Below are 42,642 nucleotides of genomic sequence, written 5' to 3' on the forward strand. Positions count from 1 at the left end.
TGCGAAATGAGCTTTACCGCGTGTACCTGGGCGATCCTCGGGTTTATCAATAGCGTCTCCGCCGACCGTTCCGGGAACATCCCCAAATACCTGGCTGAGCTGCATGCTTCAGCCATGCATTACGTCCTGCCTCATCGGCGAGAGGAGCGCATCTACCCCCGGGCTATCAGGCTCAAATCCCCGAAGTATCCGATCAGAAAGAAAAATGCCAGTCAGCTTAACTGACTGGCATTACCCCAAAGGGTGCTTTTTTTTGAATCTGAAACCTGAGTATTTAGCGGTTCTCGTCATTCTGCGTCAGGACCAGCTTGCCTTCCTTGTCGACCGGAATCTGGTTACCCGGATCGCGATCCATCCGCACTTTGCCTTCCTTGCCATCCAGCGAATACCGGACATCGTAGCCAACGACCTTGTCGCTGATATCGTTCACAGTATTGCAGCGAGTCTGGGTCGTAGTGTAGGTGTCACGCTCTTGCATGCCTTCCTGAACCTTGTTGCCCGCATAACCACCGCCGACAGCACCCGCGACCGTGGCAATTTTCTTGCCGGAGCCGCCGCCAACCTGATTACCCAGCAGACCACCCGCTAATGCACCGACCACCGTACCGGCGATCTGGTGCTGATCTTTGACCGGCGCCTGCCGAGTCACGGTAACGTCCTTGCAAACTTCACGTGGCGTCTTGATTTGTGTCTTGACCGGCTCAACGGCGAGTACTTGCGCATACTCAGGACCGCTTTTAACCAGGCTGTAGGTAGCGACAGCACCCCCGGCAGTCACACCGACAGCACCCAAAACCGCACCAACCAGCATCGACTTGTTCACATGAACCTCCTGACCATCACATGCGGGAAAACCCGCGCTTCTCCCAGCCTTGGAGCACAAAAAAAGGCGCGAGTTCAACTCGCGCCTTTTTCGGCAGACAGCGGGAAAGCGAAGGCCGTTATGGACGGTCGTCGACTTCCTTCTCGGTCGCCGCAGGAGGAATCAAATCCTCGCTGCTGAGGTTCAGCCAGATCAGCACCACGTTCGCGATGTAAATCGACGAGTAAGTACCCGCCAGAACACCGATGAACAGCGCAATGGAGAAGCCGAACAGGTTATCGCCACCGAAAAACAGCAGCGCCGCAATCGCCAGCAACGTGGAGATCGAGGTTGCCATGGTCCGCAACAGGGTTTGCGTGGTCGAGATGTTGATGTTCTCGATCAGGGTCGCCTTGCGCAGTACACGGAAGTTCTCACGAACCCGGTCAAATACCACGATCGTATCGTTGAGCGAGTAACCAATGATCGCCAGTACCGCCGCCAATACCGTCAGATCGAAAGTGATCTGGAAGAACGACAGAATACCGATGGTCACGATCACGTCGTGGATCAACGACACGATGGCGCCGACCGCAAACTTCCACTGAAAGCGGAACGCCAGGTAGATCAGGATACCGCCCAGCGCCATCAGCATGCCGAGGCCGCCCTGGTCGCGCAGTTCTTCACCCACCTGCGGGCCGACGAACTCTACGCGCTTGACCTGCGCCGGGTTATCGCCGCCGACCTTTTGCAAGGCCTCGGCCACCTGGTGACCCAGTTGCGGATCTTCACCCGGCATACGCACCAGCAGGTCGGTGGTTGCACCGAAGTTCTGCACGATGGCTTCGTGATAACCCGCTGTCACCAGCTGCTCACGCACCTTGGTGACGTCGGCCGGACGCTCGTAGGTCAGCTCGATGAGCGTACCGCCGGTGAAGTCCAGGCCCCAGTTCATGCCCTTGGTGGCCACACTGAACAACGCCAGTGCGGTAAGGAACAATGTGACGCCGAACGCGAAGTTGCGAACGCCCATGAAGTTGATTGTACGTAACATGGCAGCCCCTTAAATCCACAACTTCTTGAAGTCACGACCGCCGAAGATCAGGTTGACCATCGCGCGGGTCACCATGATGGCCGTGAACATCGAGGTAAAGATCCCGAGGGACATGGTCACTGCGAAACCTTTGACCGGGCCGGTGCCCATCGCAAAGAGAATCCCGCCGACCAACAAGGTGGTCAGGTTGGCGTCGAGAATCGCGGTGAATGCCCGGCCGAAGCCTTCGTTGATTGCCCGTTGTACGGTCATGCCTGCAGCGATCTCTTCACGTATCCGCGAGAAGATCAGTACGTTGGCGTCGACCGCCATACCCATGGTCAATACGATACCGGCGATACCCGGCAAGGTCAGCGTTGCACCCAACAGAGACATCAAGGCCAGCAGCAGCACCATGTTCACCGCCAGAGCGACGGTGGCGATGATGCCGAAGAAGCGGTAGATGGCGATGATGAACAGCGAGACAAACAGCATGCCCCACAGCGATGCATCGATACCTTTGGTGATGTTGTCGGCACCCAGGCTTGGACCAATGGTGCGCTCTTCAGCGAAGTACATCGGTGCAGCCAGACCACCGGCACGCAGCAGCAGTGCCAGCTCGGAAGACTCGCCCTGGCCGTTCAGGCCGGTGATGCGGAACTGAGCACCCAGCGGCGACTGAATGGTCGCCAGGCTGATGATCTTCTTCTCTTCTTTAAACGTTTGAACCGGCACGTCTTTCTCGACGCCGTTGACCATCTGCTTGGTGTAGGTGGTAACAGGGCGCTGCTCGATGAAGATCACTGCCATGCTGCGACCGACGTTGCTGCGAGTCGCACGACTCATCAGCTCGCCACCGTGGCCATCCAGACGGATGTTCACTTCTGGCGTGCCGTGCTCGCCGAAGCCAGCCTTGGCGTCAGTCACCTGGTCACCAGTGATGATCAGGCCACGCTCGATCTGTGCCGGCGGACGATTGCCTTCACGGAACTCGAAGGTCTCGGAAGTGGCTTTCGAAGCACCCGGCTCAGCTGCCAGACGGAACTCAAGGTTGGCCGTCTTGCCGAGGATACGCTTGGCTTCTGCAGTGTCCTGAACGCCCGGCAGCTCAACCACGATGCGGTTGGCGCCCTGACGCTGAACGATCGGTTCGGCAACACCCAGCTCGTTGACGCGGTTACGTACCGTGGTCAAGTTCTGCTTGATGGAGTATTCACGGATTTCCGCCAGCTTGGCCGGGGTCATCGCCAGACGCAGCACCGGCTGACCATTGAGGTCGGCCGGAACAATGTCGAAATCGTTGAAGTTCTTGCGGATCAGCACACGGGCTTCTTCGCGGGCCGCTTCATCACTGAAGCCCAGCTGAATGGCACCGTTGAATTGCGGCAGGCTGCGATAGCGCAGTTTATCTTTACGCAACAGGCTCTTTACGTCGCCTTCGTACACTTTCAAGCGTGCGTCGATTGCTTTGTCCATGTCCACTTCCAGCAGGAAGTGCACACCACCGGACAAGTCCAGACCCAGCTTCATCGGGTGCGCGCCCAGGTTGCGCAGCCATTGTGGCGTGGTTTGTGCCAGGTTCAGTGCAACGACGTAGTCATCGCCCAACACCTTGCGCACGACGTCTTTGGCAGGCAGCTGAGCTTCAGCCTTGGTCAGACGAATCAGACCACCCTTGCCGTTCGCCGAGAGCGTGGCAGCCTTGACGTTGATCCCGGATTCCTTGAGCGCAGCGCTCACGCGATCCAGATCAGCCTGAGTGACGACCAGCGCAGTGCTTGCGCCGCTGACCTGAATGGCCGGGTCATCAGGATATAAATTGGGAGCGGAATAAATCAGTCCGACCGCCAGCACCGCCAGGATCAGAATGTATTTCCACAGAGGGTATTTGTTCAGCATCACGCCGCCCGCTATATGACGCGGGGCGCCTTGCGCGCCCCGTCGATTGAGTAGAAGTTGAAACTTAGATCGCTTTTAGCGTGCCTTTTGGCAGCGTGGCGGCAATGGCGCCTTTCTGGAATTTCATTTCGACGGTGTCGGAAACTTCCAGAACAACGAAATCGTCTGCCACTTTAGTGATCTTGCCGGCGATACCACCGGTGGTCACAACTTCATCGCCTTTTTGCAGGCTGCTCAGCAGGTTCTTCTGCTCTTTGGCGCGCTTGGCCTGTGGACGCCAGATCATCAGGTAGAAGATGACCAGGAAACCGACCAGGAAAATCCACTCAAAGCCGCCACCCATTGGGCCCGCAGCAGCAGGTGCAGCAGCGTCAGCCATGGCATTAGAGATAAAAAAGCTCATTTAGCACTCCAGTTGCAAATGTTGGATCTTAGGGTCAGAAAACTCAATCCAAAGGCGGAACAGGTAACCCGCGTTTGGCGTAGAAGGCATCGACAAAGGCGGCCAATGTACCTTGTTGAATAGACTCGCGCAAACCAGCCATAAGCACCTGGTAATGGCGCAAATTGTGGATGGTATTCAACATGCTACCCAACATTTCGCCGCACTTGTCCAGATGGTGCAGATAAGCACGGGAGAAGTTCTGGCAGGTATAGCAATCGCAGGTCGGATCCAGCGGCGAATCATCATGGCGATGGAACGCGTTACGGATCTTCAGCACGCCGGTGTCAATGAACAGATGCCCATTGCGGGCATTACGGGTTGGCATCACGCAATCGAACATGTCCACACCGCGGCGCACACCCTCAACCAGATCTTCCGGTTTGCCAACGCCCATAAGGTAACGAGGTTTGTCAGCCGGCATCTGACCCGGCAGGTAATCCAGCACCTTGATCATTTCGTGCTTGGGCTCGCCCACCGACAGACCGCCAATGGCCAGGCCATCAAAGCCGATTTTGTCGAGGCCTTCCAGGGAGCGCATGCGCAGGTCCTGGTGCATGCCACCCTGAACGATGCCAAACAGCGCCGCCGTGTTGTCGCCATGGGCCTCTTTCGAGCGCTTGGCCCAACGCAACGACAGCTCCATCGACACGCGAGCGACGTCTTCGTCAGCCGGGTACGGGGTGCATTCGTCGAAAATCATCACGATGTCCGAGCCCAGGTCACGCTGAACCTGCATCGATTCTTCCGGCCCCATGAACACCTTGGCGCCATCAACCGGAGAGGCGAAGGTCACACCCTCCTCCTTGATCTTGCGCATGGCGCCCAGGCTGAACACCTGAAAACCACCGGAGTCGGTCAAAATCGGGCCTTTCCACTGCATGAAATCGTGCAGGTCGCCGTGCTTCTTGATCACTTCGGTGCCAGGACGCAGCCACAAGTGGAAGGTGTTGCCCAGAATGATTTCCGCGCCGGTGGCGGTGATATCCCGTGGCAACATGCCCTTGACGGTGCCGTAGGTGCCCACCGGCATGAAGGCCGGGGTTTCTACGGTACCGCGTGGAAAGGTCAAACGACCGCGACGAGCCTTGCCGTCAGTAGCAAGCAACTCAAACGACATACGACTTTGGCGACTCATTCTTTGTCCTCAGGGCCACGTGGTGCGGGGTTACGGGTGATAAACATCGCATCACCGTAGCTGAAAAAGCGGTATCCATGCTCGACGGCGGCTTTGTAGGCAGCCATGGCTTCGGGATAACCGGCGAACGCCGAAACCAGCATCAACAGCGTGGATTCGGGCAAATGGAAGTTGGTGACCAGGGCATCGACCACATGAAACGGTCGGCCCGGGTAGATAAAGATATCGGTGTCGCCACTGAACGGCTTGAGCACGCCATCGCGCGCCGCACTTTCCAGCGAACGCACGCTGGTGGTCCCCACGGCCACCACGCGACCACCGCGAGCGCGACACGCCGCCACCGCATCCACCACGTCCTGGCCGACTTCCAGCCATTCGCTGTGCATGTGGTGATCTTCGATCTTCTCGACGCGCACCGGCTGGAACGTACCGGCGCCGACGTGCAAGGTCACGAACGCAGTCTCGATACCCTTGGCGGCAATCGCCTCCATCAGCGGCTGATCGAAATGCAGCCCCGCCGTCGGCGCCGCCACAGCGCCCAGGCGCTCGGCGTAGACCGTCTGATAACGCTCACGGTCCGAGCCTTCATCCGGACGGTCTATATAAGGCGGCAACGGCATGTGCCCGACGCGGTCAAGCAGCGGCAACACCTCTTCGGCGAAACCCAGCTCGAACAACGCATCGTGACGCGCCAGCATCTCGGCTTCGCCACCGCCATCAATCAGGATCTTCGACCCCGGCTTCGGCGACTTGCTGGAACGCACATGCGCCAGCACGCGATGACTGTCGAGCACGCGCTCGACCAGGATTTCCAGCTTGCCGCCGGAAGCCTTCTGGCCAAACAGCCGCGCCGGAATCACCCGGGTATTGTTGAACACCATCAAATCGCCCGGGCGCAAATGCTCAAGCAAATCAGTGAATTGACGGTGTGCCAGGGCGCCGCTGACCCCATCAAGGGTCAACAGGCGACTGTTGCGACGCTCGGCCAAAGGATGGCGGGCGATCAGCGAATCTGGGAGCTCGAAGGTAAAGTCAGCAACGCGCATGATGGGGTTCGTCTAGCAGGGCCGGGAAGTCTAGCGGAAATATCAAAAATTCTCCATGTACCTGATTGACCAACGGTTATCTCATCTCTATACTCCGCGGCCATTGAGCCCTGATGGCGGAATTGGTAGACGCGGCGGATTCAAAATCCGTTTTCGAAAGGAGTGGGAGTTCGAGTCTCCCTCGGGGCACCAAAATTAAGAAAGGTCTTGCTTAGCAAGGCCTTTTTTTTCGCCTGTAGAAAAGCACCTGACACCCCACCGACCTGTAGGAGCCGGCTTGCCGGCGAAGCTTTTGGATTTCTCGCAACCTAGGTTGGTACGACAATTCTCAAGGATTCACCCCATGGAACTGCTGCTGGAAACCGTCGCCCTGTTCTGCCTCAAGCTTGCTTATGAGACGGAGGATTCGAGTCCGATTCTTCGGGATGATTTGCTGATGAGTGATTATGAGCGGGAGGTTTTTGGGTTGCTGGTGCGCAGAGGTGATGTCGAGGCGATCCAGTTTAGAGTGGCGCACTGCGCGAATTTGGCGCTGGAAGCTTTGGACGGGGCCGATACACCGCTAGGGCGCGAGCTGCATAGACTGTCAGCTGACTTCTACGCCGCGCAGACGATTGCGCAGCTTGAAGCGCCGCTCCTTGTGCTCAAGGACTACTTGAAAGCCATTCAATAAATCGAAGGACGATTCACCTGAAGGCATACCCACGCTAGTCACCACGTATTGATGAATAATAAATCTGACGCCTGAGTACCTGAACTGTTTGCAAGACGGTGGCGCATTGGGTATCCATGTTCGCTGATCTGACACTATGGCGGAAACCTGCTCCCACAGGGGTAGTTTGTGTGTGTGCTGCCTGACATGTGGAAAACCAACTAGATTTCGCCCCCCTCGAGAAAATAATAAATCTGCCCCTTTTTATCCCCGCCTGTAGACAGATGCAAGCAGTAGTGGCCAAATGCCAAGCTCAAGGGTAAAACTCTTCTTTCATCGATCAGCGATTCAGCAAATAAGCGAATTAGCTAAACCTAGGATAGCACTAATGGCTAAAAGGATCTCCCAGATGGACCGATCTAAGCTAATAAACTCATCTGAATCGCTAATGAAAGAGTTCGATAGTTCTATTGATGTTTACAAGGCTTTTTGTAGCACCACTGCAGACTTGATAAAACGGCTTCTAGCATCCAAGCAGCTGACTGTCCACTCAATATCAAGCCGTTGTAAGGATAGAGCAAGCCTTGAGAAAAAAATCATAAAAAAAGCACATTACCGAAATTTGCTAGATATCACTGATTTGGCGGGTATTAGAATAATCACCCACTACTCCGATGATGTAGACGTTATTGCCAACCTTATCGAAAAAGAATTTGATATTGACAAATCAAATAGCATTGACAAGCGTACAATTTTGGACCCCGACAGATTTGGATATTTATCACTCCACTATGTTGCATCTCTGAAAAAAACTCGATCCAAACTCCAAGAGTATGCAGACTATGATGGCTTAAAAATTGAAATACAAATACGATCGATTCTGCAGCACACGTGGGCAGAAATCGAACACGACATCGGCTATAAAAATGAAATAGAAGTACCTGGCCCTATAAAAAGAAAATTTTCCCGATTGGCAGGCCTTCTAGAATTAGCTGACCAAGAGTTTATTTCCATTCGAAAAGAGATCGACAAGTATTCAAAATCGCTTGACAAGCAAATCTCAAGCGGAAGTAAAAGCATAGGATTGGATGCTGTCTCCTTCGAGAAATTTGTAACTTTGAGCCCAGCCAGCATAGCTCTAGACTCGGAAGTTCATAAAGTTGGCAATTATCGCCCCGCCCCATTTAACAATGAAACTAGGCTTGTAAGCAGACTTGTCAAAGCAGGAATAACCACAATAGATTCTTTGACGACACTGTTATCGATACACCACGCAGACATTCTTCGTATGGTGTCACTATTAAGAAACCTCCAAGACGAAGATGGCGAAGGTAACAACAATGACGTCACAGCTGTTGCACCTGGTATTAGCTCATTCTTTTTATTGCATGTCCTTATTGCCAAAAAGACAAGAACTGAAATTATAAAATACCTAGAGGAAAATGACTGGCTTCGGACACCCGGAGGGGAAGAGTTCCTAGAAACACTCGTTAACTTCTTTCAATAATCACTTACAATAATGGGACGTATATATTATCGGGACGCCACCCAATAATAAATCCGCCCCTTTCCCGTAAACCACACGGCGCATCGAATATAAACTCAATGTCCAGCATCATTTTTTGGAGAATCGAGCTGAAGATAAATAAGTCGAGGCTTTTGCCTCAGGGCATGTGTACCGTAGGTTTTAATAAGCCTATATTTCTCTGCATCGTAACTAATACTATCTACTAGACAAGCTTCCGCGACGCTAGGATTTTGCAAGCGTAGTGAGGCATAATTCCTCTTAGCCCAACCGGAAACAATTTTTCGTAGAATATTCTCGTGATTATCGCCAACGCTCCTTGGAATAAAACCAACAACATTTAAACAATACCCTATAATCATCGCACTCTTATAATTTTGAAATCTACCCATATTGACAATCTCATCATAAATGAGACGACGAAGCTTGTGTTTTATTATTTTTCCAGCCACTCCCTCAAGCTTAAATCCCATCAACTCCCCCCACACATAGTTATGTTGGATCGTCCAACAAAGCTCTGATGGCGATTGAACTCTCGCAGCTGAAAAAACGACTGAAAAGATCAGCCTAGCTATCTCATCGTAAATAGTTTCACCCCTTCTTGAACTCGTAATTCTAAGCGGCAAGAAGTTGGGTATTTTTTTCGCATTAAGGAGTAGTGCAGCGCTTCCAACAAAGTCAACCACCGCTCGTAATTTTTCTTGCTCGTCTTCATCCCTGACATACTTCTCCATTCCATTAATTTTATACAACCCATATGTAGCCTCGCCTATATACCTCAATGCTTGTGACAAAGAGAACGACGGCCCCATAATACCATTTTCAATTTTATCGCTAAGCACCATCAAGACCACTCGGCAATATGCCTTCCACTTACATGCGTCCCACTTCCACTGCCCTAGTACATCTGGATTCAGCAACGTACCGATTCCTTCAACCATTTTGTAATCAGCAAACATTGCCTGACTTAATGGCTTATGGTACCCCAACAATCCAGACTCATAGCCATCAGTCTCGTGATACAGGAATGAATCTGTGTTTGCTAAAGCTTCTGCGACAATATTTTTCGCGAACGTTTCAATCTGAATACCATATTTTCTCTGCTCTCCAACCGCTTGAAAGAAGGCCAATGCAGTACCTGGGGACGATTGAACTATAGTTCTGCAAAATTTTTTATCAGCAATCAACAATAACAAATCGTCCGCATAATCCTCAGCTGTTGGAAGTAGACTTTCTAGATCGCGCGAATCCGCGCCTCTAACACTTCTTGTTTTTTTACTATAATCCGTTGAGTATAAAACCAGATTTTTTGCCGAGAATGCGAGTTCATCTGCGATAACGGACAACTCTGCTGTCGACCCCTTAAGTACAAATCGATAAAGTGCTTGCGCATAACGTTTCGCGTTTCGTCGCCCATAAACTGGAGGTTTTATGAATGCGAACCAAGCCCAAGACAGGAACGTTGTTATATATACGCCTCCTAGAATGGCCTGCCACTCTGAAGGGGTTAATAAACTCCCTTTGGGAACTGGCCATCCCTCAGCTCGCCAAAGATCAGTCAAAAGTGTCAGCACGCCAACTGCTGCAACAACATAAAACGTAATCATACGTAGCGGCACAGGAGCAGCTGCAATTCGAAAACGATACAGAACGTCTGCCGTGGTCCAAGCAAGCACCATCAAAGCAAGCCCGGCAAGAAACTCCGACACTCCAAAAATTTTTGGTCCATTCGTATCCAATGAAATAAAACACACGAACCCGTAGCAAAATTCCGTAACCACCTATCCCTCCTTTTACCACTGCACAAAGCGGTGAGCGTGATGCTGCTCAGGAAAAAATGACCACCTCTTGTTGGCCAACCTGAACCTTCGTATTTTCTTGCATTTATGGAGCTAAGAGCAGCATTCCTGCATGTATCACAGACCATATTATTTGCCTGCAAGTCGCGAAGTATGGACGCCTTCAGTCTCCATTGGTGTTAGAAATCTGAAAAAGTTCTTGGATTGAAATACCGCATAAATACGAGTTTTCCGAAATGAGTAGATACCGTTCATTTTCAGGCGCAAGTGCTCGCGTTGGGAGCTTTCGGCGGTTGCAGGGAAGGAGTCTGCAGGTTACCCTCCCCCGTCGCTGCCAATTCAGCGGCCGGGTGTGGTAACCCGAGTTATTCAAGGCGCAACAGCGCCCCAGTCACGTCTTCAGGCGCTTTTTTTATGCCTGCAGCGTGAGTCATGGCGGCTGTGCGTGGGACGCCTTCGGGCGTGCCGGTTTCCTTGATTCCCGGTTTACCACCCTGCGCACAGCTGTCACCCATTCGTGTGGTAACGAATCTGGCAGCTCCATATATCAAGGAGTCTGATAATGTGCAGCATCAATCCGTACGAAATTTGGCATTTCCTTCAACGCGACGCCCAGTTGCGTAACGCCCCACTGTCTACCCTCTCCCACCGCATCTCCATCATCGGAGGTGGCCAATGACCGATCAATCAGAGCTGAAAACCATCGGCCTAACCCCCGCCATTTACTGCGCCGATCAACCGCTTTTCCACGTCACTCGTGGCGTCCCACTCGGCGATGCATTGGCCATGGCTTCTGACTTTCTGTTTCTCGCCAAGAAGCTGAATGAAGATGCCGCGTACGCCACAGACACCGACCGCCACGCTTGGGCTGCGCATTATTTGACGGCGATGAGTAAGGCGGTGGTTGATGATGCAGTGAAGGTACTGACGCGGGATCGGAAGGTTGCACCGATGTAGAAGCAGGCAGCGGAGGCTGAAGGGTAGCCTCTGGGTTTTAGACGTCAGGCATAACGCATGTAGGACGGGTTTGGTCGCGGGTTGGGGCATTCAGCGGGAGTGGTGATTCCCTAGAGTTTTTCGCGAGCAGGCTCGCTCCCACAAGGGGGCGGTTAAACCAATTACCATGCTCCAGAAACAAGAAGGCCCGAACGTAATGCCGGACTGAGCCAGCACCAGAGGATCGGGCGCGATTGGGACTGATGCTGTCGGAGCCTGATGACTATGTCAACGTCGATGCCACATGAAACGCTGGTTTGTGCCTACACCTAAGCGGGCGGAGGCTAAGGCTGGAGGTAGTGGCTAGCTTTAAGCATTGATGTTGGCTGGTCTGACGCTTTCGCGGGCAAGCCCGCTCCCACAGGGATTGCGGCCAGCTGGAGGCCGTTGTTGGCCCCGAGTTTTTCGGGGCTTTTTAGTGTTCGGGTCAGAGCACGTGCTGGGAAATCAGTTTCGAGATTTCCACCATCGACGTCTTGCCGGTGAATTCGAACTTCACTTTCCCCAACGACGAAAAGTAGATCTCCAGCTCCGAATCCAGGTCAAACGTCCCGGACGTTTCCACCGAGTACGCCAAGATGTTTTTGTAGGGCAGCGAGGTGAAGTCTTTTTTGCTGCCGGTGATGCCCTGCACGTTGACGGCGATGATGCGTTTGTTGGTAAACACTACGCCGTCGCGCATGGATTTGTAGGCGTCGATGACCTGCTCCCCTTCCAGCAGCAGCGCGCTGACGCGTTCGGCGTATTCTTCGTTTTGCTTGAGTTTGAAGAAGCCTTTGTTGTTGAAATCAATCATTTGTCATTCCCTGTTTTTTGAATGTAAATCCCGAGTACGAGCGGCGTACGGCGTCTTGGGCTGGGCCTCGTCTAGACTTAATGGGTAGTCGTAGAAAGAACCAAACACGTCGCTTTGGTGCAGTCGAATCAATAGCAGCGTGGCAAGCTCCCTTAATGCCCTTTTGAGGTGCGGCAAAGACCGCGCCGGGTAAAACAAGATGCCCGCTCAGGGTGCCCTGGCCAACGGCCTGACAATGCCACGATACCGTGACGTGGTGTGAGTGCCGCAGCCGACACTTTCGGACGACCGACGACCGCCTGGTTTGTCCGTGACCGTGAGGATTGCTGAATGCCTGATGAGATGTTGCACCTGCCGATGGTCAACAGCCTGCTGGAGCGCCACAAGGGCTCTGCGGGTGCACTGTTGCCCATCCTTCATGAGATTCAGGCCGGTATCGGTTACATCCCCGATGCCGCCATCCCCGAGATTGCCCACGCCCTCAATCAGAGTCAGGCCGAGATTCGCGGCGTGATCACCTTCTACCATGACTTTCGTACCGCGCCGCCGGCCCGGCATATCCTGCGCCTGTGTCGGGCGGAGTCCTGCAAGAGTCGCGGTGCCGAGCAGCTTGCCGCGCAGTTGCGTGATCGCCTGCAACTGGACGATCACGGCAGCAGCGCCGATGGCAGCATCAGTTTGCGTCCGGTGTATTGCCTTGGTGCGTGCGCCTGTTCGCCAGCGCTGGAGCTGGATGGTCAGGTGCATGCGCGGCTCAGTGCCGAGCGTCTCGATGCTTTGCTCGACGCTTGCCGGGAGGACGTATGAGCCTCTATCTATCCTGTGATTCGCTGGCCCGAGCCGTCGGTGCCGATGAGGTGGCGTCGGCCCTTGCCAGCCAGGACCTGCAACGCACCAGCTCTCGCGGCCTGTACTGGCTGGAACCATTGCTTGAAGTGGACACGCCGCATGGTCGAATCGGTTTTGGCCCGCTGACCGCTAGCGATGTGCCGTCGGTGCTCGATGCGCTGCAAGGCGATCCGTCCTCGCACCCACTGGCCTTGGGCTTGGTGGAAGAATTGCCGTATCTGAAGTCTCAACAACGTTTGCTGTTCGCCCGCGCCGGCATCACCCGGCCGCTGTCGCTGGACGATTACCGGGCCCACGGCGGTTTCGAGGGTTTAACAAGAGCCGTCACTATTGGCGGCGATGAAACCGCAACGGCAGTGTTCGATTCAGGCCTGCGTGGCCGTGGCGGCGCAGCCTTCCCCGCCGGGATCAAGTGGCGCACGGTCCGCGCCACTCAAGCTGTGCAGAAGTACATTGTGTGTAACGCCGACGAAGGCGACTCCGGCACTTTCGCAGACCGCATGTTGATGGAAGGCGACCCCTTCCTGCTGATCGAAGGCATGGCCATTGCCGGCATCACCGTCGGCGCCAGCTACGGCTACATCTATGTGCGCTCGGAATACCCACAGGCCGTGGCCACGTTAAACGAGGCGCTGGAGATTGCCCGGACTAACGGTTACCTCGGCGCCAATGTCGGCGGCAGCGGTCAGGCCTTCGATATGGAAGTGCGCGTCGGTGCCGGTGCTTACATCTGCGGTGAGGAAACCGCGCTGCTGGACTCGCTCGAAGGCAAGCGTGGGATCGTCCGCGCCAAGCCACCGATCCCCGCCTTGCAGGGCTTGTTCGGCCTCCCGACCTTGGTGCACAACGTGCTGACCCTGGCTTCGGTGCCGCTGATTCTGGCCAAGGGCGCGCAGTTCTATCGCGATTACGGTATGGGCCGTTCCCTCGGCACCATGCCCTTCCAGTTGGCGGGCAATATTCGTCGTGGCGGCTTGGTGGAACGGGCCTTTGGCCTGACCCTGCGGGAGCTGGTGGAAGACTACGGTGGCGGTACCGCGAGTGGCCGGCCGCTGAAAGCAGCACAGGTCGGTGGCCCGCTCGGTGCCTGGGTGCCGCCAAGTCAATTCGACACGCCACTGGATTACGAAGCCTTCGCCGGTATCGGCGCGATGCTCGGTCACGGTGGTGTGGTGGTGGCTGATGACAGCCTGGACATGGCCCACATGGCGCGCTTCGCCATGCAGTTCTGCGCCGAGGAATCCTGTGGCAAATGCACCCCCTGCCGCATCGGCTCGACCCGCGGCGTGGAGGTCATCGACCGCCTGCTGGCCGCGCCTGACCAAAATGGTCGCGATGCGCAGGTGATCATCCTCAAGGACCTGTGCGACACCTTGCAATACGGTTCGCTGTGCGCATTGGGCGGCATGGTCTCCTTTCCGGTCGCCAGTGCCCTCAAGTATTTCCCCGCCGACTTCGGTCTGCAGTCCTCGGAGGCCGACCAATGATCACTCTCTTCGACCCGAACACCGATATCGATCTGGGCACTCCGGCCCGCGAAAGTCAGGTGCAAATCACCCTGAACATCGACGGCCGCAGCATCAGCGTGCCCGAAGGCACTTCGGTGATGCGCGCCGCTGCGCTGTTGGGCACCACCATTCCGAAACTGTGTGCCACCGACAGCCTGGAAGCCTTCGGCTCTTGCCGCATGTGCCTGGTGGAAATCGATGGCATGCGCGGCTACCCGGCGTCCTGCACCACGCCGGTCAGCGAAGGCATGAGCGTGCATACCCAGACGCCGAAGCTCGCGACGCTGCGGCGCAACGTCATGGAATTGTACATCTCCGATCACCCGCTGGACTGCCTGACCTGCTCGGCCAATGGCAACTGCGAGCTGCAAACCGTCGCCGGTCAGGTCGGCCTGCGGGAAGTGCGTTACGGCTATGAAGGCGACAACCATCTCGCCGACAAAAAGGACACTTCCAACCCCTACTTCGACTACGACCCGAGCAAGTGCATCGTCTGCAACCGCTGCGTGCGCGCCTGCGAAGAAACCCAGGGCACCTTTGCCCTGACCATTACCGGACGCGGGTTCGAATCCCGGGTCGCGGCCGCCGGTGGCGAGAACTTCCTCGACTCGGAATGCGTATCCTGCGGCGCCTGTGTGCAAGCCTGCCCCACCGCGACCCTGATGGAAAAAAGCGTGGTCGAACTGGGTCAGCCCGAACGCAGTGTGATCACCACCTGTGCCTATTGCGGCGTGGGCTGCTCGTTCCGCGCCGAGATGAAAGGCGATCAACTGGTGCGCATGGTTCCGGACAAGAACGGCCAGGCCAACCATGGCCACTCTTGCGTCAAAGGGCGCTTTGCCTGGGGCTACGCCACCCACCCGGATCGCATCACCAAGCCGATGATCCGCCAGCACATCAATGACCCTTGGCAAGAAGTCAGCTGGGATGAAGCGGTGACCTACGCCGCCAGCGAATTCCGCCGACTGCAGCAAAAATACGGCCGCGATTCCATTGGTGGGATCACCTCCAGCCGCTGCACCAACGAAGAAACCTACCTGGTGCAAAAACTGGTGCGCGCCGCGTTTGGTAACAATAACGTCGACACCTGTGCGCGGGTCTGCCACTCGCCGACCGGTTATGGCCTGAAACAAACCCTGGGCGAGTCCGCCGGCACCCAGAGTTTCGACTCGGTGATGCAGGCCGACGTGATCCTGGTGATGGGCGCCAACCCCAGCGACGCCCACCCGGTATTCGCCTCCCAGCTCAAACGCCGTCTGCGTGAAGGGGCGCGGCTGATTGTTATCGACCCACGCCGCATTGACCTGGTGGACTCGGTGCATGCCCGCGCTGAATATCATTTGGCCCTGCGCCCGGGCACCAACGTCGCCATGCTCAACGCCCTGGCCCACGTTATCGTCACTGAAGGCTTGCTTGATCAGGCGTTTATCGATGCCCGTTGCGAGGGCAGCGATTTCGCCCGCTGGAGCGAGTTCGTAAGCCGTGCGGAAAACTCGCCGGAAGTGCTTGGCGCCATCTGCGGCGTAGAGCCTGCCGACATCCGTGCCACCGCCCGTCTGTATGCCACCGGCGGCAACGCGGCGATCTACTACGGCCTCGGCGTCACCGAGCACAGTCAGGGCAGCACTGCCGTCATGGGCATCGCCAACCTGGCCATGGCCACCGGCAACATCGGCCGCGAAGGCGTGGGCGTGAACCCGTTGCGCGGGCAGAACAATGTTCAAGGCTCCTGCGACATGGGCTCCTYCCCCCACGAGCTGCCCGGCTACCGGCACATCTCCAACGAAGTGGTACGGGCGCAGTTCGAACAGGCCTGGAACGTCACTCTGCAACCCGACCCGGGCCTGCGCATTCCCAACATGTTCGAGGCCGCTTTGGGCGGCAGTTTCAAGGGCCTGTATTGCCAGGGCGAAGACATCGCCCAGAGCGATCCGAATACCCAGCACGTTACCGCGGCGCTGTCGGCCATGGAATGCGTGGTGGTGCAGGATATTTTCCTCAACGAAACCGCCAAGTTCGCCCACGTGTTCTTGCCGGGCAGTTCGTTCCTGGAAAAAGACGGCACCTTCACCAATGCCGAGCGGCGCATCTCCCGGGTGCGCAAGGTCATGGAACCGCTGGGTGGCAAGGCTGACTGGGAAGGCACCGTGGCCCTGGCCAATGCGCTGGGTTACCCCATGAATTACCAGCACCCGTCAGAAATCATGGATGAAATCGCCAGCCTGACGCCGACTTTCACCAACGTCAGCTACACCGAACTGGATCGCCACGGCAGCCTGCAATGGCCATGCAACGCCGCCGCACCGGACGGCACGCCGACCATGCACATAGAGGAGTTTGTGCGCGGCAAGGGGCGTTTCATGCTCACCGGCTACGTGCCCACCGAGGAAAAGGTCAACAACCGCTATCCCCTGCTGCTGACCACCGGGCGCATCCTCAGCCAGTACAACGTCGGCGCCCAGACCCGGCGTACCGAAAACGTCGCCTGGCACGACGAAGACCGCCTGGAAATCCACCCGACCGACGCCGAGAGTCGTGGCATCAACGAGGGTGACTGGGTCGGCATCGGCAGCCGTGCCGGGCAGACCGTCCTGCGTGCGCGGGTCACCGAACGGGTCGCGCCGGGCGTGGTGTACACCACCTTCCACTTTCCSGAATCGGGSGCCAACGTGATCACCACCGACAACTCCGACTGGGCCACCAACTGTCCGGAGTACAAGGTTACCGCCGTGGAGGTCAGCCGCGTCTATCACCCTTCCGAGTGGCAAAAACGCTATCAGGCCTTCAGTGATGAACAGGACCGTTTGCTCAAGGAACGCCGGCATGCCCGTGGCGCCAAAGCGGAGGTGCGCCGATGAGCACTGAAAACCTGATCAAAATGGCCAACCAGATCGCCCAGTACTTCGCCAGCGAACCGGACGAGCAAACCGCCGTGCTCGGTGTGCGTAATCACCTGAAAATGTACTGGACGCCCGGCATGCGCATGGAATTGCTGGCCTGGCAAACGGAGCATCAAGGGGCGGACATGCACCCACTGGCGCAAGCGGCTGTCAGTGGGGCGGGCTGGGAGGCTTAGGCTCACACAAACTCTTGGGCATGGGCCGTGAGAAATCGCGGCCCCCGCTTAACAGGAAAAGGCGACCACCTGAGCTATCATCGCCATCCTGTGCACCAAGAGTCTTGAACCCGGATGTCCGTATCTCTGCCATTGCCTGACGATTGCCACTCACTGCCTCCGGTGCTGGCCGGCCCGCTGTTGCGGCGGCTGGAACCTGCACGGCTGGTCATGTGGCTTGTCGGATCCCGACCGCTGTCACTGACCTTGCGTCTGCAAGATTGCGACGACATCCGCCTGGATGCCGGTCAGTGCATCGTCATCCCGATCGGCACTCACGGGTTTATCCACTTGATCGATGTGCCGCTGGCGACTGCCCTGCCCTGCGACACACTGATCGAATACGACCYGTTGATCGATGACGCCATGACGGGCATCGCCGAGTGGGCTCCGCATCTACTCTACGGCGAAGCGCGTCGCCCGAACTTTGTCCTGCGCTCGCGCATTGATCAGTTGCTGCATGGTTCCTGCCGCAAACCGCATTACCCGGTCACCGATGGTCTTATCTGTGTCGACCGTGTGTTGGCCGAGGAACAGGACGCCTCGCAGCGGCCGGCGTTGTTGATGATGAGCGGCGATCAGATTTACGCCGACGACGTTGCGGGCCCGATGTTGCGGGCGATCCATGCCTTGATCGAGCGGCTGGGCCTGTTTGAAGAACACCTCGAAGGCGCCGTGGTCAGCGACAGCGCCAAACTCTACGAACACCCGGCCAGTTACTACCACCGTGCGGATTTGTTACCGGCGCTCAAGAGCAACGAAACCCTGCGTGATCGATTTTTCGGCGGCGCGAGCAAGCCGATTTTCACCAGCAGCAGTGCCGACAATCACCTGATGACCTTCGCGGAGGTGATGGCCATGTACCTGCTGGTCTGGTCGCCGACGCCCTGGACACTGATCAATCCGCAACCTCCCGTGCTGACGCTTGCACGACACAAACTGTATGCCGAAGAACAAACGTGTATCGATGACTTCCAGTCGGGCCTGGGCGGTGCCGCGCGGGCAATGGCGCATCTGCCCTGCCTGATGATCTTCGACGACCACGATATTACCGATGACTGGAATCTGTCCGCGCAGTGGGAGGAAACGGCCTACGGCCATCCGTTCTCCAAGCGCATCATCGGCAACGCCTTGATCGCCTACATGCTGTGCCAGGGCTGGGGTAACAACCCGGATGCATTTGGCGACGTACTGGAGAAAACCCGTTTGCTCAGCGACACCGCGGGTGACCGTTACCTCGACAGTCCGGTGCAAGATGACTTGATCGACGCGCTGTTGAAATTTCAGCAGTGGCAATACGTGCTGCCGACCACGCCCGCACTGGTGGTGATCGATACCCGCACCCGGCGCTGGCGCAGTGAGATGAACCTCAAGCTACCGTCGGGTCTGCTGGACTGGGAAGCCCTCAGCGAACTGCAACAGGAACTGCTGGATCACCCGTCGGCGATCATCGTTTCACCGGCGCCGATCTTCGGCGTCAAACTGATCGAAACCGTGCAGAAAGTCTTCAGCTGGTTCGGTTATCCCCTGCTGGTGGACGCCGAAAACTGGATGGCCCATCGCGGCGCGGCCCAAGTGATCCTGAACATTTTCCGACACTCGCGCACACCGGGTAACTACGTGGTGCTGTCCGGTGATGTGCATTATTCCTACGTCTACGAAGTCTTTATTCGACACCGCAAGGGCGGCCCGAAAATCTGGCAGATCACCAGCAGCGGCATCAAAAACGAATTCCCGCCCAGACTGCTCGAATGGTTCGACCGCCTCAATCGCTGGCTCTATTCACCGCGTTCGCCACTGAACTGGCTGACCAAACGCCGCCGCATGCGCATCGTCCCTCACACCCCCGAACATGCCGAGGCCGGCGAACGGCTATGGAACTCGGCAGGCATCGGCCAGGTGTTCTTCAATGAGAAAGGACAACCCCAGGACATTTATCAGCACAACTCAAACGGCTCGCCCAAGACCCGGATGGTTGCGCCTGAACATGACGACTGAAACGGCGAGTCACCATGAACCTCACCCGCACGCTGATCATCGGCAACTCTGGCTCCGGTAAAAGCTGGCTGGCGCAACGATTGGCGGCACAACTGAAGGCGCCATGGATCGATCTCGACAAGATTCACTGGATCTCGGACGAACACAGCATCGCCCGCCCCTATGCCGCAGTACTGGACATAGCGCGGGTTGCGGCCGATGAAGAACAGTGGGTGATCGAAGGCGTTTATGGCTGGATCGTCAGCGAGCTTATGCACCGGGCAACGGCGCTGATTTGGTTGTGTGTTGATGACGAAAACTGTGTTGCCAATATTCGTCAGAGAGTACAAAAACCGGACGATGACGAGTTGCTGAAGGCGATGCTTGTATGGGCCGCCAGTTATCGGATTCGCGAGGACTCCAGTGGATTTGCCGCACACCGGCAACTGTTCGGAGGGTTCAACGGTTCAAAACTCAAACTTGTGGATCGAACTGAAATCAACGAGTTCGCGAACACCGATAAACCATCCCCTATCCTCTAATGCCGATCAGTTAAACCGAACCGCACTTTGTAGCAGCTGGCGAAGCCTGCGTTCGGCTGCGTAGCAGTCGTGAAATCAGCCGATGCGGTGTTTCAGGTAGACCGCAAACTCATGTTTTACGACTGCTACGCAGCCGAACGCAGGCTTCGCCAGCTGCTACGGTTCGCGTATTAGGCTTAAGTGATCGGCATTACCCATACGCCCCCGATTTAAGAGCACTATATCGCTCCCCTATTCACGTCTGCGGACCTGAATCATGAGAGCGCCAAACCACCTCAATGCCCTGCGGGCCTTCGAATCAGCGGCCCGGCGATTGAGTGAAGTGGCCGAGGCTGGTGCCAGGGCCGTGCATTCACTATCGCGGAGGGCCGTTGGGATCACAATGCACAAGATCTGTGGGGGGGGGGGATGGAAAAACTTTGGAGCAAGAGATGGCACGTAATTCGGATTGGGACTACATCGCTCCCAGAAACGTCTTGAAGAAGCTTCGGCGATACTGAGTGCAAGCGCAGAGACCGCGTCTGTGCAACGACCACTCAGAGGTATTACCTTGTCATCCTGTACTCATTTCTGTACGTTCTCTGCATCAAGCGAGGACTACGCCATGCAAACCATCAACTACACCACCGCGCGGGCACATCTGGCGGAAACCATGGATCGGGTCAACGAAGACCGTGCTCCATTATTGGTGACCCGCCAAAAAGGTGAGCCCGTTGTGATGATGTCTCTCGCGGAGTACAACGCGCTCGAAGAGACCGCCTACCTGTTGCGTTCACCTGCCAATGCCGAGCGCCTGATCAAATCAATCGGCAACCTGCGAGCAGGGAAAACCCAAGCCCGGCAACTCATCGAAGAATGAAAATCGAGTTCACATCTGACGGTTGGGACGACTATCTATGGTTCCAACAAAACGACAAGGCAGGGCTCAAACGAATCAACCTGCTGATTAAGGCTATCCAACGTGAACCCTTTGCTGGACTCGGAAAACCTGAACCGCTCAAACACAATTTGAGCGGTTTTTGGTCACGCCGAATTACGGCTGAGCATCGATTGGTCTATGGGATCGAAGAAGGTTCGATATGCGTCGTGATGTGCAGGTATCACTACTGAGCGACCCTTTCAGGTCGCTCTCATTATCCGGCCAACCCCTCTGACAATCATCTCCACGTCCCGCTCATCAATCGTCAGCGGCGGCAGCAAGCGAATGGTCTTGCCCCGTGTCACGTTGATCAACAGACCGTGATCCCGCGCGGCAATCAGGGTCAGGTCGCGGATCGGTTGCTTGAGTTCGATGCCGATCATCAAGCCTTGGCCACGTATCGCCAGGACGTTCGGATCGTCCGCCAGTTCGCTACGTAATCTGGTCAAGAGGCGTTCGCCCTGAAGCTTGGCGTTTTCCAGCAGCCCTTGTTCTTCAATGATGTCCAGCACGGTGCAACCGACACGACAGGCCAGCGGGTTGCCGCCGAAGGTGCTGCCATGACTGCCCGGGGTGAACAGATCGGCGGCTTTGCCTCGGGCCAGACAGGCGCCGATGGGGATGCCGTTGCCCAACCCTTTCGCCAGCGTCATGACGTCCGGGACGATGCCTTCGTGCTGAAACGCGAACCATTGGCCGGTACGGCCGATGCCGGTCTGGATTTCGTCGAGCATCATTAGCCACGAGCGCTTGTTGCACAGTTCGCGTACTGCTTTGAGATAACCCGGCGGCGCCAGCTGGACACCGCTTTCGCCTTGGATCGGTTCCATCAGGATCGCCACGATTCTTTGGCCGTAGGCGTGCTGCACGTTCTCCAGTGCGCTGAGATCACCGAACGGCACTTTGACGAAATCCCCCGGCAACTCATTGAAACCCAGGCGCACGGCCGGGCCATCGCTGGCGGATAACGTGCCCAATGTCCGGCCATGAAAAGCGTTCTCCATGACCACCACCAGCGGTTGCTCGACGCCTTTGTGCCAGCCGTAAAGCCGTGCGAGTTTCAGCGCGGTTTCATTGGCTTCGGCACCGGAGTTGTTGAAGAACGCACGGTCCATGCCCGCCAGTTTCGTCAGTTTCTGCGCCAACCGCTGTTGCCAATCGATGCTGTAGAGGTTGGACGTGTGCAACAGCAAACCGGCCTGCTCGCTGATCGCCGAGACGATTCGAGGATGGGAGTGGCCGACATTGGTCACCGCCACACCCGCCACCGCGTCCAGGTACTCACGACCGGCCTCGTCCCAAAGGCGCGTGCCCAGCCCTCTGCTGAAACTCAGGGCCAGCGGTTGGTAAGTGCTCATCAGGCAGGCGGCGGTCATGGCATCAAGCTCCATCAAGGGTCGGTTTTTTGCAGTATGGTTAGCCACCTGAGCTGGATAAATGCTGCAATACTTCAATCATCTTAAAGCCGAGCTTGATAATGGATCTGTTCCAGGCAATGACCGTTTACGTACGCGTAGTGGAGGCTGGCAGCATGACGGYCGCCGCGCAGCAGTGTGAAATGTCCACGACCATGGTCGGCAATCACCTGCGAGCACTGGAGCAACGCCTGGGCGTGCGCTTGCTCCACCGTACGACTCGGCGCCAGCGCCTGACGGAGTTCGGCTCCGCTTATTACCTGCGTTGCCTTGAAGTACTGGGGTTAGTGGCCGATTCCGAACGCTTGGCCGAACAGAGTCAGGACGCGCCGAGTGGCATCTTGCGCATCACGGCACCGCTGACCTTCGGCACGGAAAAGCTCGCACCAGCGCTCAGCGAGTTTTCTCTGCAATGTCCGCAGGTCAAACTGGACGTGGTGCTCACTAACGGCCGCCCCGACCTACTCGAAAACGGCCTCGATGTGGCATTTCGCTTGGGCACCATTGAGCCGTCCAACCTGATCGCCCGCCCCCTGATCGACTACACCCTGACCATGTGCGCATCACCGGAATACCTGGCGCGCCGTACAACGCCGGAAAAACCCGAAGACCTGCAGCATCACGATTGCTTGTCCTTTGCCTATCCGGTCGGGGATGACTGGCAATCGGTCGCAAAACAATGGCGTCTGAGCGGGCCGGAAGGCGAAGTAATGGTGGCCGTCAGTGGTCCGATGCTGATCAATAGCTCCGCAGGGTTGCATCAGGCTGCTCGAACCGGGATGGGCATCGTGATGTTGCCCGATGCACTGGTCGAACAAGACCTGCTCAACGGAAAACTGGTGGCTTTGATGCAGAACTATCAACTGCCGAGCCGGCCGATGCACCTGGTGTACGCACAGGATCGCTACCGCTTGCCGAAATTACGCCACTTCGTCGACTTTGCCATGCAGTTATGGGGCAAAGACTAGGCGTGGCAATGCGCCATGCACTAATCTCGACGCCAGGCGAGTCAATTGAACGCTGTGCGTCAGGGGGGGGTTGGTGATGGGGGAAGCGACAAATATCAAGCCATTGAAGCTCAATGTGCCAGATTTTAGCGAAGACTTGCTTCATACAATTCTGGAACTGGTCAGCGACGGTATTTGGGACTGGAACGCCAACACAGGCTTTGTCTACCGCAACCCCGGTTGGTACACGATGCTCGGCTACGAGCCTCACTCCCTGGAAAACACCGCGTTGACCTGGGAAAACGTTATCCACCCTGATGACTACCCCTCGGTCATGGCCGCGTTTGATGACTACCTGAACCAACGCACGCCCACCTATCAGACCGAGTATCGCTGCCGCATGCTGGACGGCAGTTACCTTTGGATCGAAGACCGCGGCTATGTGCTGTCTCGCAACGCCGACGGCTCGGTAGCGCGGATGGTCGGAGCTCATCGCAGCATTGACGACAAGCGACGTCTGCTCGAGGCATTGGAACGACGCACTCATTCCCTTGAAGCGACCGTAGAAGAACGAACCCGGGAGTTGTCCCGGGTCAATCAGCAGCTTCAGGTTCAACTCGAAGAGAACCGCAGACTGGCGCAAACCGATACGCTGACCTCCATTGCCAATCGCTATCTGATGGAAAAAACCCTGCCTCAGGAATGCGAACGAGCCCAGCGTTTTCGACGCCCCCTGTCCATGATCACCATGGACATCGACGACTTCAAGTTCATCAACGATCACTATGGTCATGCCGTGGGTGATGCGGCAATAGTGCAGGTGGTCGAGAGCGTGAAGCACTGCGTGCGCGAAGGTGATCTGCTGGCGCGATGGGGGGGTGACGAGTTCATCATGATCCTTCCCGATACCTCGTTGGCTGATGCCAGGCTCCTCGCCGAAAAAATCCGCGATGGCCTGCTGAGCTTGCCACCTGTGGGCGCGTTTCAAGTGACCATGAGTTTCGGCGTCGTCCAGCGCTTCGAAGAAGAACAACAGACCGGATTGCTGGCCCGGGCCGATCAGGCGCTGTATCGGTCGAAAGTGGCGGGCAAGAATGTGATTTCGGGGTGACCCTCACCCGACATCAACTGCCATTCACATCCCTGTCTTCACCAACACCGGTTTCTCCTGATACCGATCGGGATACAACCGTTTCAACTGCGCCACTTTCGGTAGATCGTTAATCACGATGTACGGATAGGTCGGGTGCTCGGTCAGAAAATCCTGATGTTCCTCCTCCGCCGAGTAGAAACCGTTGTAGGTTTCCAGCTTGGTCACAATCGGTTTGTTGAACGAATGAGCAGCGTCGAGCTGGGCAATGTAAGCCTGGGCAATGCGTTGCTGTTCGGTGTTCTCAGTGAAAATCGCCGACCGGTATTGAGTGCCGCTATCGGGGCCCTGGCGGTTCAGTTCAGTGGGGTTGTGGGCCACGGAAAAATAGATCTGCAGCAACGTCCCGTAACTGACCTGAGCCGGATCGAAAGTGACCTCGACGGACTCCGCATGGCCGGTATCGCCTTCGCTGACCCGTTCATAGTGGGCAGTGTTGGCCGCACCACCGGCGTAACCGGAGACAGCTTTTTTCACACCTTTAACGTGCTGGAAAACACCTTGGACGCCCCAAAAACATCCGCCGGCAAACACCACTTTTTCGCTGTGGGCCTGGGTCGTTTCATCCAGCGCCGGCGGCGGGACAGCAACTGCGTCTTCAGCACCGAACGAGAATGCCGAGCACTGACCAATGAGGCCGGCAGCGGCCATTCCCAACAAGGTGCGGCGCCAGGTAAACAGGGTTTTCATGGGGCAGACTCCTCAACCAATGGAATGATTTCAACCGAACGTAAACGCATACGCCGACACACCCGGATCGAGAAACTCGATGCTGAACGTCCGGTCCGTCACGCTGCCGCTCTGGCGTATCAACTGATACAAACGCTGTGAGTTCACACTGCCGCTGCCATCGGGCGCCACATCGGTGCCGTGGGCATCACCAGGGGCTTTGCCGTCAATGAGCACTTTGAATCGCACCGGTTTACCGTCGGCGGCGGGGCCCAGCACCAAGTGCAAATCGCGAGCATGGAAGCGATAAACAATGCGACTGTCTGGCGCGCTGGAAGTCGCGCGCTCTGAACCGACATTCCATTTCCCGCCCAGACTCCAGTCGTTGAGGGCCAGTTCGGCGGGTGGGGTGTACGCGGCTACTTTGTCAGGCACAAGACCGGTCTCGGGGGCGAAATGCTCCGCCCGTTGGAAACCGACATAGGTTTCCGGTGATTGCACTTCGTTCATGTCCGGCGCGAGTTGAACCCCTGTTGCATCCGCAGTGATCAGACCGTCCGCGACCTTCACCGCTCCCGCTTCACGCAGCAGTTGCTGAATGACCCTTTCCGAGTCGGCGTACTCGCCTTCACCAAAGTGGTGATAACGAATGCGCCCCTGTGCATCCGCAAAATAATGTGCCGGCCAATATTCGTTGTTGAAGGCGCGCCAGATTTTGTAGTCGTTATCGATAGCCACCGGGTAATTGATGCCCAGGTCTTTCATGGCCTTGGTGACATTGCCGACATCCCGTTCAAAAGCGAATTCCGGTGCATGCACACCAATCACCACCAACCCTTGATCGCGATACTTTTCGGCCCAGGCTTTCACATACGGCAAGCTGCGCAGGCAGTTGATGCAGGAGTAGGTCCAGAAATCCACCAACACGACTTTGCCCTTCAAGGCCTGGGCGGTAAGCGGTGGCGAATTGAGCCATTGCACTGCGCCATCCAGCGCTGGGAGGTCACCTTCAATCGGCAAGGCGCCCGCTGCCTTGGCACTCGCTTTCATCGCGCCACCTGCGGCCATCATTGCCCCGCTGTTGTTCGGTGACTTGCCGGCCAACCGACCCACCAAGGCTTGCTCGATCCCGCCGGTGGACGCCGTCGAAATCCGCGCCAGAATCCCCGTATCCAATCCCAGGGCAATCGCGGCGACACCCGCAAGCATTGCTGCTCCCAAGCCGCGTCGTACCCATTCACCTGCGCCAATTGAACGTTTCATCGCTGCGAAAACTTTACCGCCGAGCAGCAACGCCACGGCGAGCGAGGTGGCGGCACCTGCCGCGTAAGCCAGCAGCAATAAAGTGGTTTCGATGCTTGCCCCTTGTAGCGCCGCACCAGTCAGCAACAGGCCCAGAATCGGCCCGGCGCAAGGTGCCCAGAGCAGGCCGGTGGCGACGCCGATCAGGAATGAAGCGCCCGGACGCGGCCGGAGATCGGCGCCAGCAGCGTCCGACAATCGGCTACCGGCCACCACCAATGGCCGCGTCAGACGTTCGGCCAATCGAGGCAGCAACAGTGTCAGCCCGAACACGGCAACGAACAGCAACGCGAGCCAGCGACCGTACTGATTGACTTGCACCACCCAACCGCCGCCCACCGCCGCCAACGTGGCGACCAGGGCAAAGGTCAGCGCCATCCCTGCCAACAGCGGCAAGCCACTCTTCATAAACGGCTGCCCGGTTCGAGCGAAGACAAAGGGCAGCACCGGTAGAATGCAGGGGCTGACAATCGTCAAAACGCCACCGAGATAAGCGAGAACCAAGAGCCACATAGCGTCGACCTGCATCAAGTGAGTGAAAGGAAATGCCCATGGATCAAGCCGCCCGTGGCTCGAACTTCAGCGCCAGACCGTTCATGCAGTAACGCAGGCCGGTAGGTTTTGGCCCGTCGTCGAAGACATGGCCCAGATGACCGCCACATCGCCGACAGTGGACTTCTTCACGCAGCACACCAAAGGACCGGTCCTGACGAGTGGTCACCGCTTTGTCCAAGGGTGCCCAGAAACTGGGCCAGCCGGTACGACTGTCAAACTTGGTGTCGGATGAGAACAGCGGCAAATCACACCCGGCGCAGGCGAAAACGCCCTTGCGATGTTCATTGTTCAATGGGCTGCTGTAGGCCCGCTCGGTGCCCTCTTCACGGAGGATTTCGTACTGCTCGTCGCTGAGCATGGCGTGCCATTCGCTGTCGCTGCGGGTCACCTCGAACACCTCTGCCGCACGGACCTCACTGACCAGTGCGGTACTGGCGGCAAATTTTGGCAACACACCGATCACCAGGGCTGCAGCGCCAAGCCCGCCGCCCGCTACAAGAAACTGTCGCCGTGAAAACATGGCCTTCTCCAAAATTCCAGCTGCCTGATATGGAACACAGCCTAGGCTTGGGTTGATCGCCAAATCCTCACGAGCAGTTAAACAATTCGTGATAACTCGGACTGAGGAAAACCCGCACAATGTGCCCATTGCGCTACAAAGGATTGAGCTTTATGGAACAGACCAAACGCGTCCTGGTGGTCGAGGACGATCTGCATATCGCCGACCTTATCTGCCTGCATCTTCGCGATGAGCAGTTCGAGGTGGTGCACTGCGCCGACGGTGATGAAGGCATGCGCCTGTTGCAGCAAGGAAGCTGGGACGCCTTGATCCTCGACCTGATGCTGCCCGGTGTCGACGGCCTGGAAATCTGCCGCCGGGCCCGGGCGATGGCCCGCTACACCCCGGTCATCATCACCAGTGCGCGCTCCAGCGAAATGCACCGGATTCTGGGGCTCGAGCTAGGCGCCGACGATTACCTCGCCAAACCTTTTTCGATGCTGGAACTGGTCGCCCGGGTCAAAGCCCTGCTGCGCCGGGTCGACGCCATGGCCCGCAACCTGAAAATGGACTCGGGCAGTCTGATGACGGACGGTCTGTCCATCGACCCGATCACCCGCGATGTCTCGCTCGACGGCCGACGCCTGGATCTCACGCCACGGGAGTTCGACCTGCTGTACTTCTTCGTCCGCCAACCCGGCAAGGTGTTCTCGCGCATGGACTTGCTCAACGCGGTCTGGGGCTACAGCCATGAAGGTTACGAACACACGGTGAACACTCACATCAATCGTCTGCGGGCCAAGATCGAAGCCGATTCGGCGCAACCTGCGCGCATCCTCACGGTGTGGGGGCGTGGCTACAAATTCGCCGTCAAGGAGGAGCAGCCATGAGGCTGACCCTGACAAAACGCCTGTCGCTGGTGTTCGCCATTCTGTTGCTGGTGTGCTGCGGCACATCGGCATGGATGCAAGTGCGCTCCAACAAGATGCATGAGCTGGAAGTGGTCCAGGGGCTGTCGCGCGATCTGGCGCAACATATCGCCCATGACACGGTGCTGATGGACAGCAGCGGCCTTATGCCCAATGCCATCCGTGAATTGTTCAGCAAGCTCATGCAGGTCAACCCCAGCGTCGAGGTCTATCTGCTGGACATCGAGGGCAAGATTGTGGGAAGTGCCGCACCGGAAGGCCGGATACGTCGGGAGCGGATCGATCTGGCCCCCGTCCAGCGCTTGCTCAACGGCGATGCACTGCCGATTCTCGGCGATGACCCGCGCAGCATCGACGGCCGTAAAGTGTTCAGCGCCGCGCCATTGCAGGTCAGCGGTCAGCCGGCCGGTTATCTCTATGTAGTTCTGCTCAGCGAAGAACACGACCGCTTCGCCGAACGCGGTGCCACCAGCGCTGCGCTCAATACCGCACTGATGTCCATCGGTCTGGTAGCGCTGTTGTGCCTGATCGCCGGCCTCACCGCATTTGCCCTGATTACCCGGCCGTTGCGGCGCTTGACCGAAAGGGTCAGCCAGTTCGACATCGATGGCATGCCCTCCACACCACCTGCCTCGGAACCGGTAGACAAAGCCGCCAGTCACGATGAAATTGCCGTGCTGGACGCCGCCTTCCGGCAGATGCAAACCCGCCTCAATGAACAGTGGCGCTCGCTGACGCGTCAGGACCAGGAACGCCGCGAGCTCGTGGCGAACATTTCCCACGACCTGCGCACGCCCTTGGCCTCGCTGCACGGGTACCTGGAAACCCTGTCGCTCAAGGACGCCACGCTATCCCCTGCCGACCGGCGTCGCTATCTGGGCATCGCCCTGGATCAAAGCCGCAAGGTGGGTGGGCTGGCGCAATCGCTGCTGGAACTGGTCAGGCTGGAACACGGTTTCGTACAACCGGTACTGGAGCGATTCTCCCTGACCGATCTGGTGCAGGATATTTTTCAGAAATTCGAATTGACAGCTGAAGCGCGCCAGATTGAGCTGAAGGCCACCTTCGCCCCCAACGTTTCTGCGGCCTGCGCCGACCTGGGGCTGATCGAGCGGGTGTTGACCAACCTGTTCGACAATGCCTTGCGCGATACCCCTCAAGGTGGAGAAATCGAACTGAGCCTGCGTCCCCAGGGACCGTTTATCGAAGTCACTGTCAGCGATACCGGGCCAGGCATTGCTGCGCCGTTGCGCGAAGGTCTGTTCCTGCGACCCTTCAACATTGGCGGTGCTCGACGCGATGGCGGGTTGGGGCTGCGTATCGTGCATCGGATCCTGCAATTGCATGGCCGCGAGATCCAGCTGATCGATCTGCCCGGGCGTGGTGCGACCTTTCGCTTCTCCTTGCCGGTGGATCAGCAAACGGCAGAACAATGGGCGGCTCACTCGATGAATCTGAATTCGATAGGGAAATAGCCCGCAGCACACGTTCCGGCAATGCCCACAAATGCCCTCACGCAAAAATCATGACCAACCGCCTGTTCATCCGTGACAACGCTGCCGCGGTCCAATAGATTAGGCGACCTGAAAAGGCCCCGTGCTTTCTCGCCTCAATTCAAGTTAAAAGAAGTAGTGAAATTTCAATGTCTGATTCCAACACCGCTGAATCCGTAGTCACCTTGTCGTCCAAAGCGGAATACGAAAACTCCATCAATCTTTCACAGCATGTACCTCAGGCCAAGATCATCAGCGAAATGGTCCTGGACGCTTTTCAATCCACCCGGGAAAGCGACCAGATCCGCGAGCTGCGCGCCGCGATACGCCAGGCTCATGACAGCTTCGACGACGATAAAGCCTATGAACTGATGGGCGAACTCAAGCAACTCAAAGACGCGGAAGCGGCCGACATTGCGGCTCTGGAAGACCTGAGCAGCAAATTCTCGATCGGCCGGATTCTCTCCAGTTTCAAGGATGATCCGGCGTTTCAGGAAATCGTCTACGGCCTGGCGCTGAAAGTGCTGAACCAGACGCATCAAGCCGTCAGCAACCCGAGCAGCGGCAAAAGCAAAGCGGCTCGCGCCAAGAAAGACCTTGAAGTGTTCACCATCAGCAAGGACGGCATGAGCGTCACCCTGCCACTGCGCACCCCGCGATCAAGCCTGAACGTTGATCGCAAGGCACTGGAATTCCTCGGCTTTACCTTCGTCGGCGAAGGCGATGAAGCGGAGCTGGAAAGCGAGACTTTCCTGGACAACTCCGGCGCCGAACAAGCGGTCAACCGCAAGAACATCATCACCGCACTGCAACAGCAAACCGCGTTCGACGGCTACAGCATCGCCGCTCAGTAACACGCCCCACCTGAAAGCCCCGCCTACGAGTGAAAGCGGGGCTTTTTATTGCCTGCAGGATTTATAGCGTCGAGGGATGCAAAGCCACGATCATGTCCACTTCTACCGGCGCGTTTTTCGGCAGCTGATAAACACCGACCGTCGTCCGGGTATGTTTTCCGGCATCGCCCAATACTTGGGTGAAGAGATCCGACGCACCGTTGGCCACCTCACTGAGGTCGACGAAGTCGAAGGTGGATTTCACATAAACGGTCATGCGAAGCACTGCCTTGACGTTTTCCAGTGAACCGACGGCCTCGCGGATGAGCGCCAGAGCGCGTATGGCACTGATGCTCGCGGCCTCCTGAGCGTCGGCCAGATTGAGTTCCAGCCCCACTCGACCGGGGTACTGGATTTTGCCGTTCATTCGCGGCACCAGACCACTGAGATACAGCTCATCGCCATACCGAAGCAGTAGCGCGTAATGCCCGCCGGCCGGGTTTTCGTCGTAGATATCGAAACCGAGTTCTTTGGCCATCGCGAGAAAACGTTCGTCGCGGGTTATGTGCTTAATCATCTACCGAGCTCTCCTGATCCATCATGCGAACTGCGTCCTTGATGGTAGAGACAGACGCTTCTCCTGATCAGGGCAAGTTCGTATAGAATCCAGCGAACTTTACTGCCAGGGAGACCAGTAAAATGCAGGCTCAGCGCGCCGTGATCGCCGCCATCGAGTTCCAGCCGGGAGCGCCGTTGGTGCAGCAGATTGTCGATCAGCTGTCCGTGGCGATCAGCCAGGGGGGCCTGCCGCACGGGGCCAAGTTGCCGCCGATTCGCGAACTCTCTGAGTTAATGAACGTCGGTAAATCCACCGTGGTCGACGCCCTCGACAGATTGCGCGCCAAGGGACTGGTGGTCTCACGCCAGGGCTCGGGGCATTACGTCCACCGGGCGAGCCCGCAAGCTCCTGCTGCTGGCCCGGATCTGCAACCGCAAGACACCCTCAGCAGGGTCCGCCGCGCAGTGCTGCTCGATAACGGCGCGCTGCGTCCCGGCTGTGGATTTCTGCCCGGCTCATGGCTGCCCGCCGAAGAATTGCTCAAAGCAGTGCGCGGCACCCTTCGCGCGACGTCATTGCGCATGGGCGAATACGGTGAGGTCGGTGGTTACCGACCGCTGCGTGAGGCGTTGCGGGTGAAGTTGTCGGGCTTCGGCATCGAAGTACCTGTGGAACAAATCATCACCACCGCTAACACCATGCAGACCATCGACCAGTTGATGCGCCTGTTGATAAAACCCGGTGATACGGTACTGCTCGACGACCCGTGCTACTTCAACCTGCACACCAACCTGGCGTTGCACGGTGCCAGGATCATCACCCTGCCCCGCGATTGCAATGGTCTGGACCTGGAGGCTTTCGAGCAATTGCTGATCGCCCATCGCCCCGCGCTCTACATGACCAACAGCACCCTGCATAACCCGACCGGGCACTCGTTTTCCGCGGCGCAGGTTTATCGCCTGCTGGAGTTGAGTCACCGTTACGGCTTCCACATTGTGGAAGACGATCTGTACGGCGATCTCCAGCAACGACRCACCCCACGCCTGGCCGCCAGCGGGCTGGACACGGTCAGCTACGTATCCGGTTTCTCCAAGACCCTGACGGCGAATAGCCGGGTCAGTTACGCCGTGTTGTCACCGCAACTGGCCGCCCGAATGATTGCCCTGAAGATGAGTATCGGCGGAGTGACCTCGGAATTGGCGGAGCAGATTATCCACACCATGCTCAGCAACGGCAGCTACGCCAAACACATCCGGCGCACGGTTGACCGCCTGTATGAATCGAGCAGTCGCGTGGCGCGCTGGCTGGTGGAGGCGGGATGCTCGGTGTCGTCGCTGCCAGGTGAAGGACTGTTCATCTGGACCCGTTTGCCCAACGGATTGCAGGCCGAAAACCTCGCCAACAAAGGCCTCAAGAATGACTTGGTGCTAACGCCCGGTACCATGTTGAGCAAAGCTGCCGACGCCAATAGTTTTCTGCGCTTCAATGTTGCGCACAGTGATGATTTACAGGTGCGCGAGCGGTTTTTCCGTTTGCTCGATAAGTAAGATTCCTGACACACCGAGGTGTGGCCATCGCGAGCAGGCTCGCTCCCACATTCGACCGCGTTCCTCCAGTTGGAATGCGATCCCCTGTGGGAGCGAGCCTGCTCGCGATGGCCGCGACACGGTCTACCAGAAAGCCCCAACAAAAAGCCCCGCACTTCTCTCGAAGGCGGGGCTTTTGTTTACAGCATCCGACGCTTAAGGCGCGTACGTCAGCAGCAGCTCGGTCGGCACTTTGAAGTCCAGGGACATCATCACGCTCAACGCGGTAATGGTGAAGATCGAGAACACGAACAGCTTGCGTGCCCAGACCGTATCATCCACTGCCTTGTAACCGGTCCAGGCCATGTACAACCAGTACATGCCCATGGCGGCGGCGACGGCGAGGTAGCTCATGCCGACGTAACCGCTGAAGGTCAGCATCAAGGTCGCCACGAGGAACGCCAGGATGTAGATCAGGATGTGCTTCTTGGCCACTTCGATGCCGCGCTTCACTGGCAGCACCGGAATCGATGCGGCCAGGTAATCGTTGAAGCGGAAAATCGCGATGGCGTAGGAATGCGGCATCTGCCACAGGCTGAACATCACCAGCAACGTCAGTGCGGCCATGTCGAAGCTGTTGGTCACAGCGACGTAGCCAATCACCGGCGGCATGGCGCCCGACAGACTGCCCACGAGCGTGCCGTGAACCGACTTGCGCTTGAGGTACAGGCTGTAGAAGCCGACGTAGATGACGAAACCGATCACCGCGAACAGCGCGGCCAGCGGGTTTGCCACCTTGTACAACAACGCAACGCCGGCAACACCCAGGACGGTCGCAAAGGCCAGGGCCAGTTTCAGGGAGATCAAGCCCTGGACCAGCACCCGGTTCTTGGTGCGTTCCATCTTCAGGTCAATGTCGCGGTCGATGCAGTTGTTGAACACGCAACCGGAAGCTACCACCAGGGACGTGCCGATCATGGCGGCCAGGAAAATGGCCAGATCGACATGCCCTTTCGAGGCCAGGAAAAATCCGCCCGCCACAGAAAGCACGTTACCGAAAATGATCCCCGGTTTGGTGATTTGGATAAAGTGCTTAAAGGACATCCGGACTTACCTCACTTCGCCATCATGAACGTGTGGATGCTGAACATGATCCACAGCGACAGGCCAACCAGCAGGACAATCACGATCGCGGCGAAAACAAACGCGATCACGTTGTTACGCTGCGCGGCCGAACGGTCCAGGTGCAGGAAGTACACCAGGTGCACCAGCACCTGGATGATCGCGAACGCGAGGACGATCCACAACGTGATCGACTTCGGCAGCGACGGGTACATCACCAGCGCAAACGGGATGACGGTCAGGATCACCGACAGGATGAAGCCGATCGCGTAGGACTTGACGCTGCCGTGGCCGGCATCGTGGCTGTCATGGGCGTGTGTATTAGCCATTTACATAGTCCCCATCAGATAAACAACGGTGAATACGCAGATCCACACGACGTCCAGGAAGTGCCAGAACAGGCTCAGGCAGCTCAGGCGGGTCTTGTTGGTCGACGTCAGGCCATGCTTCTTGACCTGATACATCATGATCGCCATCCAGATCAGACCGCTGGTCACGTGCAGACCGTGGGTACCGACCAGGGTGAAGAACCCGGACAGGAAGCCGCTGCGGCTAGGGCCGTAGCCTTCGGAGATCAACATGTGGAACTCGTTGATCTCCATGCCGATGAAGCCGGCGCCGAACAGGAAGGTCATGGCCAGCCAGCCCAGGACCTGCTTCTTGTTGCCCCGGTAGAACGCCAGCATGGCGAAGCCGTAGGTGATCGAACTGAACAACAGCAGAGCGGTTTCGCCCAGCACGTATGGCAGCTCGAAAATGTCGTGGCCCGACGGGCCACCCGCTACGTTGTTAACCAGTACCGCGTACACCGCGAAGATCGACGCAAACAGAATGCAGTCGGTCATCAGGTAGAGCCAGAAACCGTATACGGTCATCTCGCCCGAGTCGTGGTGATGGTCATCGTGCCCATGTCCATCGACATGGGTGTGTCCAGCATTGGTCACTAAGTTCGACATGGTTTAAGCCTGTTCCAACGAGGTTTCAACACGGGTGGCGGTGGCCGGGATTTTCCCTGCCGCGACCAGACGCTTGTGCTGCTCGGCTTCGATGCGTTCGATCACATCGACCGGCACCATGTAGCCTTGATCGTCACGTGCAGCGTGGATCACGAAGTAGATGACGGTGCCGGCCAAGCTAGCGATTGCCAGCCACCAGATGTGCCAGATCATTGCGAAACCGAACACGGTCAACAGCGCGCCCATCACAACGCCAGTGGCGGTGTTGTTCGGCATGTGGATCGGCTCGTACCTGGCCGGAGCCTTGTACGCAGTACCGTTTTCCTTCGCTTCGGTGAACGGGTCGATGCAGTCGGCTTTCGGCAGCACGGCGAAGTTGTAGAACGGTGGTGGCGACGAGGTCGACCATTCCAGCGTGTGGGCATTCCACGGATCACCGTGATCGCAGATGTTTTCTGGCTTGTTACGGTCACGCACACTCACGTAAAGCTGGATCAGTTGGCAAGCAATACCCACCGCGATCATCACCGCACCGAACAGAGCCACGTACAGGTACGGCACCCACTCAGGGTTGGTGCTGGCGTTCAGACGACGGGTCATGCCCATGAAGCCCAGTACGTAGAGCGGCATGAACGCGACGAAGAAGCCGGTGATCCAGAACCAGAATGCCGCCTTGCCCCAACCTTCGTGCAGCTTGAAGCCGAACGCTTTCGGGAAGTAGAAGGCGAAGCCAGCGATGTAGCCGAATACCGCGCCGCCGATGATCACGTTATGGAAGTGCGCGATCACGAACAGGCTGTTGTGCAGAACGAAGTCAGCACCCGGAATGGCCAGCAATACGCCGGTCATGCCGCCGATGGCGAAGGTCACCATGAAGCCCAGGGTCCACAGCACCTGGCTGGTGAAACGCAGACGGCCCTGGTAGATGGTGAACAGCCAGTTAAATAGCTTCACACCCGTCGGGATGGAAATCAGCATCGTCGCCAGACCGAAGAAGGCGTTGACGCTGGCACCCGAACCCATGGTGAAGAAGTGGTGCAGCCAAACCATGAAGCCCAGTACCGAGATCGCGCCGGAAGCGTAGATCATCGAGTGGTGGCCAAACAGTTTCTTGCCGGTGAAGGCCGAGATGACTTCCGAGAAAATGCCGAACGCCGGCAGGATCAGGATGTACACCTCAGGGTGACCCCAGGCCCAGAACAGGTTGACGTACATCATTGGATTACCACCAAGTTCATTGGTGAAAATGTGGAAATCCATGTAACGGTCAAGCGTCAGCAAAGCCAGGGTAGCGGTCAGGATCGGGAAGGAAGCGACGATCAAGACGTTGGCCCAGGTGCAGGTCCAGGTGAAGATCGGCATGTCCATCAGTTTCATGCCAGGGGTACGCATTTTCAGCACGGTAGCCAGGAAGTTGACCCCCGTTAACGTCGTACCTAGACCCGATAACTGTAGCGCCCAGATGTAGTAATCCATCCCCACGCCCGGACTGTATTGCAGACCCGACAACGGTGGATAAGCAACCCAACCGGTCTTGGCGAACTCGCCGACGCCCAGGGACAGGTTGATCAGCACCACGCCGGACACCAGCAGCCAGAAGCTCAGGGAGTTCAGGAACGGAAAGGCAACGTCACGCGCGCCGATCTGCAGCGGCACTGCAAGGTTCATCAGGCCGGTAAAGAATGGCATCGCCATGAAGATGATCATGATCACACCGTGAGCGGTGAAGATCTGGTCATAGTGTTCAGGCGGCAGATAGCCAGGCGAACCCTCGGTGGCCATGGCCAACTGGGTACGCATCATGATGGCGTCGGCAAAGCCGCGCAGCAGCATGACCATGGCGACGATGATGTACATCACGCCGATTTTCTTGTGGTCGACCGACGTCAGCCACTCGGTCCACAGGTAGGTCCACTTCTTGAAGTAGGTGATTGCAGCGAACAGCGACAGACCACCGAGCGCGATCATGGCGATGGTTATCATCACGATCGGTTCGTGGAACGGGACCGCTTCCCAACTTAATTTACCAAACATCGTTTACTCCTCTGCCCCGGCAGCTGAATGCGAGTTCATGTCCATTCCTTGCGTAGCGGCCACTTCTTTCTCTTTCTTCTCGTGCTTCACCTTAGGACCCGGTTTCATACCTTCGTACTTGTCGACGATGGTCTGGAACAGGTTCGGCGTCACCGAGGAGTAGAGCTCGACTGGGTTGTTCTGGCTCTGCTTGGCAAGGGCTGCGTACTCAGCTTGTTCAAGCTGCTTAGGTGCCTTTTTGACTTCACTTACCCAGGCGTCGAAATCTTCCTGGGAAGTTGCGATCGCTTTGAATTTCATGCCGGTGAAACCTGCGCCGCTGTAGTTGGCGGAGATACCGYCCATTTCAGCGTTACGGTCGGCGATCAGGTGCAGTTTGGTCTGCATGCCTGCCATCGCGTAGATCTGGCCGCCCAGGCCCGGAATGAAGAACGAGTTCATCACGGCGTCGGAGGTGATCTTGAAGTTGATTGGCGTGTGCGCCGGGAACACGATCTTGTTGACCGTGGCAATGCCTTGTTCCGGGTAGATGAACAGCCACTTCCAGTCCAGCGCGACCACTTCGATGGTCACAGGCTTGACGTCGGATTCAATCGGACGGTAAGGGTCCAATTCGTGGGTCGAAATGTAGGTGATGTAACCCAGGGCAATGATGATCAGGACCGGGATGGTCCAGACTGCCACTTCGATTTTGGTCGAGTGCGACCATTTCGGGGTGTAAATGGCGTTCTTGTTAGAGGCACGGTACTTCCAGGCGAACAGGAAGGTCATGACGATAACCGGCACCACGACCAACAGCATCAGCAGCGTGGCGGTGATGATCAGGTTTCGCTGTTCCAGGCCGACCTGGCCCGTGGGATTGAGCAAGGTCATGTTGCAGCCTCCCAGCAACAACGTGCCGAGCAGCGGCACTAGGCCTAGTAATCTGGGGTACCTGTTTTTACTCATCTCACGACCTCTAAAGCAGCTTGCGCAATGCAGTTGGGTTTTGATCGCCAACACTTCACCCTGCCAAGGGTTGGCATTTTTCTTGGATTGAATAAGGGGCTGCCCGTCGCGCGTCAGACGCTGCTCGACAAATCCTGGGCCAGCGGTAAGTTCTTATTCGATTTCGTGGTCAAAGGCCTTGTTACAGACCAATTCCATTTGGTGCGGATAGTTGGAAAGGCTCCGACACCTGGGAGTCGCATGAAGCGTTCAAGCCCCTCGACACCCTGTTTTCTGCTCATGCACCTGAGTAAAGGTGAGCAGTGCCGGGATTTCAGTGCGGGCGATTGTAGATATGTACCGACTCATAAACCATGTCTCATCTCGAAATAATTTCTATCCATTCCGGCAACAATCCATATCGCATTTCGCAAAAGCGCGGCATGTTATCGAAATTCATTCTCAACAAAAACACCAAAATTAGTAGGTCTACCTTGCGCAGTTCAGACAGGTCCGGGGTCCCCGCTTCCGACGCCGTCATCGCCCAATCCCCTATGAGACAAGGGCTCTGGCGATTCGCCAGCCCCTGTTAAAACTGCCTGCTTGATCATTTCCAGGGTGATGTGATGAACCACAGGAACAGTCCAATTTTGTTGTCTTGTCCTGCGTCAATTAATCCGCTTGAAACGCCTAGCGACACTCACGCTGTGACAACGTGTCGCACACGTGTCGCACCCCTGGTTGCCGCGCATCACGGTCTTTTTACCTGACCTCTAAAATGCTAAACGCCCCAGCCCTCTCAATGAGGGTCGGGGCGTTTTTATGGATGACGCTGCGGTGCGGCGAACCGCCTCAGCGCAGCGCTTTACGGTTACGCGAAGTGAGCAACGGCACCAGAATCACGATCAGCACGAACGACACCAGCGCCCATTGCGCCAGCGACAGACCGAGGATAGGCGGGTACGGCGTGGAACAGAAGCCATCCACCTGGAAACCCAGCGGGAAGATTTTCGCCAGCGGCAAACTATCCACAATCGGTTGCAACACGTCGATGCCGCAGCTGACCGCAGGATAGAACTGGGTGTAAACGTGGTGCCCGGCGACCGCTGTGCCTGCAATGGCACAGATGACCACCAGCGTCTCAAACACAGTAATGCTGCGACGGGTGCGCGTTGTCGCGCCGACGAAGGCAAACACCGCAATCAGCAATAACGCGTAGCGCTGGAGGATGCACAGCGGGCACGGAGCCTCGCCCTTGAACACTTGCAGGTACAACGCACCACCAATCAACGCCAGGCAAATGATGCCCAGTAACACCAGGTAGCGCCGTTCGCGCCCCAACCGCATTGTTTCCTCGCTCATCGCGCTTCCCTATTAGATAGCAGTTGCCGCCAGTCTACACGCAGGCTCCGACGTTTGAGAGCCTGGCGCGTGCTGTTGGATTGAGGGGAATAAACGATAAACCGGTTAAGAAGGGATTAACTTTTCGAACAGTCTTCAAGAATTGAGACCGAGGCGCGGCCATTCGCGAGCAGGCTCGCACACAATTGACCGCGTCGAGCACCAATCATGTGTCCGACGCGGATCCAATGTGGGAGCGAGCCTGCTCGCGAAGCAGGCGACTCGGTCTCCCGAGTCGCCACACACATTTACTCCAGCGCCGCAGCCGGCCCAAAGAACTCATAACGGCTTTGCTTCTCCGGAACCCCCAAGGCCTTGAGGTGACGCTTGACCGCGGCCATGAACCCTTTAGGTCCCAGGAAGTAAGCATCCAGGTCACGCTGCTCGGGCAACCACTCGCCCAATTGTTCCTGACTCAACAACCCGACCTTGTGCGCAGCGGCACTGACACCGTCATCTTCGTCGTAGCAATAGAAGCGCTTGAGTTGCGGATGACGTTCGGCCAACCCATCGATCCAGTCGCGGAAGGCATGCACGCTGCCGTTACGCGAGCAGTGGATAAAATGTACCGGGCGCTCGGTGGCCAATGCAGCTTCGAGCATTGCCAGCGTCGGAGTGATGCCGACGCCGCCACTGATCAGCACCAGCGGTTTGTCGCTGGCCGTCAGGGTGAAATCGCCCGAGGGCGGGAACAACTGAATGCTCGAACCGACCTGCAGATTATCGTGCAAGTGGTTAGACGCACGCCCACCGGTTTCACGTTTGACGCTGATGCGGTAGTGACCCTTGTTCGCCAACGCCGACAGCGAGTAGTTGCGACGAATCTCCTCGCCATCGAGGATCAGTTTCATGCCGATGTACTGGCCAGGCTCCGCCGCAAGGATCGGGCCTTTGTCGGCAGGTTCGAAGTAGAACGAGGTGATTTCCGCGCTTTCCTCGACCTTGGCCACGACGATGAATTCCCGCGCCCCGCGCCAGCCGCCAAGGGCTTGTTCTTTCTGGTCGTAAATACTGGCTTCGGCACCGATCAAAATCTCGGCGAGTTGACCATACGCCGCACCCCAGGCCGAAATAACCTCAGGGGTGGCGATTTCTTCACCCAGCACTTCAGCGATGGCGCGCAGCAGGCAGCTGCCGACAATCGGGTAGTGTTCCGGCAGGATTTGCAGGGCCACGTGCTTGTTGATGATTTTGGCCACCAGGTCGCCCAATTGGTCGAGCTGGTCGATGTGCCGTGCGTACATCAAAACACCGTTGGCCAGTGCGCGTGGCTGATCACCGCTGGCCTGGTGAGCCTGGTTGAACAGCGGGCGGACTTCCGGGTATTCGGAGAGCATCATGCGGTAGAAGTGCGTAATCAGCGCTTCGCCGCCGCTTTCCAGCAGTGGCACGGTGGATTTGACGATGGCACGGTCTTGAACGCTAAGCATAAGGACGACTCCGGAGCTTTATGTGTATTTCCTTAGACATATCAGTTTCCATGCCAAAGTTATATTCGTTAAAAATCAATAACTTGAAAACAACGTAGTCATATCGACACAAGCTGATTTATAGTCATAGCGACTACATGGAGTCACTATGACTGCAAAATCCTTGCTCACCGCCCTGCTGCCTCTGGTCTCTGACCTGTCCCGCGAACTGCCCGAAGGCGAGCGCTATCGACGCCTGCTCGAAGCCATGCGCGCCCTGCTCCCCTGCGATGCCGCTGCCTTGCTGCGCCTTGATGGCGAATGGCTGGTGCCGTTGGCCGTCGACGGGTTGAGCACCGACACGCTGGGCCGGCGTTTCAAAGTCAGCGAACACCCGCGCTTCGAGGCCTTGCTCAGCAGCCACGGCCCGACCCGCTTTGCCGCCRACAGCGACCTGCCTGACCCTTACGACGGACTGGTCGACGGCCTCGACGATCATCTGGAAGTCCATGATTGCATGGGTTGCCCGCTGTTTATCGACGAACGCCCGTGGGGTTTACTGACACTCGACGCCCTTGACCCGGAACAATTTGAACCCATCGAACTGGATGCCCTGCAAGCCTTTGCCAGCCTCGCGGCAGCCACGGTCAACGCCGCCGAACGCATCGAGCGCCTGGCCAATCGCGTCGAAGACGAACACCAGCGCGCCGAGGTTTACCGTCAGGCCAGCGGTCAGCAGGACCGCGAAATGATCGGCCAAAGCAAGGTGCACAAACGCTTGGTGGAAGAAATCAGCCTGGTGGGCGGCAGTGACCTGACCGTACTGATCACTGGCGAAACCGGGGTCGGCAAGGAACTGGTGGCGCAGGCGATCCATGCCGCTTCTGCGCGGGCCGACAAACCGATCATCAGCCTTAACTGCGCGGCCCTGCCTGACACTCTTGTCGAAAGCGAGTTGTTCGGCCACGTGCGGGGCGCGTTCACCGGGGCGACGAGTGATCGTCGCGGCAAGTTCGAACTGGCCAATGGCGGCACGCTGTTTCTCGATGAAGTCGGTGAACTGTCACTGACGGTGCAAGCCAAACTGCTGCGGGTCCTGCAAAGCGGGCAATTGCAGCGCTTGGGTTCGGACAAGGAACACCAGGTGGACGTGCGCCTGATCGCGGCGACTAACCGTGACCTGGCCGAGGAAGTGCGCAACGGTCGCTACCGTGCCGACTTTTACCACCGATTGAGCGTTTACCCCTTGCTGGTACCGGCACTGCGCGATCGCGGACGGGATGTATTGCTGCTCAGCGGCTTCTTCCTGGAGCAAAACCGCTCGCGCATGGGCCTCAACAGCCTGCGCTTGAACAGTGATGCCCAGGCCGCATTAATGGCCTACAACTGGCCGGGGAACGTGCGGGAGCTGGAGCATTTGATTGGCCGAAGTGCACTCAAAGCGCTGGGCAACTGCAAGGACCGACCGAAGATTCTCAGCCTGAGCGCTGCGGACCTGGATTTGCCCACAGGCCGCGTCGAGGCCATCAGCGAGCAGCCAGAGGCCAGCCCTTTCTTGCTGGTGTCTGGTGATTTGCGTGAAGCCACCGAGAACTATCAGCGGCAATTGATCAGTGCTTGCCTGGAGCGGCACCACAACAACTGGGCGAGTGCGGCCCGTGAGCTGGGCTTGGATCGGGCGAATCTGGGGCGCATGGCCAAACGATTGGGGATGAAATAACTCGCCCCCTGTAGATACCGTCTTGAACCTCACCGGGCAATCGCGTTTTGTCAGGCAAATYCCAGACGCAGCCTCGCGTTGCTCGTCAGCTGCTACGGGGAGGGTGGTGAGTCAGAGCTGGTTGAGGGGATTTGTAGCAGCTGCCGAGCCTGCGAGGC

General features: G+C 57.3%; 38 protein-coding genes, 1 tRNA gene and 1 pseudogene. 20 read left to right on the plus strand and 20 right to left on the minus strand.

Translation table 11 applies throughout. The features are described from left to right. A pseudogene (locus AC1DSG_RS04665) lies at window positions 1-225 on the plus strand (IS4 family transposase); the annotation flags it as partial. Between the two features lie 49 nt (window positions 226-274). On the opposite strand, the gene AC1DSG_RS04670 reads toward AC1DSG_RS04665, so the two are convergent. The 6 genes from AC1DSG_RS04670 to queA form a co-directional block, all read right to left on the minus strand. Continuing rightward, window positions 275-823 carry a glycine zipper 2TM domain-containing protein gene (locus AC1DSG_RS04670; protein ID WP_477789804.1) on the minus strand — a complete coding sequence of 183 codons (549 nt, stop codon included), beginning with the start codon at window positions 821-823 and terminating at the stop codon, window positions 275-277. A gap of 118 nt (window positions 824-941) precedes the next feature. Continuing rightward, the gene (gene secF, locus AC1DSG_RS04675) at window positions 942-1,856 is read right to left on the minus strand and encodes a protein translocase subunit SecF (protein ID WP_477789805.1); all 915 of its coding nucleotides are present in this window, start codon (window positions 1,854-1,856) and stop codon (window positions 942-944) included. 9 nt (window positions 1,857-1,865) lie between these two features. Beyond that, window positions 1,866-3,734, minus strand: coding sequence for a protein translocase subunit SecD (gene secD / locus AC1DSG_RS04680; RefSeq protein ID WP_477789806.1), 1,869 nt, complete (start codon window positions 3,732-3,734; stop codon window positions 1,866-1,868). A gap of 64 nt (window positions 3,735-3,798) precedes the next feature. After that, entirely contained in the window at window positions 3,799-4,137 is a 339-nt protein-coding gene (yajC, locus tag AC1DSG_RS04685) for a preprotein translocase subunit YajC (RefSeq protein ID WP_007916913.1), read from the minus strand. Between the two features lie 43 nt (window positions 4,138-4,180). Beyond that, the gene (gene tgt, locus AC1DSG_RS04690; RefSeq protein ID WP_162131657.1) at window positions 4,181-5,296 is read right to left on the minus strand and encodes a tRNA guanosine(34) transglycosylase Tgt; all 1,116 of its coding nucleotides are present in this window, start codon (window positions 5,294-5,296) and stop codon (window positions 4,181-4,183) included. Window positions 5,297-5,310: 14 nt separating this feature from the next. Beyond that, a complete protein-coding gene (gene queA, locus AC1DSG_RS04695; RefSeq protein WP_077431307.1) occupies window positions 5,311-6,360 on the minus strand; it encodes a tRNA preQ1(34) S-adenosylmethionine ribosyltransferase-isomerase QueA in 1,050 nt (349 codons plus the stop codon). A gap of 107 nt (window positions 6,361-6,467) precedes the next feature. Here queA and AC1DSG_RS04700 point away from each other — a divergent pair. The 3 genes from AC1DSG_RS04700 to AC1DSG_RS04710 all read left to right on the plus strand — a co-directional run bounded on the left by AC1DSG_RS04700 (window position 6,468) and on the right by AC1DSG_RS04710 (window position 8,519). Beyond that, window positions 6,468-6,552, plus strand: a tRNA-Leu gene (locus tag AC1DSG_RS04700). A 151-nt stretch (window positions 6,553-6,703) separates the two neighbouring features. Further along, window positions 6,704-7,033, plus strand: a complete 330-nt coding sequence (locus AC1DSG_RS04705; RefSeq protein ID WP_477789807.1) for a hypothetical protein — start codon at window positions 6,704-6,706, stop codon at window positions 7,031-7,033. Window positions 7,034-7,460: 427 nt separating this feature from the next. Then, on the plus strand, window positions 7,461-8,519 hold the full coding sequence (locus tag AC1DSG_RS04710; RefSeq protein ID WP_477789808.1) for a GTP pyrophosphokinase: 1,059 nt from the start codon (window positions 7,461-7,463) through the stop codon (window positions 8,517-8,519). 95 nt (window positions 8,520-8,614) lie between these two features. Here AC1DSG_RS04710 and AC1DSG_RS04715 read toward each other — a convergent pair whose 3' ends face one another. Then, complete coding sequence (locus tag AC1DSG_RS04715; RefSeq protein WP_477789809.1) at window positions 8,615-10,318, minus strand: hypothetical protein; 1,704 nt, start codon at window positions 10,316-10,318, stop codon at window positions 8,615-8,617. A gap of 693 nt (window positions 10,319-11,011) precedes the next feature. Here AC1DSG_RS04715 and AC1DSG_RS04720 point away from each other — a divergent pair. After that, complete coding sequence (locus tag AC1DSG_RS04720; RefSeq protein WP_477789810.1) at window positions 11,012-11,293, plus strand: DUF3077 domain-containing protein; 282 nt, start codon at window positions 11,012-11,014, stop codon at window positions 11,291-11,293. A 466-nt stretch (window positions 11,294-11,759) separates the two neighbouring features. On the opposite strand, the gene AC1DSG_RS04725 is transcribed toward AC1DSG_RS04720, so the two are convergent. After that, complete coding sequence (locus AC1DSG_RS04725) at window positions 11,760-12,128, minus strand: PH domain-containing protein (RefSeq protein ID WP_477789811.1); 369 nt, start codon at window positions 12,126-12,128, stop codon at window positions 11,760-11,762. 330 nt (window positions 12,129-12,458) lie between these two features. On the opposite strand from AC1DSG_RS04725, the gene AC1DSG_RS04730 reads away from it, so the two are divergent. The 8 genes from AC1DSG_RS04730 (at window position 12,459) to AC1DSG_RS04765 (ending at window position 21,229) form a co-directional block, all read left to right on the plus strand. After that, the gene (locus AC1DSG_RS04730) at window positions 12,459-12,935 is read left to right on the plus strand and encodes a formate dehydrogenase subunit gamma (RefSeq protein ID WP_477789812.1); all 477 of its coding nucleotides are present in this window, start codon (window positions 12,459-12,461) and stop codon (window positions 12,933-12,935) included. Then, on the plus strand, window positions 12,932-14,464 hold the full coding sequence (locus tag AC1DSG_RS04735; RefSeq protein WP_477789813.1) for a formate dehydrogenase beta subunit: 1,533 nt from the start codon (window positions 12,932-12,934) through the stop codon (window positions 14,462-14,464). The genes AC1DSG_RS04730 and AC1DSG_RS04735 overlap by 4 nt, the downstream gene beginning before the upstream one ends. After that, window positions 14,461-17,343 carry a formate dehydrogenase subunit alpha gene (gene fdhF / locus AC1DSG_RS04740; protein WP_477789814.1) on the plus strand — a complete coding sequence of 961 codons (2,883 nt, stop codon included), beginning with the start codon at window positions 14,461-14,463 and terminating at the stop codon, window positions 17,341-17,343. Before AC1DSG_RS04735 ends, fdhF begins: the two co-directional genes overlap by 4 nt. Then, window positions 17,340-17,561, plus strand: a complete 222-nt coding sequence (locus AC1DSG_RS04745) for a formate dehydrogenase subunit delta (protein ID WP_477789815.1) — start codon at window positions 17,340-17,342, stop codon at window positions 17,559-17,561. The genes fdhF and AC1DSG_RS04745 overlap by 4 nt, the downstream gene beginning before the upstream one ends. Window positions 17,562-17,675: 114 nt before the next feature. Further along, the gene (locus tag AC1DSG_RS04750) at window positions 17,676-19,598 is read left to right on the plus strand and encodes an alkaline phosphatase D family protein (RefSeq protein ID WP_477789816.1); all 1,923 of its coding nucleotides are present in this window, start codon (window positions 17,676-17,678) and stop codon (window positions 19,596-19,598) included. A gap of 14 nt (window positions 19,599-19,612) precedes the next feature. Next, the gene (locus AC1DSG_RS04755; protein ID WP_477789817.1) at window positions 19,613-20,119 is read left to right on the plus strand and encodes a P-loop NTPase family protein; all 507 of its coding nucleotides are present in this window, start codon (window positions 19,613-19,615) and stop codon (window positions 20,117-20,119) included. A gap of 604 nt (window positions 20,120-20,723) precedes the next feature. Then, window positions 20,724-20,978, plus strand: a complete 255-nt coding sequence (locus AC1DSG_RS04760) for a type II toxin-antitoxin system prevent-host-death family antitoxin (protein ID WP_477789818.1) — start codon at window positions 20,724-20,726, stop codon at window positions 20,976-20,978. Continuing rightward, window positions 20,975-21,229 (plus strand): Txe/YoeB family addiction module toxin, encoded by a 255-nt coding sequence (locus tag AC1DSG_RS04765; protein WP_477789819.1) that lies wholly within the window; start codon window positions 20,975-20,977, stop codon window positions 21,227-21,229. The genes AC1DSG_RS04760 and AC1DSG_RS04765 overlap by 4 nt, the downstream gene beginning before the upstream one ends. A 9-nt stretch (window positions 21,230-21,238) precedes the next feature. Here AC1DSG_RS04765 and AC1DSG_RS04770 read toward each other — a convergent pair whose 3' ends face one another. Continuing rightward, the gene (locus AC1DSG_RS04770) at window positions 21,239-22,414 is read right to left on the minus strand and encodes an acetylornithine/succinylornithine family transaminase (protein WP_477789820.1); all 1,176 of its coding nucleotides are present in this window, start codon (window positions 22,412-22,414) and stop codon (window positions 21,239-21,241) included. A gap of 101 nt (window positions 22,415-22,515) precedes the next feature. Here AC1DSG_RS04770 and AC1DSG_RS04775 point away from each other — a divergent pair, with 101 nt between their 5' ends. Next, on the plus strand, window positions 22,516-23,421 hold the full coding sequence (locus AC1DSG_RS04775) for a LysR family transcriptional regulator (protein ID WP_477789821.1): 906 nt from the start codon (window positions 22,516-22,518) through the stop codon (window positions 23,419-23,421). Window positions 23,422-23,497: 76 nt separating this feature from the next. Continuing rightward, entirely contained in the window at window positions 23,498-24,511 is a 1,014-nt protein-coding gene (locus AC1DSG_RS04780; RefSeq protein ID WP_477789822.1) for a sensor domain-containing diguanylate cyclase, read from the plus strand. Window positions 24,512-24,535: 24 nt separating this feature from the next. Here the strand turns inward: AC1DSG_RS04780 and msrA are convergent, their stop codons facing one another. From msrA to msrB, 3 genes are read right to left on the minus strand one after another with little or no spacing between them, the layout of a single operon-like run. Then, complete coding sequence (gene msrA, locus AC1DSG_RS04785) at window positions 24,536-25,240, minus strand: peptide-methionine (S)-S-oxide reductase MsrA (protein WP_477789823.1); 705 nt, start codon at window positions 25,238-25,240, stop codon at window positions 24,536-24,538. 30 nt (window positions 25,241-25,270) lie between these two features. Beyond that, window positions 25,271-27,034 (minus strand): cytochrome c biogenesis protein DipZ, encoded by a 1,764-nt coding sequence (locus AC1DSG_RS04790; protein ID WP_477789824.1) that lies wholly within the window; start codon window positions 27,032-27,034, stop codon window positions 25,271-25,273. Window positions 27,035-27,077: 43 nt separating this feature from the next. Next, window positions 27,078-27,596 (minus strand): peptide-methionine (R)-S-oxide reductase MsrB, encoded by a 519-nt coding sequence (gene msrB, locus AC1DSG_RS04795; RefSeq protein ID WP_477789825.1) that lies wholly within the window; start codon window positions 27,594-27,596, stop codon window positions 27,078-27,080. Between the two features lie 152 nt (window positions 27,597-27,748). Here msrB and AC1DSG_RS04800 point away from each other — a divergent pair, with 152 nt between their 5' ends. The 3 genes from AC1DSG_RS04800 (at window position 27,749) to AC1DSG_RS04810 (ending at window position 30,851) form a co-directional block, all read left to right on the plus strand. Continuing rightward, window positions 27,749-28,465 carry a response regulator transcription factor gene (locus AC1DSG_RS04800; RefSeq protein WP_477789826.1) on the plus strand — a complete coding sequence of 239 codons (717 nt, stop codon included), beginning with the start codon at window positions 27,749-27,751 and terminating at the stop codon, window positions 28,463-28,465. Then, window positions 28,462-29,979 (plus strand): sensor histidine kinase, encoded by a 1,518-nt coding sequence (locus AC1DSG_RS04805; RefSeq protein WP_477789827.1) that lies wholly within the window; start codon window positions 28,462-28,464, stop codon window positions 29,977-29,979. Before AC1DSG_RS04800 ends, AC1DSG_RS04805 begins: the two co-directional genes overlap by 4 nt. A 167-nt stretch (window positions 29,980-30,146) precedes the next feature. Further along, window positions 30,147-30,851 carry a hypothetical protein gene (locus AC1DSG_RS04810; RefSeq protein WP_477789828.1) on the plus strand — a complete coding sequence of 235 codons (705 nt, stop codon included), beginning with the start codon at window positions 30,147-30,149 and terminating at the stop codon, window positions 30,849-30,851. 61 nt (window positions 30,852-30,912) lie between these two features. Here AC1DSG_RS04810 and AC1DSG_RS04815 read toward each other — a convergent pair whose 3' ends face one another. Then, window positions 30,913-31,407 carry a RidA family protein gene (locus AC1DSG_RS04815; protein WP_477789829.1) on the minus strand — a complete coding sequence of 165 codons (495 nt, stop codon included), beginning with the start codon at window positions 31,405-31,407 and terminating at the stop codon, window positions 30,913-30,915. Between the two features lie 122 nt (window positions 31,408-31,529). On the opposite strand from AC1DSG_RS04815, the gene AC1DSG_RS04820 reads away from it, so the two are divergent. Continuing rightward, window positions 31,530-32,936: an aminotransferase-like domain-containing protein gene (locus AC1DSG_RS04820; protein WP_477789830.1), complete on the plus strand. Its 1,407-nt coding sequence runs from the start codon at window positions 31,530-31,532 to the stop codon at window positions 32,934-32,936. Between the two features lie 195 nt (window positions 32,937-33,131). On the opposite strand, the gene cyoE is transcribed toward AC1DSG_RS04820, so the two are convergent. The 7 genes from cyoE to hmpA all read right to left on the minus strand — a co-directional run bounded on the left by cyoE (window position 33,132) and on the right by hmpA (window position 40,785). After that, entirely contained in the window at window positions 33,132-34,019 is an 888-nt protein-coding gene (cyoE, locus tag AC1DSG_RS04825) for a heme o synthase (protein WP_477789831.1), read from the minus strand. 11 nt (window positions 34,020-34,030) lie between these two features. Further along, entirely contained in the window at window positions 34,031-34,366 is a 336-nt protein-coding gene (gene cyoD, locus AC1DSG_RS04830) for a cytochrome o ubiquinol oxidase subunit IV (protein ID WP_150782420.1), read from the minus strand. Beyond that, a complete protein-coding gene (locus AC1DSG_RS04835) occupies window positions 34,367-34,993 on the minus strand; it encodes a cytochrome o ubiquinol oxidase subunit III (protein WP_477789832.1) in 627 nt (208 codons plus the stop codon). Between the two features lie 3 nt (window positions 34,994-34,996). Beyond that, window positions 34,997-37,027 (minus strand): cytochrome o ubiquinol oxidase subunit I, encoded by a 2,031-nt coding sequence (gene cyoB / locus AC1DSG_RS04840; RefSeq protein WP_477789833.1) that lies wholly within the window; start codon window positions 37,025-37,027, stop codon window positions 34,997-34,999. 3 nt (window positions 37,028-37,030) lie between these two features. Beyond that, window positions 37,031-37,975, minus strand: coding sequence for a ubiquinol oxidase subunit II (gene cyoA, locus AC1DSG_RS04845; RefSeq protein ID WP_477789834.1), 945 nt, complete (start codon window positions 37,973-37,975; stop codon window positions 37,031-37,033). Between the two features lie 831 nt (window positions 37,976-38,806). Beyond that, the gene (locus AC1DSG_RS04850) at window positions 38,807-39,316 is read right to left on the minus strand and encodes a disulfide bond formation protein B (protein ID WP_477789835.1); all 510 of its coding nucleotides are present in this window, start codon (window positions 39,314-39,316) and stop codon (window positions 38,807-38,809) included. Window positions 39,317-39,603: 287 nt separating this feature from the next. Then, entirely contained in the window at window positions 39,604-40,785 is a 1,182-nt protein-coding gene (gene hmpA / locus AC1DSG_RS04855) for an NO-inducible flavohemoprotein (protein WP_477789836.1), read from the minus strand. A 148-nt stretch (window positions 40,786-40,933) separates the two neighbouring features. Between hmpA and norR the strand changes: the two genes are divergently transcribed. Next, window positions 40,934-42,484 (plus strand): nitric oxide reductase transcriptional regulator NorR, encoded by a 1,551-nt coding sequence (gene norR, locus AC1DSG_RS04860; protein ID WP_477789837.1) that lies wholly within the window; start codon window positions 40,934-40,936, stop codon window positions 42,482-42,484. The last annotated feature ends 158 nt before the right edge of the window (window positions 42,485-42,642 follow it).

It is taken from the genome of Pseudomonas sp. P5_A12, from assembly GCF_056400685.1.

What these genes read in the sequence shown, in the direction of transcription:
- AC1DSG_RS04745 (WP_477789815.1), top strand. Translation starts at nt 17,340, where the DNA reads ATGAGCACTGAAAACCTGATCAAAATGGCCAACCAGATCGCCCAGTAC.
- AC1DSG_RS04810 (WP_477789828.1), top strand. Translation starts at nt 30,147, where the DNA reads ATGTCTGATTCCAACACCGCTGAATCCGTAGTCACCTTGTCGTCCAAA.
- AC1DSG_RS04770 (WP_477789820.1), bottom strand. Translation starts at nt 22,414, where the DNA reads ATGACCGCCGCCTGCCTGATGAGCACTTACCAACCGCTGGCCCTGAGT.
- cyoD (WP_150782420.1), bottom strand. Translation starts at nt 34,366, where the DNA reads ATGGCTAATACACACGCCCATGACAGCCACGATGCCGGCCACGGCAGC.
- yajC (WP_007916913.1), bottom strand. Translation starts at nt 4,137, where the DNA reads ATGAGCTTTTTTATCTCTAATGCCATGGCTGACGCTGCTGCACCTGCT.
- AC1DSG_RS04850 (WP_477789835.1), bottom strand. Translation starts at nt 39,316, where the DNA reads ATGAGCGAGGAAACAATGCGGTTGGGGCGCGAACGGCGCTACCTGGTG.
- tgt (WP_162131657.1), bottom strand. Translation starts at nt 5,296, where the DNA reads ATGTCGTTTGAGTTGCTTGCTACTGACGGCAAGGCTCGTCGCGGTCGT.
- AC1DSG_RS04735 (WP_477789813.1), top strand. Translation starts at nt 12,932, where the DNA reads ATGAGCCTCTATCTATCCTGTGATTCGCTGGCCCGAGCCGTCGGTGCC.
- msrA (WP_477789823.1), bottom strand. Translation starts at nt 25,240, where the DNA reads ATGAAAACCCTGTTTACCTGGCGCCGCACCTTGTTGGGAATGGCCGCT.
- AC1DSG_RS04720 (WP_477789810.1), top strand. Translation starts at nt 11,012, where the DNA reads ATGACCGATCAATCAGAGCTGAAAACCATCGGCCTAACCCCCGCCATT.
- AC1DSG_RS04760 (WP_477789818.1), top strand. Translation starts at nt 20,724, where the DNA reads ATGCAAACCATCAACTACACCACCGCGCGGGCACATCTGGCGGAAACC.
- AC1DSG_RS04710 (WP_477789808.1), top strand. Translation starts at nt 7,461, where the DNA reads ATGAAAGAGTTCGATAGTTCTATTGATGTTTACAAGGCTTTTTGTAGC.
- AC1DSG_RS04730 (WP_477789812.1), top strand. Translation starts at nt 12,459, where the DNA reads ATGCCTGATGAGATGTTGCACCTGCCGATGGTCAACAGCCTGCTGGAG.
- cyoB (WP_477789833.1), bottom strand. Translation starts at nt 37,027, where the DNA reads ATGTTTGGTAAATTAAGTTGGGAAGCGGTCCCGTTCCACGAACCGATC.
- secD (WP_477789806.1), bottom strand. Translation starts at nt 3,734, where the DNA reads ATGCTGAACAAATACCCTCTGTGGAAATACATTCTGATCCTGGCGGTG.
- AC1DSG_RS04805 (WP_477789827.1), top strand. Translation starts at nt 28,462, where the DNA reads ATGAGGCTGACCCTGACAAAACGCCTGTCGCTGGTGTTCGCCATTCTG.
- cyoE (WP_477789831.1), bottom strand. Translation starts at nt 34,019, where the DNA reads ATGTCCTTTAAGCACTTTATCCAAATCACCAAACCGGGGATCATTTTC.
- AC1DSG_RS04705 (WP_477789807.1), top strand. Translation starts at nt 6,704, where the DNA reads ATGGAACTGCTGCTGGAAACCGTCGCCCTGTTCTGCCTCAAGCTTGCT.
- AC1DSG_RS04815 (WP_477789829.1), bottom strand. Translation starts at nt 31,407, where the DNA reads ATGATTAAGCACATAACCCGCGACGAACGTTTTCTCGCGATGGCCAAA.
- AC1DSG_RS04835 (WP_477789832.1), bottom strand. Translation starts at nt 34,993, where the DNA reads ATGTCGAACTTAGTGACCAATGCTGGACACACCCATGTCGATGGACAT.
- secF (WP_477789805.1), bottom strand. Translation starts at nt 1,856, where the DNA reads ATGTTACGTACAATCAACTTCATGGGCGTTCGCAACTTCGCGTTCGGC.
- AC1DSG_RS04755 (WP_477789817.1), top strand. Translation starts at nt 19,613, where the DNA reads ATGAACCTCACCCGCACGCTGATCATCGGCAACTCTGGCTCCGGTAAA.
- AC1DSG_RS04800 (WP_477789826.1), top strand. Translation starts at nt 27,749, where the DNA reads ATGGAACAGACCAAACGCGTCCTGGTGGTCGAGGACGATCTGCATATC.
- queA (WP_077431307.1), bottom strand. Translation starts at nt 6,360, where the DNA reads ATGCGCGTTGCTGACTTTACCTTCGAGCTCCCAGATTCGCTGATCGCC.
- AC1DSG_RS04725 (WP_477789811.1), bottom strand. Translation starts at nt 12,128, where the DNA reads ATGATTGATTTCAACAACAAAGGCTTCTTCAAACTCAAGCAAAACGAA.
- msrB (WP_477789825.1), bottom strand. Translation starts at nt 27,596, where the DNA reads ATGTTTTCACGGCGACAGTTTCTTGTAGCGGGCGGCGGGCTTGGCGCT.
- AC1DSG_RS04780 (WP_477789822.1), top strand. Translation starts at nt 23,498, where the DNA reads ATGGGGGAAGCGACAAATATCAAGCCATTGAAGCTCAATGTGCCAGAT.
- AC1DSG_RS04765 (WP_477789819.1), top strand. Translation starts at nt 20,975, where the DNA reads ATGAAAATCGAGTTCACATCTGACGGTTGGGACGACTATCTATGGTTC.
- AC1DSG_RS04790 (WP_477789824.1), bottom strand. Translation starts at nt 27,034, where the DNA reads ATGTGGCTCTTGGTTCTCGCTTATCTCGGTGGCGTTTTGACGATTGTC.
- hmpA (WP_477789836.1), bottom strand. Translation starts at nt 40,785, where the DNA reads ATGCTTAGCGTTCAAGACCGTGCCATCGTCAAATCCACCGTGCCACTG.